General features: G+C 54.3%; 54 protein-coding genes and 1 pseudogene (2 of these 55 cut by a window edge). 19 read left to right on the top strand and 36 right to left on the bottom strand.

Features of this window, described 5'->3' with window-relative positions; translation table 11 throughout:
• The 6 genes from ACQKPC_RS06910 to ACQKPC_RS06885 form a co-directional block, all read left to right on the top strand.
• On the top strand, positions 1 to 608 hold the 3' portion of the coding sequence (locus tag ACQKPC_RS06910; RefSeq protein WP_427623791.1) for a hypothetical protein. It extends 1,312 nt beyond the left edge of the window; only the last 608 of its 1,920 coding nucleotides appear in the window; its start codon lies beyond the left edge, outside the window; the stop codon is at positions 606 to 608.
• Between the two features lie 92 nt (positions 609 to 700).
• Complete coding sequence (locus tag ACQKPC_RS06905; RefSeq protein WP_427623841.1) at positions 701 to 1,390, top strand: N-acetyltransferase family protein; 690 nt, start codon at positions 701 to 703, stop codon at positions 1,388 to 1,390.
• Between the two features lie 4 nt (positions 1,391 to 1,394).
• On the top strand, positions 1,395 to 2,609 hold the full coding sequence (locus ACQKPC_RS06900; RefSeq protein ID WP_427623789.1) for a GNAT family N-acetyltransferase: 1,215 nt from the start codon (positions 1,395 to 1,397) through the stop codon (positions 2,607 to 2,609).
• On the top strand, positions 2,581 to 3,393 hold the full coding sequence (locus ACQKPC_RS06895) for a ChbG/HpnK family deacetylase (protein ID WP_427623787.1): 813 nt from the start codon (positions 2,581 to 2,583) through the stop codon (positions 3,391 to 3,393). Before ACQKPC_RS06900 ends, ACQKPC_RS06895 begins: the two co-directional genes overlap by 29 nt.
• Before the next feature lie 57 nt (positions 3,394 to 3,450).
• Positions 3,451 to 4,140 (top strand): N-acetyltransferase, encoded by a 690-nt coding sequence (locus tag ACQKPC_RS06890; protein ID WP_427623785.1) that lies wholly within the window; start codon positions 3,451 to 3,453, stop codon positions 4,138 to 4,140.
• A gap of 222 nt (positions 4,141 to 4,362) precedes the next feature.
• The gene (locus tag ACQKPC_RS06885; RefSeq protein ID WP_427623783.1) at positions 4,363 to 4,671 is read left to right on the top strand and encodes an addiction module antidote protein; all 309 of its coding nucleotides are present in this window, start codon (positions 4,363 to 4,365) and stop codon (positions 4,669 to 4,671) included.
• Here the strand turns inward: ACQKPC_RS06885 and ACQKPC_RS06880 are convergent.
• The 8 genes from ACQKPC_RS06880 to ACQKPC_RS06845 all read right to left on the bottom strand — a co-directional run bounded on the left by ACQKPC_RS06880 (position 4,660) and on the right by ACQKPC_RS06845 (position 12,327).
• A complete protein-coding gene (locus ACQKPC_RS06880; RefSeq protein WP_427623781.1) occupies positions 4,660 to 5,499 on the bottom strand; it encodes a class I SAM-dependent methyltransferase in 840 nt (279 codons plus the stop codon). The two genes, ACQKPC_RS06885 and ACQKPC_RS06880, sit on opposite strands and share 12 nt — an antisense overlap.
• Positions 5,500 to 5,592: 93 nt before the next feature.
• Positions 5,593 to 6,498, bottom strand: a complete 906-nt coding sequence (locus ACQKPC_RS06875) for a LysR family transcriptional regulator (protein ID WP_427623780.1) — start codon at positions 6,496 to 6,498, stop codon at positions 5,593 to 5,595.
• 197 nt (positions 6,499 to 6,695) lie between these two features.
• Positions 6,696 to 7,322 (bottom strand): isochorismate family cysteine hydrolase YcaC, encoded by a 627-nt coding sequence (gene ycaC, locus ACQKPC_RS06870; protein WP_427623778.1) that lies wholly within the window; start codon positions 7,320 to 7,322, stop codon positions 6,696 to 6,698.
• Positions 7,323 to 7,391: 69 nt separating this feature from the next.
• Entirely contained in the window at positions 7,392 to 9,230 is a 1,839-nt protein-coding gene (locus ACQKPC_RS06865) for an amidohydrolase (RefSeq protein ID WP_427623777.1), read from the bottom strand.
• A 9-nt stretch (positions 9,231 to 9,239) separates the two neighbouring features.
• Entirely contained in the window at positions 9,240 to 9,830 is a 591-nt protein-coding gene (locus ACQKPC_RS06860; protein WP_427623776.1) for an antibiotic biosynthesis monooxygenase, read from the bottom strand.
• Complete coding sequence (locus ACQKPC_RS06855) at positions 9,823 to 10,239, bottom strand: DoxX family protein (protein ID WP_427623775.1); 417 nt, start codon at positions 10,237 to 10,239, stop codon at positions 9,823 to 9,825. The genes ACQKPC_RS06860 and ACQKPC_RS06855 overlap by 8 nt, the downstream gene beginning before the upstream one ends.
• A 261-nt stretch (positions 10,240 to 10,500) precedes the next feature.
• Positions 10,501 to 10,869, bottom strand: a complete 369-nt coding sequence (locus ACQKPC_RS06850; RefSeq protein ID WP_427623774.1) for a DUF6124 family protein — start codon at positions 10,867 to 10,869, stop codon at positions 10,501 to 10,503.
• Positions 10,870 to 11,403: 534 nt separating this feature from the next.
• The gene (locus tag ACQKPC_RS06845; protein WP_427623772.1) at positions 11,404 to 12,327 is read right to left on the bottom strand and encodes a LysR family transcriptional regulator; all 924 of its coding nucleotides are present in this window, start codon (positions 12,325 to 12,327) and stop codon (positions 11,404 to 11,406) included.
• Positions 12,328 to 12,551: 224 nt separating this feature from the next.
• Between ACQKPC_RS06845 and ACQKPC_RS06840 the strand changes: the two genes are divergently transcribed.
• Positions 12,552 to 13,016: a helix-turn-helix domain-containing protein gene (locus ACQKPC_RS06840; protein WP_427623771.1), complete on the top strand. Its 465-nt coding sequence runs from the start codon at positions 12,552 to 12,554 to the stop codon at positions 13,014 to 13,016.
• Positions 13,017 to 13,115: 99 nt separating this feature from the next.
• Here ACQKPC_RS06840 and ACQKPC_RS06835 read toward each other — a convergent pair whose 3' ends face one another.
• Together ACQKPC_RS06835 and ACQKPC_RS06830 are read right to left on the bottom strand one after the other, a co-directional pair.
• Complete coding sequence (locus ACQKPC_RS06835) at positions 13,116 to 13,940, bottom strand: alpha/beta fold hydrolase (RefSeq protein WP_427623770.1); 825 nt, start codon at positions 13,938 to 13,940, stop codon at positions 13,116 to 13,118.
• Positions 13,941 to 13,974: 34 nt separating this feature from the next.
• Positions 13,975 to 14,550 carry a flavodoxin family protein gene (locus ACQKPC_RS06830; protein ID WP_427623769.1) on the bottom strand — a complete coding sequence of 192 codons (576 nt, stop codon included), beginning with the start codon at positions 14,548 to 14,550 and terminating at the stop codon, positions 13,975 to 13,977.
• A gap of 323 nt (positions 14,551 to 14,873) precedes the next feature.
• Between ACQKPC_RS06830 and ACQKPC_RS06825 the strand changes: the two genes are divergently transcribed.
• The gene (locus tag ACQKPC_RS06825) at positions 14,874 to 17,678 is read left to right on the top strand and encodes an ATP-binding protein (RefSeq protein ID WP_427623767.1); all 2,805 of its coding nucleotides are present in this window, start codon (positions 14,874 to 14,876) and stop codon (positions 17,676 to 17,678) included.
• Here ACQKPC_RS06825 and ACQKPC_RS06820 read toward each other — a convergent pair.
• Together ACQKPC_RS06820 and ACQKPC_RS06815 are read right to left on the bottom strand one after the other, a co-directional pair.
• Positions 17,643 to 19,121, bottom strand: coding sequence for an ATP-binding protein (locus ACQKPC_RS06820; RefSeq protein WP_427623766.1), 1,479 nt, complete (start codon positions 19,119 to 19,121; stop codon positions 17,643 to 17,645). The two genes, ACQKPC_RS06825 and ACQKPC_RS06820, sit on opposite strands and share 36 nt — an antisense overlap.
• 186 nt (positions 19,122 to 19,307) lie before the next feature.
• Positions 19,308 to 20,258 carry a GlxA family transcriptional regulator gene (locus ACQKPC_RS06815; RefSeq protein ID WP_427623765.1) on the bottom strand — a complete coding sequence of 317 codons (951 nt, stop codon included), beginning with the start codon at positions 20,256 to 20,258 and terminating at the stop codon, positions 19,308 to 19,310.
• A gap of 321 nt (positions 20,259 to 20,579) precedes the next feature.
• On the opposite strand from ACQKPC_RS06815, the gene ACQKPC_RS06810 reads away from it, so the two are divergent.
• Positions 20,580 to 21,302: a pirin family protein gene (locus ACQKPC_RS06810; RefSeq protein ID WP_427623764.1), complete on the top strand. Its 723-nt coding sequence runs from the start codon at positions 20,580 to 20,582 to the stop codon at positions 21,300 to 21,302.
• A 123-nt stretch (positions 21,303 to 21,425) separates the two neighbouring features.
• Here ACQKPC_RS06810 and ACQKPC_RS06805 read toward each other — a convergent pair whose 3' ends face one another.
• Positions 21,426 to 23,237 carry an ABC transporter ATP-binding protein gene (locus ACQKPC_RS06805; RefSeq protein WP_427623763.1) on the bottom strand — a complete coding sequence of 604 codons (1,812 nt, stop codon included), beginning with the start codon at positions 23,235 to 23,237 and terminating at the stop codon, positions 21,426 to 21,428.
• 244 nt (positions 23,238 to 23,481) lie between these two features.
• On the opposite strand from ACQKPC_RS06805, the pseudogene ACQKPC_RS06800 reads away from it, so the two are divergent.
• The 5 genes and pseudogenes from ACQKPC_RS06800 to ACQKPC_RS06780 all read left to right on the top strand — a co-directional run.
• Positions 23,482 to 23,614, top strand: a pseudogene (locus ACQKPC_RS06800) (VOC family protein); the annotation flags it as partial.
• 569 nt (positions 23,615 to 24,183) lie between these two features.
• On the top strand, positions 24,184 to 24,915 hold the full coding sequence (locus ACQKPC_RS06795) for a winged helix-turn-helix domain-containing protein (protein ID WP_427623762.1): 732 nt from the start codon (positions 24,184 to 24,186) through the stop codon (positions 24,913 to 24,915).
• Positions 24,916 to 24,926: 11 nt separating this feature from the next.
• Entirely contained in the window at positions 24,927 to 25,682 is a 756-nt protein-coding gene (locus ACQKPC_RS06790) for an EAL domain-containing protein (protein WP_427623761.1), read from the top strand.
• Positions 25,683 to 25,720: 38 nt separating this feature from the next.
• Positions 25,721 to 26,389, top strand: coding sequence for a winged helix-turn-helix domain-containing protein (locus tag ACQKPC_RS06785; protein WP_427623760.1), 669 nt, complete (start codon positions 25,721 to 25,723; stop codon positions 26,387 to 26,389).
• A 489-nt stretch (positions 26,390 to 26,878) separates the two neighbouring features.
• A complete protein-coding gene (locus tag ACQKPC_RS06780; protein ID WP_063340351.1) occupies positions 26,879 to 28,273 on the top strand; it encodes an undecaprenyl-phosphate glucose phosphotransferase in 1,395 nt (464 codons plus the stop codon).
• A 208-nt stretch (positions 28,274 to 28,481) separates the two neighbouring features.
• On the opposite strand, the gene ACQKPC_RS06775 is transcribed toward ACQKPC_RS06780, so the two are convergent.
• Complete coding sequence (locus tag ACQKPC_RS06775) at positions 28,482 to 28,748, bottom strand: hypothetical protein (protein ID WP_427623759.1); 267 nt, start codon at positions 28,746 to 28,748, stop codon at positions 28,482 to 28,484.
• Between the two features lie 794 nt (positions 28,749 to 29,542).
• Here ACQKPC_RS06775 and ACQKPC_RS06770 point away from each other — a divergent pair.
• A complete protein-coding gene (locus ACQKPC_RS06770) occupies positions 29,543 to 30,550 on the top strand; it encodes an acyltransferase family protein (protein WP_427623758.1) in 1,008 nt (335 codons plus the stop codon).
• 601 nt (positions 30,551 to 31,151) lie between these two features.
• Here the strand turns inward: ACQKPC_RS06770 and ACQKPC_RS06765 are convergent.
• From ACQKPC_RS06765 to ACQKPC_RS06675, 19 genes are all read right to left on the bottom strand, one after another.
• A complete protein-coding gene (locus ACQKPC_RS06765; protein WP_427623757.1) occupies positions 31,152 to 31,511 on the bottom strand; it encodes a VanZ family protein in 360 nt (119 codons plus the stop codon).
• A complete protein-coding gene (locus tag ACQKPC_RS06760) occupies positions 31,508 to 33,610 on the bottom strand; it encodes a YjbH domain-containing protein (RefSeq protein WP_427623755.1) in 2,103 nt (700 codons plus the stop codon). Before ACQKPC_RS06760 ends, ACQKPC_RS06765 begins: the two co-directional genes overlap by 4 nt.
• Entirely contained in the window at positions 33,607 to 34,374 is a 768-nt protein-coding gene (locus ACQKPC_RS06755; RefSeq protein ID WP_427623754.1) for a capsule biosynthesis GfcC family protein, read from the bottom strand. The genes ACQKPC_RS06760 and ACQKPC_RS06755 overlap by 4 nt, the downstream gene beginning before the upstream one ends.
• Entirely contained in the window at positions 34,371 to 35,030 is a 660-nt protein-coding gene (locus ACQKPC_RS06750; protein WP_427623753.1) for a YjbF family lipoprotein, read from the bottom strand. Before ACQKPC_RS06750 ends, ACQKPC_RS06755 begins: the two co-directional genes overlap by 4 nt.
• Before the next feature lie 14 nt (positions 35,031 to 35,044).
• Entirely contained in the window at positions 35,045 to 36,157 is a 1,113-nt protein-coding gene (locus ACQKPC_RS06745) for a polysaccharide biosynthesis/export family protein (protein ID WP_427623752.1), read from the bottom strand.
• A gap of 87 nt (positions 36,158 to 36,244) precedes the next feature.
• Positions 36,245 to 36,517 carry a hypothetical protein gene (locus ACQKPC_RS06740; RefSeq protein WP_401173533.1) on the bottom strand — a complete coding sequence of 91 codons (273 nt, stop codon included), beginning with the start codon at positions 36,515 to 36,517 and terminating at the stop codon, positions 36,245 to 36,247.
• Positions 36,518 to 36,942: 425 nt separating this feature from the next.
• Positions 36,943 to 37,482: a dTDP-4-dehydrorhamnose 3,5-epimerase gene (gene rfbC / locus ACQKPC_RS06735; RefSeq protein WP_427623751.1), complete on the bottom strand. Its 540-nt coding sequence runs from the start codon at positions 37,480 to 37,482 to the stop codon at positions 36,943 to 36,945.
• Positions 37,479 to 38,357: a glucose-1-phosphate thymidylyltransferase RfbA gene (rfbA, locus tag ACQKPC_RS06730; RefSeq protein WP_123497687.1), complete on the bottom strand. Its 879-nt coding sequence runs from the start codon at positions 38,355 to 38,357 to the stop codon at positions 37,479 to 37,481. Before rfbA ends, rfbC begins: the two co-directional genes overlap by 4 nt.
• A gap of 45 nt (positions 38,358 to 38,402) precedes the next feature.
• Entirely contained in the window at positions 38,403 to 39,470 is a 1,068-nt protein-coding gene (rfbB, locus tag ACQKPC_RS06725; RefSeq protein WP_063340357.1) for a dTDP-glucose 4,6-dehydratase, read from the bottom strand.
• The gene (locus tag ACQKPC_RS06720; RefSeq protein ID WP_427623749.1) at positions 39,467 to 40,594 is read right to left on the bottom strand and encodes a DUF1972 domain-containing protein; all 1,128 of its coding nucleotides are present in this window, start codon (positions 40,592 to 40,594) and stop codon (positions 39,467 to 39,469) included. The genes rfbB and ACQKPC_RS06720 overlap by 4 nt, the downstream gene beginning before the upstream one ends.
• 4 nt (positions 40,595 to 40,598) lie before the next feature.
• Positions 40,599 to 41,648, bottom strand: a complete 1,050-nt coding sequence (locus tag ACQKPC_RS06715) for a glycoside hydrolase family 99-like domain-containing protein (protein WP_427623747.1) — start codon at positions 41,646 to 41,648, stop codon at positions 40,599 to 40,601.
• Positions 41,649 to 41,653: 5 nt separating this feature from the next.
• Positions 41,654 to 42,766, bottom strand: a complete 1,113-nt coding sequence (locus ACQKPC_RS06710; RefSeq protein WP_427623746.1) for a glycosyltransferase family 4 protein — start codon at positions 42,764 to 42,766, stop codon at positions 41,654 to 41,656.
• 2 nt (positions 42,767 to 42,768) lie between these two features.
• Positions 42,769 to 43,617 (bottom strand): glycosyltransferase, encoded by an 849-nt coding sequence (locus ACQKPC_RS06705; protein WP_427623745.1) that lies wholly within the window; start codon positions 43,615 to 43,617, stop codon positions 42,769 to 42,771.
• Positions 43,617 to 44,963, bottom strand: coding sequence for a hypothetical protein (locus tag ACQKPC_RS06700; RefSeq protein ID WP_427623744.1), 1,347 nt, complete (start codon positions 44,961 to 44,963; stop codon positions 43,617 to 43,619). The genes ACQKPC_RS06705 and ACQKPC_RS06700 overlap by 1 nt, the downstream gene beginning before the upstream one ends.
• A complete protein-coding gene (locus ACQKPC_RS06695; protein WP_427623743.1) occupies positions 44,960 to 46,150 on the bottom strand; it encodes a polysaccharide pyruvyl transferase family protein in 1,191 nt (396 codons plus the stop codon). Before ACQKPC_RS06695 ends, ACQKPC_RS06700 begins: the two co-directional genes overlap by 4 nt.
• Positions 46,151 to 46,157: 7 nt before the next feature.
• Positions 46,158 to 47,414 carry a lipopolysaccharide biosynthesis protein gene (locus tag ACQKPC_RS06690; RefSeq protein WP_427623742.1) on the bottom strand — a complete coding sequence of 419 codons (1,257 nt, stop codon included), beginning with the start codon at positions 47,412 to 47,414 and terminating at the stop codon, positions 46,158 to 46,160.
• A gap of 255 nt (positions 47,415 to 47,669) precedes the next feature.
• Positions 47,670 to 48,992: a UDP-glucose dehydrogenase family protein gene (locus ACQKPC_RS06685; protein ID WP_427623840.1), complete on the bottom strand. Its 1,323-nt coding sequence runs from the start codon at positions 48,990 to 48,992 to the stop codon at positions 47,670 to 47,672.
• Positions 48,993 to 49,299: 307 nt separating this feature from the next.
• Positions 49,300 to 51,528, bottom strand: coding sequence for a polysaccharide biosynthesis tyrosine autokinase (locus ACQKPC_RS06680; RefSeq protein WP_427623741.1), 2,229 nt, complete (start codon positions 51,526 to 51,528; stop codon positions 49,300 to 49,302).
• A gap of 45 nt (positions 51,529 to 51,573) precedes the next feature.
• Entirely contained in the window at positions 51,574 to 52,068 is a 495-nt protein-coding gene (locus tag ACQKPC_RS06675) for a low molecular weight protein-tyrosine-phosphatase (protein WP_427623739.1), read from the bottom strand.
• A 603-nt stretch (positions 52,069 to 52,671) separates the two neighbouring features.
• Between ACQKPC_RS06675 and galU the strand changes: the two genes are divergently transcribed.
• The 3 genes from galU (at position 52,672) to rfaH (ending at position 54,516) form a co-directional block, all read left to right on the top strand.
• The gene (gene galU / locus ACQKPC_RS06670) at positions 52,672 to 53,505 is read left to right on the top strand and encodes a UTP--glucose-1-phosphate uridylyltransferase GalU (protein WP_008074716.1); all 834 of its coding nucleotides are present in this window, start codon (positions 52,672 to 52,674) and stop codon (positions 53,503 to 53,505) included.
• A gap of 76 nt (positions 53,506 to 53,581) precedes the next feature.
• Positions 53,582 to 54,013, top strand: a complete 432-nt coding sequence (locus ACQKPC_RS06665; protein ID WP_123497705.1) for a phosphomannomutase — start codon at positions 53,582 to 53,584, stop codon at positions 54,011 to 54,013.
• Positions 54,010 to 54,516, top strand: coding sequence for a transcription/translation regulatory transformer protein RfaH (rfaH, locus tag ACQKPC_RS06660; RefSeq protein WP_401173505.1), 507 nt, complete (start codon positions 54,010 to 54,012; stop codon positions 54,514 to 54,516). Before ACQKPC_RS06665 ends, rfaH begins: the two co-directional genes overlap by 4 nt.
• 140 nt (positions 54,517 to 54,656) lie before the next feature.
• Here the strand turns inward: rfaH and ACQKPC_RS06655 are convergent, their stop codons facing one another.
• A complete protein-coding gene (locus ACQKPC_RS06655) occupies positions 54,657 to 55,493 on the bottom strand; it encodes an undecaprenyl-diphosphate phosphatase (RefSeq protein ID WP_123497711.1) in 837 nt (278 codons plus the stop codon).
• Between the two features lie 334 nt (positions 55,494 to 55,827).
• On the opposite strand from ACQKPC_RS06655, the gene ACQKPC_RS06650 reads away from it, so the two are divergent.
• Positions 55,828 to 56,244: a hypothetical protein gene (locus tag ACQKPC_RS06650; protein WP_427623737.1), complete on the top strand. Its 417-nt coding sequence runs from the start codon at positions 55,828 to 55,830 to the stop codon at positions 56,242 to 56,244.
• Here ACQKPC_RS06650 and ACQKPC_RS06645 read toward each other — a convergent pair.
• Both ACQKPC_RS06645 and ACQKPC_RS06640 read right to left on the bottom strand, forming a co-directional pair.
• Entirely contained in the window at positions 56,238 to 57,140 is a 903-nt protein-coding gene (locus ACQKPC_RS06645; RefSeq protein ID WP_427623735.1) for a universal stress protein, read from the bottom strand. The genes ACQKPC_RS06650 and ACQKPC_RS06645 overlap by 7 nt on opposite strands.
• Positions 57,141 to 57,344: 204 nt before the next feature.
• Positions 57,345 to 57,671 carry the 3' portion of a trypsin-like peptidase domain-containing protein gene (locus tag ACQKPC_RS06640; RefSeq protein WP_427623839.1) on the bottom strand. 273 nt of this gene lie beyond the right edge of the window, so the window shows 327 of its 600 coding nt (coding positions 274-600); the start codon falls outside the window, past its right edge; the stop codon is at positions 57,345 to 57,347.

Genomic DNA, 57,671 nt, shown 5'->3' with positions numbered 1-57,671 from the left:
CTACTCGGGTCTACCGCGACAGCGTGCGCCGTGCCGCCGAGCTGGTGGGCCTCGATGCCAAGGGCCGGCCACGCAAGGCCTTGCTGCTGGATCAGACCAACCTGTCCAGCGGTTCAAGCCTGAGCCCCTATGATCAGGAAACCCACTTTGCTTCGCTGTGGTGGACTTCGGTGGTCATCAACTCGGCGCAGGATGGGTTGCTGGACATGCTCAACTGGTTCCAGGCCGCCGACGAACCGACCTATCCCAAAGGCATGGTGCGGGTGCTGGGCGGCGATCGTTTCGAACTCAAGCCGGTGGGCCTGGCCCAGCAATTCATCCAGCAGCACTGGCTGAAAAACGTCATGCGCCTGGACAACGACGCTTTCGAAGTCGATGTGTTGGCCATGGCCACCGAGCGCCAGCGCAGCCTGTTAGGGGTCAATAAAGGGGGGCGCTTGCAGCGTGTCGATCTGGGCGGGGCGACGTGCCCGCTGGCCAAGGGAGCGCTGGTGTACTTCGGTGCCGACAACCGCAGTCGCAGCGCTCAGTTCACCTGTCACGACGGTCGCGTCAGCTTCGACCTGCCGGGCGAAACCCTGTTCGCCTTGAGCTGGAGCGCCTCATGAACGCCGCCAACTTGCATCACCACGACCGTGCCGCTCTCGACCGCGCGTTTCACTACGCCAGCGGCGACCGGTCTCTGTCAGGAGGCAATGATATGAATGCCTTGGAAAAACTTCGCCAACACATCAAACGAAAAGGCCTGCGTGCAACGGTCCGGCTCCTTTGGAGGCGCTACATGTTCGTTCACTGGGAGCTTCTGTGGATGAAGCGTGACCTGGTCAGCCCGGTACCGCCCCACCAGCTCAAACCTTACCCACCACTACAGTTGAAGACCATCACCGTGCACAACACCGCAGCCTTCGCCCGTCACTTTGGCGACCGGGTCAACATCATGGAAGAACTGGCCACCGAGGGTTACACCGGGCACATGTATCTGGATGGCAAAGGCGACGCGGTGGCTTTCATCTGGGGCAGCACCCGGGATTACCACGACCGACATTTCTACGGCTGCACGTTCCCGGTAAAGAAAGGCGAATTCTTCGAATTTGGCGGCGAACTGGCTCGCGCGTATTGGGGCACCACGCTCTCGGTGGACCTGCAACTGCGACTCTGGAAAGCCATGCAGGCCCAAGGCTGCCACACGGTCGTGGATGTCTGCGACGCCCACAATATACCGGCGCTGAAACTGCACATTCGCATGGGCTATCAAGAGCAAGGACGCATCCAGCACGTCTATCGATTATTCGGTCGCTGGCGTTTCTTGCGTGAAACCCGTTACAGCGACTCACGCCTGGATGCGCTACAAAAACCGTCCCGTTCACCTGTTCCTGAGTCAGTGGCGTGAAAATATGATGGCTCGATTCGAATGGCGCACCTCGCTGTGCGCCCCGGACTTTCCGGCAGCTGCTTATGAGGGGTTGCGCAGGCGCGTGACGGACCATACGCCGTTCAACACCCTCGCCTGGCTGTGCGCATCGGAACAGGCACTGACCGCCGGGGAACGCTTGCACGTTCTGCTGGGCTGGCAAGGTGATGAATTGGTCTTGTGCCTGCCGCTGGTCGCGTCCGTTGAGCGCTTTGGAAGGCTGCCATTTCGGGTCTTGCGTCACCTCGGTTATCCCCTCACCGATCGCCTGGCCCTGCTCACCTGCCTCGATGCCGACAGCATGCGCAAGGCGCTGGTGATCATCCGCCGTCACTTGCCCCATGCGATGCTGCAACTCAATGAATTGTCCGAACCCATCGGCGAAGAAAGCGCGCTGACCGCATGGATGGCCCACAGCTCGACCGGCGAGCGTCGGCTCAGTTGCCGGGTGCCGGTGCATTTGATCAGCGATATCGACCGCCAGGAAGTCTCCGGCGACCCGCGCTACAAACTGCGCCGGGCGCGTAAACGCATGTTGGCTTATGGTGCCCAGGTCCGACGCATTACCCCTTACGCAGCAACCATCGGGCCTTTATTGCAGGCCCTCAGCGAAGTCGAAGTGCAGAGCTGGAAAGGTGTCGAAGGCCTGGGGATTTTCACCAGCAACCGTAGCCGACAATGGATCAACCTGGCCTTCACCGCCCTCGCCGAACAGGGACTGCTGCGGGTGGTGCTGCTGGAAGTGGACGGGCGCTGCATCAGCTACCGGCTCGGCTTGCTGGAAGAGGGCCGGCTGTACGACTACAACCTGGCGTTCCTGCCCAAATACGCCGACCTGGGCAGCGGTCGTGTGCTGCTCGAAGAGTGGATTCGCTGGGGTCTGGACGACAACTGGCACTGGATCGACGCTTCGCGGGTCAGCCTGATGAACTCCAGCCATCAACTCCAGGAGCGCATGACCGGGCAACTTGAGCACTGGCGCTGGAGCTTCTACTCCTGGCGCCCCAGCGGCCTCGCTCTGGGGTTGGCCATGCGACTCTGGCATCAATTCAAGCCGTGGTTGAAAAAGTGGCGGGCCTGGCGTGCATCAGTTGCTCCTGCATCCCCTGCGACACCCACTCGTGTCGACAAAGGCCCGGTGCCCATTGAAAAAACCAAGGAGGGAGAACATGCCTCGCCAAGTCATAGTCAACGCTGACGATTTCGGCCTCAGCCTGAGCGAAAACGCGGTGATCCTTGGTGCCTTCCAGGCCGGGGTCATCAGCTCCGCCACCGCCATGGCCAATATGCCGGCGTTCGAGGAAGCCTGCGTCCTGGCCCGGCAGCCGTTGCTGCAAGGACGAATCGGCTTGCACTTCAACCTCACCTATGGCCGGCCGTTGAGCCCGTCGATTCTTGCGCGTTCGACGTTCTGCGACAGCCAGGGCATGTTCGATCTCGACCTGCCCCGCCACAGCCTCTGGCTCAACCGCCTGGATCGCGAAGCGGTGCTGGAGGAACTCCAGGCTCAATGGCAACGTTGCCTGGATAACGGCCTTATCCCAAGCCACATCGATTCCCATCAGCACGTGCACAACATCTGGCCCATCGGCGAAATCGTCGCGCGCTTTGCCGCCTACCAAGGGGTGCCCGTGCGACTGGCGCGCCATCTGGGAAATAACCTGAGTGTGCGCAAGCGGGTGTTCAAGACATTGCTCAATCATCGATTGAACCGCCTCGCCGGAGCGACCGCCCAGTACGTATGCACCCCGGTAGACCTGCGCAACGTGGCGATGCCGATCGACGGCCTGCTGGAAATCGTCGTCCACCCGACCCATATCGGCGCTGATTTTGGCGATATCTATTTAAACCCCGGAGAGTCTCTGGCTCACATCCTGGAGCTGCGTCTTCCGGGCATTCCGAGAGTGTCCTATGCCGTTGTGCCAAGGACGCTCAAAGACGAACAGCAGTACCCGATTGAGCTACGCCCGTTGCAACCTTGATTTATCGCTATCGAAAACGTTACCCACCACACCCTGGCTTCAGCCTCGGAGGACTTCATGAGCGCCATCGACAAGCTTCGCGAACGTATCAAACAAAAAGGCCTGCTCCACACGCTCCAGATGCTCTGGAAGCGCTATGTGTACTTCCACCGAGAACTGTTGTGGCTGGGGCGCGATCTGGTCACCCCGGTGGCGCCGCACAAACTACGGCCCTATACGGGTTTGAAGCGGGTGACGATTACCCGGGAGAACGCCATCGCTTTCACCAAGTATTACGGTAACCGCGTCAAGGCCATGGCCCAGATCGCCTCCGAAGGTCACACCGGGCACATGTATGTGGACGAGGCAGGTGATGCCATCGGATTCATCTGGGGCAGCCTCAGTGACTACTTTGACCAGCATTATTATGGCTGCTGGTTCCGGGTCAAACCCGGTGAGTTTTTCCAGTTCGGCGGTGAAATGATCCCTCTCTACTTCGGCTCCAGCCTGTCGGTGGACGCCCAGTACAATATCTGGGGGGCGATGCGGGACCAAGGTTGCGACAAGGTCATGGACGTCTGCGATGTCCGCAACATCCAGGCCATGAAAATGCACCTGCGCATGGACTACCAGGAACAGGGGCGAATCACCCACGTCTACGACCTGTTCGGCCGCTTTCGCTTCTTCCGCGAAACACACTACAGCGGCTCGCGGCTGACTGCGCTGCGCAAACCGGAACAGCAGACAGTGACTGCGGCGCAGGCGTGATGGGTGGGAGCGATTGTTGTTGCTTGACTGAAGACAGTATCGCCGTCATCGCGGGCGAGCCCGCTCCCACATGACCGCATTTCCGTGTGGGAGCGGGCTTGCCTGCGATGACGTCATGTTGCCTACACAGTTCAGCGAAAAATACACCAAACTCAAGGAACCGACTGACTTCTCATACCTGCGCGAACCTATACATTCGAACAGGAATGAGGAGTCAAAACCATGAGCCACAAACTCACAGATTTCGATATGACAGCACTGCTCGACAGTGACGAAGCCATCAGCGAGTACCTCTCTCAGGTACTGGCAGACGGCGACAACGAAGAATTTCTTCGTGCTATTGGCTACGTGGTAAAGGCCCGTGGCATGACACAAATTGCCAAAGACTCCGGAATGGGCCGCGAAAGCCTGTACAAAGCCTTCGCGCCAGGCGCGAAACCACGTTTTGATACGGTTCTAAAGGTCATTCATGCCCTTGGTATTGATCTCTGCGCACAACCGGGACATGCGGCAAATCACTCAACTCTCTGAGAGTGTCCTTGTCACTATGTTGTTCGCCTTCACCGCCACCAACGTGTAACACAACGGCAACTGCGCCTTTTGCTGCTGATACCGATCGTAGAGTTCTTCGCGGTTGGAATGCGGGTATTCCTTGAAGTGGCCGATCTGCAACCCCGCCTCAACGGCACCGGTGAAGATGGCACCCAGGGTGTGGACGAACCAGTAAGACGCTGAGGCGGGCTGTTCGACTTTGCCCTCGTAAACGATCGGCTGGTTCTGGACGAAAGGTTCGCTGCGAAAATATGAGCTGTCCGGGCGATAGGGATCGGCTGACTCGGGGTCGAACATTTCCAGGAACGGGTGGGTTTCGTACACCACCAGGCTGCCGCCGGGCTTGAGGGTTTGCGCGGCATGGCGCAAGAATTCAGCGATGTCCGGCATCCAGTTCAATACGCCGATGGTAATCAGCGCTACATCGAAACACTGGTGAAGATCAGTCGGCAGATGATGGATGTCAGCCTCGATGAATTCGGGCTCATGGGGCGAACGGGATGCCAGCTCCCGGGCCTGATCGAGAAAGGCCTCCGACTGGTCAATGCCCACGACACGACGGGCCCCCAGGGCAAACAGCGAAAGACTTTCGCGTCCGTTGTTGCAGCCGAGCTGCACCACATCCTTGCCGTCGACGCCGACCTGTTGAAGCAACCCGGTGAGGGTGTCATCCAGGCAGGAAAAATCGCCATGGCTCACGGCACTCAAACAGGCCAGCCACTCAGGGGTATCTTTGTGGTGTTGGGCGGAGTCATTCCACGCATCGCGATTGCTGGCGATGGCTTTTTCTTTTGTCGGCATTTCCATTGCACGCTCCAGAATTCGGGCCTTTGATTGGCCGCCACGAGTCTGGATCAGCATCAGCAAAACTACCATTCGAGCTTTGTTGCGATCTTGTAATCACCGGTGGTGCGAACCCTCTTCGCCTTGATTCAACCGCTCACGCAAGAACTCGATCAGCGCCTGCACCGGTCGTGACCTCTGGCGATGCTGCGGGTAGACGGCCGACAAGGTCAGCGGCTTGGGGCGCAAATCATCCAGCACCGGCACAAGTCGGCCGTCCTCAAGGGCCGAACCGACAATGAAGGTCGGCAGGTACGTGATGCCCATACCGGCAATGGCAGCGTCCTTGAGCAATTCACCATTGTTGACCCGCATCCGCCCAGTGACGTTGACGTTCTGCGGCTTGCCCTGCCCCTCGAAACGCCATTGCACCTGACGACTGTGGCCGTAAGGCAGGCAATCATGGGTGTGTAAATCCTCGGGTTTAAGCGGCGTACCCCGCTCGGCCAGGTACACCGGGCTGGCACAGTACAGCCGCTCGATGGAGGCGAGGCGTCGGGCGATCAGTGTCGAGTCTTCCAGCACGCCGATGCGCAATGCCAAATCGTAGCCCTCACCGAGCAAGTCCACGGGTCGATCACTCAGGTCGACTTCCACGGTGACCTCGCGATAACGCTGCAAAAACTCCGGTAACAGACAGCCCAGATGCGCCACGGCAAACGACAACGGTGCGCTCAGGCGAATTGTGCCGCGAGGCTCGGTGGTCTGGCCGGCGATGCCCTGCTCCACTTGCTCGACTTCGCTGAGAAGGCGCAGGGCTGATTCGTAATAACTCTGCCCCAGCGGCGTAACGTCCAACCGCCGGGTCGAACGGTTGAGCAGGCGCACGCCGAGGCGCTCTTCCAGTTGCATCAGGCGGCGGCTGACGAACTGCTTGGACAACCCTAATTGATCGGCCGCCGCAGTGAAGCTGCCGGAGTCCATGACCTGGCAAAACATACGCATATCTTCGAACGGATTCATTGTCGCGCCCTGGTTGACAGCCAAACGCTTTATAGCCGTTTTTTTCGTTTCTGACTCCCCAAATCTAAAGATCAAAAGATCGCAGGCTTCGCCAGCGCCTACGGGGATTGAGTACAGGCGGGTGTACCCAATCAAGTAGGCGCTGGCGAAGCCTGCGATCTTTTCAAGCGGCCGGCCGAGGCCGGCAGCCATACCTCTTACTTCGCGGTGAACGTCGTGTAGCTGTTGATCAGGTTGCGGTAGTTCGGGATGCGCTGGGACAACAGGTTGGCCAGGCCTTCCATGTCGTTGCGCCAGTCGCCCTGCAACTCGCAAGCCACGGAGAACCAGTTCAGCAGTTGCGCACCGGCAGCCGACATGCGAGCCCACGCCGCTTGTTGCACCGTCGTATTGAAGGTGCCGGAAGCGTCGGTTACCACAAACACTTCAAAACCTTCAGCCAGTGCCGACAACGTCGGGAACGCCACACACACGTCAGTTACAACACCGGCAATGATCAGCTGCTTGCGGCCGGTGGCTTTCACGGCTCTAACGAAATCTTCGTTGTCCCAGGCGTTGATCTGGCCCGGGCGTGCAATGAACGGAGCGTCCGGAAACTGCTCTTTGAGTTCCGGCACGATCGGGCCGTTCGGGCCGCTGTCGAAACTGGTGGTGAGGACGGTCGGCAGGTTAAAGAACTTGGCGATGTCACCCAGGGCCAGCACGTTGTTCTTGAATTCGTTAGGCGAGAAATCCTGCACCAACGAGATCAGGCCAGTCTGGTGATCAACCAGCAATACCACTGCATCATCTTTGTTCAGACGATTGTAAGGAACGTTGCTCATGTGAAACTCCTCGGGGGATGGACTTACCTCAGGGGCGCCGACACACCAGGCCGGCGCATTGTTTAATCACTAGAAGGCAAAGCACGAGCAGCCAAACGCGCCCCAGAACCCCTGGAAATCGCTGACCGGCGCGTTCGACAAACGCGCCCGCTCATGGCTGTGGGAATGCACCGCGCACGGCCCGCTGCACTGGTGAACCTGCGCCTGCATCGGTGAAGCCGGACGCCAGTGACCCGGCACCTTGACCACCGGCGACCAGTCCGGCAGCACCGGCACGCTAGGCGGTCCAAGCTTTTCGAATTCGCCGGCGGCGTACACCACCTTGCCGCCGACCACGGTCAACACCGATTCGATCCACTTGATGGCTTCTTCCTCGACGCTGAAGAAGTCGGCGCTCAGGGCGGCGACGTCGGCCAGTTGCCCGACCTTGATCTGGCCTTTCTTGCCCTGCTCCGACGAGAACCAGGCACTGCCGTGGGTGAAGAGCTCCAGCGCGGTCTGCCGGGTCAACCCTTCACTGTGCAATTCCAGCCCCCCCACCGTGCGGCCGCTGACCATCCAGTACAACGAGGTCCAGGGGTTGTAGCTGGACACCCGCGTCGCATCGGTGCCCGCGCCGACGGGTACACCTTCAGCCAGCATGCGTTTGATCGGTGGCGTGTTTTCGGCGGCCTTGGCGCCGTAACGCTCGACAAAATATTCGCCCTGAAATGCCATGCGATCCTGTATCGCGATGCCGCCGCCCAACGCCCTCACTCGCTCGATGTTCTGTGGGGTGATGGTTTCGGCGTGATCGAAGAACCATGGCAAACCATTGAAGGGAATGTCGCGGTTGACCTTCTCGAACACATCAAGCATGCGGCTGATGGACTCGTTGTAGGTCGCATGCAAACGGAACGGCCAGCGCTGCTCGACGAGGTGGCGAACCACCGGTTCCAGCTCGTCTTCCATGGTCTGCGGCAGGTCCGGACGCGGCTCGAGGAAGTCTTCGAAATCCGCCGCCGAGAACACCAGCATTTCCCCGGCGCCGTTGTGCCGCAGGAAGTCGTCGCCCTGATGCAGCTTGACGCTGCCGGTCCAATTCTTGAAATCGGTCAATTCTTCCTTGGGCTTCTGGGTGAACAGGTTGTAGGCGATGCGCACGGTCAGTTGCTGATCCTTGGCCAACTGCTCGATCACCGCGTAGTCGTCCGGATAATTCTGGAAACCACCGCCGGCGTCGATGGCACTGGTCAGGCCGAGGCGATTGAGTTCGCGCATGAACTGGCGGGTCGAGTTGACCTGATATTCGAGCGGTAACTTCGGCCCCTTGGCCAGGGTCGAGTACAAAATCATCGCGTTCGGCCGCGCCACCAGCATGCCGGTCGGCTCACCGTTGGCATCGCGCACAATCTCGCCGCCCGGTGGGTTCGGCGTGTTGCGGGTATAGCCGGCGACGCGCAGTGCCGCGCGGTTGAGCAAGGCGCGGTCGTACAAATGCAGCACGAACACCGGCGTATCGGGTGCGGCCTGATTGAGTTCTTCCAGGGTCGGCATGCGTTTTTCGGCAAACTGAAATTCGTTCCAGCCACCCACCACCCGAACCCACTGCGGCGTCGGCGTGCGGTCGGCCTGATCCTTGAGCATGCGCAAGGCATCGGCCAGGGACGGCACACCTTCCCAGCGCAGTTCGAGGTTGTAGTTCAGGCCGCCACGGATCAGGTGCAAGTGCGAGTCGTTGAGGCCGGGGATGACGCAACGGCCCTTGAGGTCAATGACCTGCGTGCCCGAACCGCGCAGGGCCATGGCGTCGGCATCGGTACCAACCGCGACGAAGCGGCCATCGCTGATCGCCACGGCGCTGGCGAGGGGCTTCTCACGGTCAACGGTATGGAACTGGCCATTGAACAGAATCAGATCGGCGTTCATCGCGTTTCCTTAAGGCAGAGTGGAATGAGACTGGCCGGCTTCCAGCCACGGCGCGAACAGGCGCGTGGCCAGCGGCATAAAGACGTACACCACCGACAGCACAATGGTCAGGGTGATCAGGAAAGTGGCGACCACGTAGTTGGACAGGAATGCATTGAGCTGCAACAGCGGCCCCCAGATCAGCGGCACCAGCAAGGTGTGCGGCAAAATCACCAACAACGTCACCACGGCCTGCTTCCAGCGCGGCGGTGGCGAACCGGCGTCAACCAGCGGCGAGAACCAGAATTCATTGACCGGGTTGACCTCGGTCTGATCGCCGTCGGCCAGCATCGGCGCGGCTTCATCGACCAGCGCCTGGCGTTGCGGCGAGTCGAGCCAGCGCTGCATCGCCTCGGTGGAGCAAAAACGCAGCACGCAGGTGAACAGGTCGAGGCCACCGCTCTTGCCGCGAATCACATCCACGCCCAAGTGTCCTTCGCGTTGCCCGGCCACGCTGACGATGTTGCGCAGCCAGGCTTCATAGGCCGCTTCAAAACCGGCCTTGACCCGGTGTTTGACGATCAGCGTCACGATCTCATCGATACGATTGGAATCAGGCATAACGGAGGGCTCCGGCGAGACGAACATTGAGCGCCAGCCGTCCCGGCCCGGCGATGAAAATGCTGGTGAACAGAATCAACAGCAGCCAACCGAACTGCCCCTCGGCCACACTCCATTGCGGATGCACGACCAGCAGTGCAACCAGCAGCACAAACAAAATGGGCAGGCACGCCAGACGCACAAATACGCCGGCGACGATCAGCAATGGGCACAGTACTTCGGCGAAGATCGCCAGGATTAGCGTGAGGTGGGCGCCGAGGTGGAACGGGTCTTCGATGCGTTGCAACTCGGCGCTGAAGTTCAGCAGCTTCGGCAAGCCATGCACGCCCAGCAGAAACAGTGCGCCACTGATCCGCAGAAACAGCAGCCCGAAATCTTGAGCCCGTTCATTCCATTGCGAAGCGTTCATGGCCCCTACCCTTGATCAATCATTGCCCTGAATAGTGCAGTGACGGGGTAGGGAAAAATTGAATGTACGTGCTCTCTTTGTACGGGGAACGCCGTACACAAAGACAACACAACTCACTGTGGCGAGGGGGCTTGCCCCCGTTGGGCTGCGAAGCGGCACCAAAACCTGCAATCACCGTCTGTCTGGCAAACCGCATGCTCAGGTTTTACGACTGCTGCGCAGCCGGACGGGGGCAAGCCCCCTCGCCACAAGTTTGTTTCGTTACCGGGATGAATCAGCCTTCAATTCCAGACTATCCAGCGCCCGACTCACAGCCAGTTCACCCAGCATGATGAGCTGCGCAACGCCCAGTATCGTATTGCGCTGCGACCCCTCCAGAAAGCCGGCACAGTCACTGGCGATCACCTTGGCCGAGGCAAAGGATTCGCAGGCATTGGCCAGTAGCTCTTCGATGTCGATGCCCGGGGCGACGGTGTAAATCGTGCTCGGTTTGCGCGAGGTCTTGGGGTCGGACGGTTTGAGGTAGTGATCGAGAGCACGCTCGGCGGCTTCGTTGAGTTTTTTGGGATCGAGGGGATCGTAGGGGGAAACGTCGTCGGTTCCTGGCGGGTTAGGTGTGGCTTTGAACATGGTGAATCTCCTACAAGAAATGGAGCCACCAAGACCTGTCGCTAAACAGGTAAGGGTGGCGGCTGCACGCAGGTTAGCGAACCGGGTGTAGGCGCCCGGCAGACCCGAAGGTCTCCCGCGCACAGCCGCCATGACATCAATCGCAGACATGAACAATCTGCAAGAGAGTTTGGAGCGCTGTTGCGCCTACAAAGGTTCGGGTCGCTAAACCCGATCGCTGATTCGTCAGCGACCGGGAAACAATAGAGCCCGGCCATTAGGCGCACAAGCCGGCGGATTCTGGCGCAGTCGTAGGCAACGGCGCAAGGATCTGTAGCTTTCAGGAAGTAACGCTAAACACCATTAAACACAGCCCTCGAATCAACACACATTCCCCTGTGGGAGCGAGCCTGCTCGCGATGGCGGCCTTCCAGTCAACAATGATGTTGTCTGACACTCCGTCATCGCGAGCAGGCTCGCTCCCACAGGGGATCGGGTATATCCGCAAAATCGGGTCGGCTGTCAGGATCAAAAAATCGCAGCCTTCGGCAGCTCCTACGGGGTTGGTATTTTCAGGGGCTCAGACATGAACTGACTGATCCGTGAGCGCAGCCATTTTTCGGCAGGATCGTTGTCATGCACCCCGCTCCACGCCATCGACAACTGTGCGGCGTCGATAGGAAACGGCGGATCTTCGGCGCGCAAGGCACATCCCTCGACCAGCGCACACGCAGCGTAATCCGGCACCGTGGCAATCATCTCGGTGCCGGCCAACAACGCCCGCAAGCCACTGAATTGCGGCACGCCCAACACCACGCGGCGAGAGCGGCCGACCTTGGCCAAATCCATATCGATGTTGCCGCTCAGGTCACCGGAGAACGACACCATCGCATGCGGCCGCGCGCAATACTCGTCGAGGGTCAGCGGCCCTGGACGATCGTCACCGCGCAGCACTTTGCAGGGAATGTCGCGCAGGCGTTTGCGTTTGGCATTGGCCGGCAGGTCAGTGGTGTAACTCACCCCCACCGAAATCTCGCCAGACGCGAGCAACGCCGGCATCAGCAGATAGTTGGCGCGACGCACCACGACCACGATCCCCGGCGCTTCTTCTTGCAGTTTGCGCAACAACGGCGGAAACAGTCCGAACTCGGCATCGTCCGACAGCCCGATGCGAAACACGTCGCAGCTGGTCGTTGGGTCGAATTCCTTGGCGCGGCTGACCGCCCCGGAAATGGTGTCCATCGCCGGTTGCAACTCCTTGAGAATCGCCAGCGCTCGCGCCGTCGGTTCCATACCGCGACCGTTGCGCAGCAACAACGGATCGTCGAACAAATCACGCAACCGCCCCAGCGCAGCGCTCACTGCCGGTTGGCCCATGAACAGTTTCTCGGCGACCCGGGTCAGGTTTTTTTCGAACATCAGGGCTTCGAAAATCACCAGCAGGTTCATGTCGACGCGGCGCAGATCGTTACGGTTCATATGCACAATCCCATTGTGTTTTCAGCCCGGCACGGGGGTTAACGAGTGTGGCTGACTGTACTCGAGACGGCCCATGCCAATCGAGAAATTAACAACGTTTAACTCGCAAGCCAAAGCCTGCGCGACCAAAAATGAAGCCCTCTGCGCAAACCTTTTTTTCAGAACAAACGTACTGGCTCATCGTGCAGTGCACCCGCGCGCGCCCACCGACACGGACATTGGCCATGGCTCCCTTTCAGCAAAGCGCGATCAACGCGTCCTCCACTGAAATGCGAAAAAAAACCACTGGCGGGCTCAGCCCCTGGCGTGAACATCTGGCCAAGCAGCTGATCCTCGACCATCTCGATGAAACCCTGGAAGTGACTGAACTGGCACGGGCGTGCGCCCTGTCACGCAGTCATTTTTCCCGTGCGTTCAAGTGCAGCACCGGCCTCTCGCCGCAAGACTGGATTCGCCGGCAACGCATCGCCCGGGCCAAGCAGCTGATCCAGAACACCGACCTGACCCTGACGCAAATCAGCCTGGAATGCGGCTTCTGCGACCAGGCGCATTTTTCCCATATCTTCACCCGCAGCGAAGGCGTTTCACCGTTTGCCTGGCGCTGTCGGGCCATGCGTACTCTCCCCTCTCTCAACAGCAAAAGATCGCAGCCTTCGGCAGCTCCTACAGGGGTCCACAAAACCGCGTAGGAGCTGCCGGAGGCTGCGATCTTTTGATCTTGAATGCGAACAGCAAAGATCGCAGCCATAGCCATGTAGCTGCCGAAGGCTGCGATCTTTTGATCTTGATCAGCCCTTGATGAACGCCAGCAGATCTTCGTTGAGTTGATCCTTGTGGGTATCGGTCAGGCCGTGGGGTGCTCCCGGGTAGACCTTCAAGATGGAGCCCCTGACCAGTTTTGCCGCAGCGATACCGGCGGCTTCGATCGGCACGACCTGGTCGTCGTCGCCATGCACCACCAGGGTCGGCACGTCGAACTTCTTCAGGTCTTCGGTAAAGTCGGTTTCGGAGAACGCCTTGATGCAGTCATACGCGTTCTTGTGGCCGGACATCATGCCCTGCAGCCAGAACCAGTCGATCATGCCTTGGGACGGCTTGGCACCCGGGCGATTGAAACCAAAGAACGGACCGCTGGCCAGATCCTTGTACAGCTGCGAACGGTCGGCCAGGGACGCCTGACGAATACCGTCGAACACTTCCAGCGGCAAGCCGCCAGGGTTGGCTTCGGTCTTGAGCATCAACGGCGGCACCGAGGAAATCAGCCCGGCCTTGGCCACGCGTCCAGTGCCGTGGCGACCAATGTAGCGCGCCACTTCGCCACCGCCGGTGGAGAAGCCGAACAACACGGCGTTCTGCAAATCCAGATGTTCGATCAGTTGTGCCAGGTCATCGGCGTAGGTGTCCATGTCATTACCGAACCACGGCTGGCTCGAACGCCCGTGACCACGGCGATCATGGGCGATGACCCGATAGCCTTGGGAGGCCAGGAAGATCATCTGCGACTCCCAGCTGTCGGCGTTCAACGGCCAGCCGTGGCTGAAGACGATCGGCTGACCGGTGCCCCAGTCCTTGTAGTAAATCTCGGTGCCGTCTCGGGTGGTAAAGGTGCTCATGGTGATGTCTCCTCATGCATGGTTTTTGTGGCGGTTAATAAGAGGTATGGGCCATTCGTTCGGCCAGGCGCGCCACCCGCTCGCCCAAATGCGCGGCGGTGCGGCGGTCTTCCAGAGGGGGTGCAAGCTCGGGGGACTGTTCGACATTCGACTGCGCCATGGCCCCCAGCGAACTGCCGAGACGGTTCAACTGCCCATCGAACAGGCCCGTGCTGCTGCGCGCCGGCAGCAGGTCGAGGCCGACCCAGATCATCGAGTGCTGGGCGGCGAACACCGCCATCTGCTGCAAGGTGTTGAGCTTGTCGCCGCACAGGCAGCCTGAGTTGGTGAAGCCGGCGGCGAGTTTGTCGCGCCAGGGCTGGGCCAGGTAGAACGAGGCGGTAGCGTCCATGAAGCCCTTGAAGGCTGCCGAGGCACTGCCCATGTAGGTCGGGGCGCCAAAGATAATTGCATCAGCACGGTGCAAACGTTCCCAGTGATCGTCCACTTCTTCGACCGGAATCAGCCTACAGGTGCTACCCAAGTGCCGTTCCACACCCTGGCCCACAGCCTCGGCCATGACCCGGGTGTGCCCGTAGCCACTGTGATAGACCACCACCACGTTGCTCATTCCGGTTCCTCCAGAAGGGTTCATCCTTTTTGCGGCATGCTTTTTGTTGCAAGAAGGACGGTGCCTTCGGTTGAACTTGAAGGGATGGATTTTTGAGCGTAGGCCGGACACAGGACGAGTTAAACGTTGTTAATTTTCAACGGTGCACCAACGAACCCGGCCAGCGCCGCACCCAATAAATACGGGTTCGATAAGCGCTGACGGGAATCCAGCAGCCGATGCACACACCGACGAGGTGCACGACAGAGCATTGCACTGCCGAAAAAACCTGAGGAATATGCCCCGATACCGTGCGATAGACGGATGCAAGCAGGAGTGACCCGTTGACCCTTTCTCCCGAACAGGCCATCCATTTCGGCCCTTACCGGATTTACCCCGGACAACGCCTGGTGATGGAGGCCGACCAGCCCTTGCGCCTGGGTCGGCGGGCCATGGACATTCTGTTGATCCTGCTGGAACACGCCGGGCAGGTGGTGAGCAAGCAGCAACTGATCGCCCGGGTCTGGCCCAAAAGCGTGGTGGAAGACATCAACCTGCGGGTGCACATGGCTGCGCTGCGCAAGGCCCTCGGTGATGGTCAGGCCGGCCAGCGCTACATCATCACCGTTGCTCAGCGCGGCTACAGTTTTGTCGCGCCGTTCTCTGTGGAGCACATCGAGCAAAGCCCGAAAAGCGCCGAAAATGGATCGAGCCGGCATAACCTGCCAATCCGTCGGACCCGCATGATTGGTCGTCAGGCTCTGGTCGACAGCGTGATAACGCAATTGAAGCGGCAGCGTTTCATCACCCTCGTGGGCCCCGGCGGAATCGGCAAGACCACGGTGGCGCTGCGCGTCGCCGAGCAATTGATCGGCCGCTACCGAGACGGCATTCGCCTGCTGGACCTGGCACCGATCAACGACCCTTTGATGATCACCACGCACTTGGCAACGCTGCTGGATTTATCCTTGCACGACTCCGACCCCATGAGAGGTCTCGCCACGTTCCTGCGCGAACGGCAGATGCTGCTGGTCATCGACAATTGCGAACACTTGATCGATGCCATTGCGTTGCTCAGTGAAAGCATCCTGCGCGCGGCGCCCCAAGTGCACATTCTGGCCACCAGCCGCGAGAGCCTGCGGGCCGAAGGCGAGTTCGTGCAGCGCCTGGAATCGCTGGACTGCCCACCGCCCATCGCCGTGCTCGACCGCGCTCAGGCCCTGACGTTTTCGGCGCTGCAATTGTTTGTCGAACGGGCGATGGCCAGCCACGACAGTTTCGAACTGAGCGAAGCCGAACTGCCGCTGGCGATTGAAATCTGCCGGCGTCTGGACGGCATACCGCTGGCCATCGAACTGGCGGCAGCGCAAGTGGGCAGCCTGGGTTTGAGTGGGTTGCTGTTGCAGCTGCAAGGCAACTTTCGCCTGCTCACCCAAGGCTGCCAAACGACCTTGGGCCGCCATCAGACCCTGCGCGCGACGCTGGATTGGAGCTTCGAACTGCTCAATGCCTGCGAGCAAACCTGCCTGCGTCGACTGGGTATTTTTCGGGGCGCCTTCACCCTGGAGTCGGCGGCCGCCGTGATCGTCGGCGAACACCTCGAGCCCGATCTGGTATTCGGCTCGATCACCCAATTGGTCGCCAAGTCGTTGCTGAACGTGGAAGTCGGCGACGAAGAAGTGTTCTACCGTTTGCTCGACACCACGCGCAGCTATGCACTGGAAAAACTCGCCCAGGCCCAGGAGTTGCCAGACACCCGCGAGCGCCACGCCGAACGCTGCCTGGCCTTGATGCAGCAAGCCCGGGACGACTGGGAGCAGATCTCGAGCGATCGCTGGACAGAGCGTTACGCCCGCAACCTGGAAGACATCCGTTCTGCACTTGATTGGGGCTTGAATGCTCAAGGGCCGCAGGCCTTGGCGATCCGCCTCGCCGCGACCTCGACGCCGCTCTGGCAGGAACTGTCGCTGCTCAAGGAGCATGGCGTGTATGTGCGCAAAGCTTTGGCGTTGCTCGAAGCGACGCATCAGCCCTGCCCGCGTGTGACCATGACCCTCAAGCTTGCCCTCGGCAGTTCCTGCTACCACACCCTGGGCAGCAGCAACGAAGCCGTCGAAGCGTTCGTCAGCGCCAAATACCTGGCCGAACACTGCAACGATGTGGCCGGTCAGCTCAAAGCGATTTCCGGGCACTTGGCAGTTGATCTTAGTTGCGGCCACTACCAGCAGGCCCTGGAGCAGAGCCGACAATTTGAGCAGTTGGGGCTGCACGGTGATGCGGTGTTGGCCCTCAGCACCCAACGCTTGCGGGTTCTGGCCCTGCACTTTGCCGGGGATCAGGCTCTGGCGCGGGAGAATGTCGAACAGGTTATTCAATGCCTGGCCCAGAGCGGTTACCTCAACCGCTTCACCTACTGTTTTGGTGTGCATTACGATCAAAGCGTCGCAGCCCTGACGATTCTGGCGCGCATTCTCTGGTTACAAGGGCACCCGGAAAAAGCCTGGCGTACCGCACGACAAGCACTCGACATCGCGATGCAGATCAATCATGGCACGTCCATCTGCTTCACCCTGGCGCTGGCCGGTTGCCTGATCGCTCACTACAACGGCGACACCCCGGTCGCCCGCGAGCTCCTGAAGCTGCTGCTTGAACAGGCAAAGAAACACTCGGTGCTGCTGTTCTACAGCTGGGCCAAACATTACGCGCAGGTGATCGAGGGGGCCGATGCGCCCTCGTCATCGCGAGCGAACACCGGGTTGATCAAAGAAATCATGGTCACGCTGGACAGCCGCTTCATCGATGACGCGCTGCTGGAACGGGCCGAAAACGGCGCGGCGGGTTGGAGCACCGCGGAAATTCTGCGAGCCCGGGCCGACGCGTTGCTGGCAGAGGATTGCCCGGCACAGGTCGACGCAGCCGAGGCCGTGCTGCTCAAGGCGTTAGCCGTGGCAAAAACCCAGGGAGCGCTGGCCTGGGAACTGCGTAGCGCCACGTCACTGGCCCAACTGTGGCAGCGTCAGGGACGCTGCCGACAGGCCCATGAGTTGCTGGCGCCGATTTACCAGCGCTTCACCGAAGGCTTTGCTACTCCGGACTTGACGAAAGTCCGTCGCCTACTCGACGAGTTGCAGCGACACCTGCCCGGCTGATGTCCAGCGTGCTCGGCTAATGTAGCGGGCATGACGCAGTTCAAAGGCACGCAAATGACCGCTATGTTCGAGTTTCTCCAAGGCGTAGATACGGGTGGTGTTGAGGAAACGGTAACGGGTCACACCACTGCCCTGCTCCACCGACAGCAGTGATTTGCTCGCCAGCCGCTCTACGATTTCGACCAAGCGGCTGGGCCGCAGCACCGCGCAACTGATCACGCCAATCGCCGAGTCCAGCGTGAACGCCATCTTGAACACCGCCAGCCGCTGCAACACGGTTTGCTCCAACGGGCTCAGCTGTTCATAGCTCCAGTTCAGTGCGGCTTTCAGGCTCTGATGCCGTGGCACGGCAGTACGCCGACCCTGTGTCAGCAGTTGAAAACAGTTACCCAGTTGCGCTTGCAACCCCACCAGCGCCAACGCATCGATCTGCACCGCCGCCAGTTCAATGGCCAGGGGCAGGCCATCCAGCCGCCGACAGATTTCGCGCACTGCCTTGAGGTCCTGTTGGCGCAGGGCAAACCCTTGCTGACGGGCTCGGGCGCGGCTGACCAACAGTTGCACCGCCGAATAACCCATGGCCTCGGCCACGTTGTATATCGCTGAGGCCGGCGGCACCGCCAGAGCCGGTAAACGCAGCAGCGTTTCCCCCGCTGCTCGCAGGGGTTCGCGGCTGGTGGCCAGGATCGACAACCGTGGCGCCGAGGCCAGCAAATCGTCCACCACTGCCCGACAACATTCGAGCAGGTGATCGCAATTGTCGAGCACCACCAAGGCATGCCGCTGCTCCAGCGCCGCCCCGCCAACGTCCAGTTCCAGCGTGCGCGACAGATGCTCGACGAGTTGCGCCGGGTCATCGATGGCCGCCAGATCAACCCTCCAGACGCCGTCGCGATAGTGCTGCAACAGCAACTCGGCCACGCGCAACGCCACGGTAGTTTTGCCAATGCCGGCGGGACCAATCAAAGTCATGAGACGTCGAACCGGCAACTGCCTGACCACACTGCCGATGATCGAGTCGCGACCGGTCACCGGGGTGAGCCGGGCAGGCAGATTGTGTTGAGGCTTGTGCTCCGTTTCGACGGGCACCGGCGTGCCTGCCCGGTCGCACTGCACCGGGGCGATGAAGCTGTAGCCGCGCTGGGGAATATTGACGATGTAGCGCTGCTCGTTCTGGCCATCGCCGAGTGCCCGACGCAGGGCGGCGATGTGCACGCGCAGGTTGATTTCCTCAACCACCGAGGTCGGCCAGACGTGGGCAATCAGGGCATCCTTGCTCACCACTGAGCCGGCGCGTTCGACCAGCACCTGCAAAATATCCAGGGCCCGCCCGCCCATGCGTAGCGGGCGATCACCGTCCAGGATCAGTCGCTGATGCAGATGGAACGCGTAGGGCCCGAACCGCAGCACCGCATCGCTGTTTATATTTCTGAGGCTGTTCATGCACGTTCATGCGCTGAAAACCTGGCCCGGCTCAAGGCACTGCAAAATCCATCGCCCCCGTCCATCCAGGCTCCCGCATCTCCATGGCAAAGAGTTCATGGGTATCTTGGCAGGCATGGGTGACGGCACAACGGCCACGGGAGGAGCATCACGGCCATCACGGTGCGCGTGACGGACAACGCCCCCCTAACTGAACTGTTCGCGGTACTGGGTGGGGGTCAGGCCGAGCTTTTCACTGAACAGAAAACGCATGTGCCGCACGCTGCCGAAACCACTTTTGAAGGCCACGGTCTTGAGCGGCAGGTCGCTGGTTTCCAGCAGGTTCCTGGCACAATCGATGCGCGCACTTTGCAGAAACTCCATGGGCGTCATGTTCACTTCCCGGGCGAAAACCCGGGCGAAGTGCCGCGCACTCATGTTCACCAGGCTGGCCATGCGTTCGATGCTGAACGCCTCATCGAGATGTTCGAGCACATAGTTCTGCACCCGGGTGATCGGCGTTTCATGGGGTGCCACTGCCGCCATCAACGGGCTGAACTGCGCCTGCCCGCCCTGGCGTTTCATTACCACCAACAACACTTTGGCAACGTCCTGGGCGACCTTCTTGCCATGGTCTTCGGCAACCACCGCGAGCGCCAGGTCGATGCCAGCGGTGACACCGCCAGAGGTGATGAGATTGCGGTCTTGTACGTAAATCTGATCGGTCTCGACGGTGGCCTTGGGGAAGCCTTTGATCAGACGTTCGGTGTAATGCCAGTGAGTGGTCACGCGATAGCCGTCCAGCAGCCCGGCATGCCCGAGCACGAATGCGCCGGTGCAGATCGACCCATAACGGTTCGCCCGGGTGACAGCGCCCTGAAGCCAGGCGAGCAATGACGGATGTTTTTCGTTGTAGGCTCCCGGCCCGCCCGGCACCAGCAACAAGTCATAGGGCTCGTTCGCTTGATCGATGTGCAGATCGGCTTGCAGGCTGACGCCATTGGAGGCCCGCAACGCGCCGTGCTCAGTGCCGATGGTCGATAGCTCATAACGGTCTGCCGGTTCCAGATAGCGATTGGCGATGGAAAACACTTCCATGGGCCCGGCCATGTCGAGCAGAAGAAAGTCGGGGAACAGCACCATTGCCACGGTTTTCATGGGTTCAAGGTCACTAAAAGAGAACTGTTAATACCACGGCGCCAAACACCACCCCCTTGTGGGAGCGAGCCTGCTCGCGATAGCGGCGGGTCAGTCGACATCAACGTTGAATGATAAATGGCTATCGCGAGCAGGCTCGCTCCCACAAATATCACCTCGGCACTATGGCTAAATGTAACAACAAGGATACATGAACCAGCCCACATAACTGTCAACTTAAACGAGACAGTATTTCAATTTTCATCTACTTATTGCACCAATCGGTAAACATTAACCTTCTCCTCACTCGGACGAATTCACGTCCTGACAGGAGATTTCATCATGCTGACCCTTCGTAAAGCTTCGGATCGCGGCGCAGCCAATCACGGTTGGTTGAAGTCGTTCCATACCTTCTCCTTCGCCAACTACCGCAACCCTCGGGAGCAGGGTTTTTCCGACCTGCTGGTGATCAACGACGACCGCGTGGCGGCTGGCAAAGGCTTTGGCCAGCACCCTCACCGCGACATGGAGATTTTTTCCTATGTGCTCGAAGGTGCCCTGGAACACAAGGACACCTTAGGCACCGGTTCGGTGATCCATCCCGGTGATGTGCAGTTGATGAGCGCTGGCAGCGGCGTGGCTCACAGCGAGTTCAACCATTCGACGAACAAACCGGTGCACTTCCTGCAAATCTGGATCGTGCCAGAGGTTAGCGGCGCCAAACCGCGTTATCAGCAAGAACACTTCAGCACGCAGAAAAAACGCGGGCGCTTGCAGCTGATCATCTCCCCGGACGGCACCAACGGTTCGCTGAAAGTAAGACAGGATGCGCGGGTATATGCCGGCCTGATCGACGGCAAGGAAAGCGCCACCCTGGAACTGGCCGCCGATCGTTACGCCTATGTGCATGTGGCGCGCGGCAGTGTCGAGTTGAACGGCGTGCAGTTGCAGGAAGGCGATGGTGTGCGGGTTCGGGAAGAACAGGTGCTGACCTTGAGCAACGGCGTGGATGCCGAGGTGTTGGTGTTTGATTTGCGGCCGCAAGAGTTGCCGCAAATGCCATGAAGCCAGTTAAACGCAATCCCTGTGGGAGCGGGCTTGCTCGCGAAGGCGTCGGGTCAGCCAGCATCAATGTTGAATGACACACCGCTTTCGCGAGCAAGCCCGCTCCCACAGGGGATTGACGCGCTATCGGTAACCACGAGCCTGCACGTTGAACAACTGCGCATACCGCCCGCCCGCCTCGACCAGGCTGTCGTGATCGCCTCGCTCAAGGATCGAACCCTGGTCCAGCACGATGATGTGATCGGCATTGCGCACGCTGGAGAACCGATGAGAAATCAGCAACGTCATGCGGTCTTCGGTGTGTTGACTGAAATGCTCGAACACCGCCGCTTCCGCCGCAGGGTCCAGGGCAGAGGTTGGCTCATCCAGAATCAAAATATCGGCGTCGCGGCGCATGTAAGCGCGAGACAAGGCGATTTTTTGCCATTGCCCCCCGGACAACTCCTGCCCACCGGCAAACCACCGCCCCAATTGCGTGGCGTAACCGCGATCCAGGCGCTCGATAAAGGGCGCGGCCATGCCCTCGGCGGCCGCTTGCTGCCAACGCATTTCATCGTTGAACGCCAACGTATCGCCCACGCCGATGTTCTCGCCCACGGAGAACTGGTAGCGAATATAGTCCTGGAAGATCACGCCGATGCGTCGTCTCAGCGCTTCTTCGTCCCAGGACTGCAAATCGCTGCCATCCAGCAAAATACGGCCCTGATCGGGGCGATACAGCCGAGTCAGCAACTTGATCAGCGTGGTTTTGCCCGAGCCGTTTTCCCCCACCAGGGCAACGCTGTGTCCAGGCATCAGGTGCAGATCGATACCCTGCAAAGCGGCGCGGCTCGCTCCCGGATAACGGAAACCGACGTTCTCGAAACGCAAACCGTCGCCGGGCACCGCGCCCACGGTAAGGCTTCCGCTATCGGCAATAACCGGTTCGGCCAAATACTCGTAGAGGCTCGACAGGTAAAGGCCATCCTCGTAAAGACCACTGATCGCGCTCAAACTGCTGCTCACGGCGGCCTGCCCCTGCTTGAACAGCACCAGGTACATGGTCATTTGCCCAAGGGTGATATTGCCGTGAACGGTATCGACCACGACCCAGGCGTAGGCCAGATAAAACGCCGTGGTGCCCAGCAGTCCCAGTACAAATCCCCAGCCATCACGACGCAATGTCAGGCGCCGGTCTTCGGCGTAGAGACGCGCAAACGTGTCCCGATAACGCTGCAACAGCAGCGGCGCGAAACCGAACAGTTTCACCTCTTTGATGTAACCCTCGTGGGAGAGCAGCGTCTCGATGTAATTCTGCTGCCGACTCTCCGGCGCCCGGCGCGTGAACAGGCGAAAGGCGTCCCCGGAAAAATGCGCTTCGGCAAAGAACACCGGCAACGCCCCAACCACCAGCAGCACCAGCGCCCACGGCGAAAAATGCACCAGTAACACACCGAAACTGATCAACACGATCAGGTTCTGGATCAGCCCCAGCGACTTCATCACCAGCGCCAGCGGCCGGGTCGATGCCTCGCGTCGCACCCGTACCAGCTTGTCGTAGAACTCGGAATTCTCGAACTGCACCAACGATAACGTCTGGGCTTTTTCCAGAATCATCGTGTTGACCTTCTGCCCCAACTGCACCCGCAATAGCGATTGCTGAACCGACAATGCACGCTGTGTCCCGGACAGCAACGCAAGCACGCCTGCTTCAAACAGCACATACCGCACAACCGGCCATAATGGCGCACTGCCCTGTTGGGCGTGCAATTGCATGGCCGTGACTACGGCATCGACAATCCGCTGCCCCAACCAGGCCGCCAGCGCCGGCAGCACACCGGCAACCAGAGTTGCCAGCACCAATCCCAGAAACAGCCCGCGGGACGTTCCCCAGACCAGCAACAAGGCACGTCTCGCCTGGTCGAGCAAAGAGGCGAAGCGGGTCAGGACGGGCATAGGACGAGGGACTCGCTGGCAGATGTCAGAGAAGCGCGGCGGTTCTACAGTACGTGAAACAAGCCATCACAAGGCGATAAGCCTCGCTTGGCCCATAGAAAAACACCTGAAAAATACCACCGCTCGCCAGGTTTCAGCGCTTTGCTATCTGGAGTCAATGCCCACCGGCATTCGAGCACGAACCTGAACGTCCCCCTCAATAACTGCCTGATCTTCAACGGCGACTGCGAGGCCGCTTTTACGAAATGTCGACAGTGTGGCGGAGGCAGAACGGTTTTTTGCTGCCGCTGGAGGCGACGTTCTGGGCGGTCCGTTTCGCAATGCTGGTCGATCGGTTTGGCGTTGCGTGGAGGGTTAATTGCAAAAAGGACGGTTAGTACATAAAATTTAATGGCGCTTTAATATCAGCTTTGGGATTTTTCAATAGCCAAACAGAATAACTACCCGCTGACAATTATACTTTCGTACATAAATATTACTAATATAATGCGAAAAGCCTCAATTAATATGGTCATTCGCCCTAAAAAGAGGCTGTCGCTGTACTAATCGCCATCCCAACGTGCACCTACATCACCCTAGAACACCGTGGAATATCCTTATAAATCAACTCCAATTTTCAAAAATGCGGACATCCGCACCGTTCATACGCAAGACTCCGCAGTTGTGCTTCGTTCTGCAGCAAGGTGGGCAATTAGCCATCGCATCTGTATTGCTGCTCATAGAAAAGTCAACCTAAAAAGCCTAGTCCGACTGAAAGGGGCCACCAACTAAGTCCGATCACAAACACCAATGGGCTTAAGCCTCGGCATTTGCCTATGTCATTGAATCAGCTAAAACTACAGGGCATGGAGTACGTGTGTTCCAGACGGGAAATGTTATAAAAAGTCAGATAACGTCAGTATTTTGTGTATTAAGATTGCAACGCCAGCACATATGAGTAATTTGCATGATGAGTACTGAGAGCAAAATCGAAAATAGCCAGAGAGGTATTCTCGCTATTGGGCGCACTTGGCGCTCGACAGAGAAACTTCGCCAACTATTTGTACCTAATCTCACAAATGTTTATACATTAGATTATCCAAACCCGGCAAGCATGGATATCGAAACGCAAACACTCGATACCGTACTGATCGATATTGAAACCCCCTCCATATTTAATGATAGCCTGGCACTGATCAAGAAGTTACGTACGAATCCGACAGAACTGGCCATTATCGTTGCAATCAACTATCGCTCTCCGCACGCTAAAATTGAATGTTACCTGGCCGGAGCCAATCACTGCATCAATGTACCTAACGATCAGGATGAAAAAGCCAGGTTACTCTCAGAACTGCTCGAAACCCCTGAATGGCAGCCGAGTATAAAGTTGACTCTGGACCAAACATGCCTGCACTTATACAACGATGAATACAAACTGGATCTGGCCTATCAGGAAATGAAAGCCCTGGATGCGCTTATCAATGCAGAAGGCAATATCCTGCACCATGATTGCATGGCCGAGTCCATGGGCTTGAATATAAAACTCTACGACTCACGCGTCCTGGAGAAATCCATAAGCCGGCTTCGAAATAAAATCAAAAAACACTTTGGCATTAACATCATTCACAGTGTACGTGGTTATGGTTATCGACTGCTTCGAGGGGTCGTCTCAGTCAATCAAACAAATTTTCACTCTTAAAGGACTAGGAAATGGAGCCCAGCAGGCAAGCTATAGCGCACGAAAACTTCGCATTGGTATTCTTCAGGCAATCGATTCTGAAACGAAACGATGAACTGTTCGGCAGCGAAATCTATGCCAAGGCGACCAAACAGGAGACACCTCTGAACAAGGGGTATCAACAACTGCATTCCGATCATCCACTGGCGACTTATTACGAAGTCCTCACACGGATCCAATTGAATGCCCTCTCACAGATTGAGGCGACACCTTCCCATTCCGCACCGGCACCAAACAAACTGTTCGTGACCATGAATCAATCTGCTTTATTGGATAAAGCGCTGATCAAGGAAATGAACGATGCTCAAGCGATACTCAAAAAGCATGAGCAACAGCTAATCCCCAGCATTAACAGCAGTTCGTTCCTGTCGTTCAACCTGAAAGAAAAAAGAACTATTATCAATCATATTCACTTATTGAAAGACAATGGTATCGAGATCGCTTTCGATGGCTATGATTTAAGCGACGACAGCACCGAAAAACTGATCAGCCTGGCCCTCTTCGATTACATAAAAGTGGACCTGACCAAATCCAATTTCGACATCATGGTCGAAAACAGCCAGGATTTTTTCAACAGGTCTTATGACTGCCTAAGCGGCATGATCCATGACAGCAAGATCAAATTCGTGGCGGACAGGGTGGAGCACAAAGCGCTACACACACTGGCTCGCAGCATGCCCTTCGACTTTTTTCAGGGGAGGTACTACTCGCCGACTGAGCTTATTTAAGTTTTGAAAATTTCACCAGACTAGGAAGGAACCTTATTGTGAATACGCTGAATAACAGCTTTCTGATTTTCACCCGCGACCAACTGGCACGACAAGCAATCGAATCGCTTCTCGCGCAACGCCTGTATTTATCTGTTGAAATCGAGTCAGGTAAACTCAGCAGCGAACGCATCCGAAAGAGTCGATTCACGCACATCCTGCTCGACCAGGCGGACATATCGCTAAGCGATGTCAGTTTCATCCGTAAAAATCAAAAAGATGCGGAAATCATCCTCATAACACCCAACTCTGAATCTTCAGAACTCAATCACTTCTCGCACTTCGGTGTTGATGGCTTTCTCAAGAAGCCGGTGGCTGACGAAGAGTTCATCTCGGCAGTCAGTCGGGTTAAAGAGTCCCAGGGCAATCCTGATATCTGGTGGTTTAACGCTGACGATCGAACACTGGCCAAAGAAGACATCACTATTCCATTGACCGGTACCGAATCGTTAATGCTCACCCAACTGGTACTCAGCGATCGACGTGTACTCAGCAAAAACGATCTTATTCTACGCATCGACAAAGACCCGGACCAATATAGCGGCCTTGAAATGTGCCTGAGCCGATTGCAGAAAAAGTTCAAGACGGCAGCCAATGGAGAACGGCTGATCCGCTCGGTTAGAAACCGTGGTTACTGCCTGGCACAAAGGATAAGAGTCGCTTACTGAGCGAAGGATCGCAAAAAACAATAACAATAAACGCGATTCTCCGCCCCACTTGATACACCACCCACACCCACCACCTGCCTCTTCCCATCGCATATCCTGACTATCGCCATAAACTCTCCTATGGCGCACGCTCCGCTTTCCCCTCGCCTAGCCGGCAAACGTTTTTCGAATGCCGCAATTATATAGATGATTGAGCGATATCCTCCTAACAAAACAGCACGACCTTTTATAACAAGGCCTCTAAAAGAGTGGCCGTTATAATTCGTCAGACACCCACGAAGATTTAGGTACTAGTATAAAACCAGACACTGAGACAACCGTATCAGCTGACTTTAAAACAAAGCCTGGATGGCCAGCCATAAGCCCCGTTATTCCCTTCTAATAATAAAAACATTTCCTGACTGACGCGCTCGCTCAGCCTTTGTGCGTGGCTGCCATTTATTAACCGTCGACTGATACACAACGTGGCGCAGGCCCGAGGACACCGCGATGGTACATAATCGTATTAATCGAAATAACATAACCAAAGGACTGACCTTCTGGGGGCAATGGATAATTGCCATCACTTCGGTCAATACATTGTTATTTGGTCTGGCGTTGTACCAGACAGGAGAAATCGACGCCCATTATCGTGTGCTTGCAGTACTCACGTTCCTCGGTTCGGTCCCTTCCTACTCCCTGCTGCTGGTCTATCACAAGCAGCATAGCTACCTCAGCGGCTTGGCGCGTCTGCTACTGGGATGGCTGCTGCTGCTGGCCGGACTGACCAGTATTGGTTTTTTCAGCAAGACCAGCGAATTGTTCTCCCGGGAAATCATCGTGGTCTGGGCCACGGCCGGTTATTGCATTCAGGCCTTGCTGTACCTGCCATTGCACAGTTTTTCCAAGCACTACCAGCGGCAATTGCACAGCCAGTACAACACCCTGATTATCGGCACCGATCAACTGGCGGTGAATCTGGCAGACAAACTGACCAAAACCGAGTATCCGCCGCTGGTGGGCCTGATCAGCTCAAATCCCAACGAGCTATCGACCCAGGTCAATGCCCACCGGGTTCTGGGCCCATTGCAGGAACTGCGTGAGCTGATCCAGGTGCACGACGTCCGGCGGCTGTACATCGCGCTGCCCTTGAGCGAAGCCAAACAGGTCGAGGCGCTGTACATCGACCTGCTCGACGCCAATGTCGATGTGGTCTGGGTTCCCGACCTGGGCAGCATGACCTTGCTCAATCACTCCATCAGCGAACTGGACGGCCTGCCTGCCATCCACCTCAATGAAAGCCCGCTGACCAGTTACCCAACAGCAGCGCTGAGCAAGACCTTGCTGGACAGAAGCCTCGCCGCCCTCGCGCTGATCGGCTTCAGCCCTCTGCTTCTGGTGATCGCCGCCGCCGTGAAGATTTCTTCCCCGGGCCCGATCATCTTCAAACAGGAGCGGCACGGCTGGAACGGCAAGATCATCAAAGTCTGGAAGTTCCGCTCTATGCGCTTGCACGACGACCACCAGGTCCGCCAGGCCGGCCGTGAAGACCCACGCATTACTGCGGTCGGCCGCTTCATTCGACGCACCTCCATCGATGAACTGCCGCAGTTCTTCAACGTGCTGCAAGGCCATATGGCGCTGGTCGGGCCACGGCCACATGCGGTCGCCCATAACGACTACTACACCGGCAAGATCCAGGCTTACATGGCCCGCCATCGAATCAAACCGGGCATCACCGGGCTGGCCCAGATCAGCGGCTGCCGTGGCGAAACCGAGACCCTCGACAAGATGCAAAAGCGTGTGGAGATCGACCTCAACTACATCAACAACTGGTCGTTGTGGCTCGACATCAAGATCCTGATCAAGACCCCTTTTACGCTGTTTTCCAAGGATATTTATTAACTGCTGCGATGTTCACCTTCTATTCTTCAGCTAGCGGTTAACAACGCTGCAATCCGGGCAGTCAGACTTATGACTGCCCGGCCCCCCTCTATCTCATCTCCTTCGCACTCTTTTTTTGTAGCCGCTGCCAAAGGCTGCGCTCTGACGAAGCAGTCGTGAATTTGGGGCCAATCTTTATATTCTTTGTGGTGATACAGGAAATTGGGTTTTAAGCAGAGATGGCAAAAAAATTCGAATACGACGTGGCCAGTGATGAGCCAACCTGAGACTGACCTCCAACTGTAAATCCTTCGATACACGCTAGAGGAAAATGCTTCTGGCTTTCACTTTTCAATCGGCGATTAGCGCCATCGCCGTAAGCACAGTCTGGCTTCGCCGCGCCGAATACGGCAATCACCCGGACCAGCACGGTCTCGGTACCGGCGCGGATGTCCATCCGTTCAGTGGCGAGCCAGATGACGTCGACGCGGATCATCGAGTGAGCCCGCAGACGAGGCGTGCGCAGCTATCAGGATCGGACGTTGGCTATTTCACTGTGAGCGTTTGATGCCCGACTGGCAGCTCGACAATCACTGACGATTTGGGCTAGGGCTTCGGCTCAACCTTCAAAGGTATGAACGCAGGTAACTATGCTGGCGGTCGATCACAATAAAGCGGGAGTCATTTGCGGATGACGTTAGCGTTGATGCCGTGTTAGATGGCAACCCCGGAAGCCGTCACGCCTGGTTGCAGGCACTCCTGAACAACCGACAATTTCGTCTGTTCTGTGTAGTTTTTCATGCCCCCCCGATGTTGATGTCCAAACTTTCGGGGCCAGATCAAAATATGCAGATACCATCGCACTTAATATTGTAGTTCGGACGATGTGTTGGCTGGACGCTTACAAATAATCTGCTAAACGTTATGGTTGACGAGCATAAGAAACCAACACACACAAGAGTGAACACTTCATCACCTAATTGACCTTTCGACATAGCAAACGGCGGGGTAAGTTTGTGCACTGCACAATCCTTCGAATCTAACTTAGCGTACGAAGCAAACGCGCCTCAAGCCTCTCCTCTAAAAGCCTAACAAGACCATCACGTTATTATTTGTCAGCCATCATAACGCGCACCAATTCACAATAAATGGTAAAGAATCTTGTTTAGACGCACTCCATCCGCAGCCCCTTAAGAGCATTGAAAATTATAAATCCTGACCACACACAAAACATAGAACACCATAAAGCCAAGTCATTCCAGCCGGAACATTCACAGAAGGAGAAGTAAAATGCTTATTGGAATTCACTACATGCGAGGATTAGCCGCATTAATGGTCGTGATTTTTCACGCAATAAGCTTTATGGTTATTTACAAAAATTACAACTCCCCTTTCGCTCATCACATATTAGCGACAGGCGTGGATATTTTTTTTGTAATTAGCGGCTTCCTGATGGTAAAAACCACAGAAAAATACAAAGGAAGCAGGCTAGACTGGAAGTCCTTCCTCTATAAAAGACTAGTACGAATAACCCCAATGTACTGGACCATTACAATACTAATCGCCCTTGCGATAATGTACAAACCGTCGCTATCTGAAAAGACCATTGATGTCGACTTCTTAATCAAGAGCCTTTTGTTTCTTCCTACAAAAATCCCAAACAGTGATGTACAGTCCACCATTATCCCAGTCGGATGGACTTTAGTTTATGAAATGTTTTTCTATATGGTTTTCGCGGCTTTCACTGCCATTAACTACCGCAAGGGCCTCGCCGCAATCATTCTTATGTTTTGCATGCTTTCACTTGCTCATAGTCAATTCGACAATTACTACCTAACTCTTTATACAAATCCTATCATATTAGAGTTTTGCTTAGGAATGATCATAGCGAAACTCTCTACCCCTTCTAGCAAACACGCCCTACTGCTGATGGGTCTTGGATTTTTGGCCCTAACGACCGGCGCATACTTTGATGGCCCGCATTTCAACACTCGATTTTTAAGTGCGGGATTTGGTGCCGCCCTCATTATTTATGGCGCCAGCGGACTAAAGCTGAAGAAAACATTAGTCATCCCCAAACTTTTAGGTGACAGCTCTTACACCACCTACCTAATACATATGTATGTGATCAAAGCTGGCGCAAAATTTCTACCCCCAAGCTTTGTCTCATGCCTGATACTGGCAGCTTTCTCAATTGCGGTCGGACACATAGTGTATTTATTAATTGAATCCCCTATACAAAAAACAATTTTTAACTTTAAAAACAGAAGCCGCCCAGAGTTACAAGTAAGAACCTAATCAGTAAATTTGGACTGTGCAGTAATCGGCTAGAGTTATTTGGGGGATCCTATACAGACCAACCCTATCGATAGACGCTCTGAAGATCAGCCAGCTTTAGCTTCAGGGGCTAGCTGAAGTACCTAAGTCAGATCCTCCGCTTCGATGCAATAGTGTCCAGGAGGATCTGCCACAGCTTTTTACATCCTAGGGCTTAGGGTGTTTATCTTTAACTGCCTGAACTTGGACAGCCATTTCGATAGCAGCCCCCCCCCTCCATAAAGCGTCTAGTTGATAGCTTAATGCCTCGTGATCATCGGCCAAGACTACGTTCCTTTAACGCAGCCCGAGTCGAACGCAGCCTTGCAAGCTCGGCTGCGGCGACAGGCATTAGCCCGGATAAAGTGGCAAGAGAGTTGGCAAGAGAGGTATTGCTGGAGGGAATTGAAGAGAGCCATCAAGGTGTTGGGGGCGCAAAAGCTGATGGCGCTGATAGGCTGAGAGGCCCTTTATTTTTCAGACTTCAGAAAAGCAAATGCCCCGACAAGTCGGGGCATTTTCTTTAAACCATCGCAGGTTGCGTTTTCACACAGCCTGAAACTCCGGGCGTTTTTAACGCCTTTCAGCGCACCCAATACCTTGAAATCAATAACCCCATCAACACGCCGACAGTATTTGCCAGCATGTCGTAGGGCGAAGCCGTGCGCAGTGGCATCAAACCTTGCATGGCCTCGATGAGTACGCCAGTGAGCAAACACCCCACGGCGACCCAGCGAAATTTCACAGTGGGAAAGGCCAGGCGGCAGCTGCACGCAAATACCAGAAAGCCAATCCAGTGATGGAGCTTGTCCTCTTCGACAAACAGCTCCGGGATCGGCTGAGAGCGCAAACCCGCGAATAGCAGAATCACGGTCACCGCGGCAAAGACCAGGCCCCGGAGCCAGAATGGTAATTCGACCAAGCCCTTGAGCCACGTGATCATTCGGTAATTTTCTCGAAGTTGTTGTAGAACAGGTCGCTATCACGTCCGTCGGTCATGGTTTGCAGCGAGTAGGCACGGCTCAGGCGTGCACCGCCATCGCGGGTCAGTGGCGCCCAGACGATGTTGGCCCGACGCATGGTAGAGGTACTCATCAGTTCGTCGAACGGGATGGAAACATAGATCCCTTTGTCGAAGCTGCCCTCGCCATACTCCTCCTTCGACGCGCTGGTCAGCGTGACCCAGGCGCCAAACTTCACGCCGTTCTTGAACACCCGCGACAAGTCCACGGTGGTGCCCCAGTCCCGCGCCAGATAACGCCCGACGCTGACTGCTGCAAGCATGTCATTGGGCAGTTCAGTATAGCTGGTGACATGGCCCGTCACGGTCTTGTAGTCACGCAGGCCAAAGCCCTGATCATAATCGCGCTGGCGCACGAAGTTCAGGTCAGCGCCCACCGACCAGCGTTTCCCCGTGGGTCGATACAGCACTTCGCTGCCAACGCCAGCGTACATGGATTCCAGATAGCCGCCGTAGACCATGCCATACAAGTCCTGATCCAGCTGTTTTGCATGGTTGAACTGGAACGTCGGCATCGTCACATCGGAGGTGGTCATGTATTGACGCAAATCGGTGCGCACTCGCGGCAGCCCGCTCGGCGCATCGTAGGTGAACTTGTCGTAGTTGTTCAGCAGGTTGACACTGAGCAAACCGCTCCACCAGGTATTGCGGGTGAAACGGTACTCCGCGTCGGCATCGGCAGTGAACTGATAAAGCAATCCATCAGGGCCGCCGATGTTCTGTTTGTAGCCCAGGCCGAGGCCATAGGTGAACGGTTCCAGCGCCTGGGTGTAGAGCGTGGTTTCCCGGTGCGCCATCGCCGGGTTGACCTCGGTCGTACGGTGCAAATCCTTCAACGGCTGGTCATTGTTCACGACCGCGCGGAACGTTTCGCGCGGCACGCTGGTTTCCTCGATGGACATGTCATAACGCTGATTCACCAGGGTGAACCAATCGATGTCCTGATTGACGCTGTTATCAAGAATCCGGCTGGCTCGCCCGACGGCTTTGGACGGATAAAAATAGCGAGACTGCTCACCATAGACCATCAACTCGGAGCCACGCTGAGTGATGCGTTTCACCTTGTAGCCGGCATTTTGCTGCAGCCGGTTGGAGACATCGGCCCAGTTGACCTGGTCAGCCGGAGTCGACGGCTCCTGCGCCGGCAACGGCTCGGCGGGAGGGTCGTACGTCTTGGCCGGTGCCTTGCGGCTGACAAAGTTGGTGTGCAGGGTAATGCCGAACATCGCCGTATTGCCACGCTCCCAGCCAGCACTCAGATCGATACTGTCCGCGAGTTTGTAGACCACGCCGATGTTGATCGGCAGGTCCTGCTTGATCGAGTTGTCCAGCGGTTCATTCTTGTAATCGTTGCCCTCGTACTCAAGCTTCAGGCTCAGCGGTGCCCACGGTGTTTGATAGGCGATCCCGCCAAACAACGAAGGGTGGCCCCTGAAGTAAGCATTGGTGTTCACGTCCCCTGCCCTCGCGACAGCCGCCGAGCTCTCTGGTCGGTCGTTGAACTTGCTGCCGAAGACCGCCAGCGGGTTGCTGAAATCCCCTCGATTACCCAGATAGCCCCAGGCAATGCCAAGGCTGAAATCCAGGTCGCCATAACGCTTGTTGGCGACGAAATACTCGCTGGAAAACAACCCGGTACCGCCGATGTCCCGGGCTCCAATGGCGACTTGCGGCGCCCAGCGAGTTTCTTCCCAAAGCCGCGCCTTGATGTCAATGGCCTTGTCTTTGAAGCTCTGGTCGCCGCTAAAATCCTCGGGACCGTAATTGCGGTTGGTGATCGCCGTGTAACGAAACGAGCCCTCCAGCCAATCGAGCGGCTGCAAGGAAAAACTGTAGCGCGAATAAGGGTCAGTACGACTGGCCGTGGCGCTCAACTCCCCCGCGGGGGCCATACGCGCGGTGGGGGTCTGTAACAGACCGACGCCACCAAAATCACTCTGGGTGTAGCGCGGTTCACCGTGAGCAAATCCGCAGGGCAGGAGCAATACAGCAGCAAAACGTAACTTAAAGGGGTACTTCAAGGGGCCACCTCAGCCAAGGGTTGAGTGGCGAGAAACTCGGCCAGTTGTTGATTGAGCTCGGGAGTCGGCACCTCAAGGTCGTCGTTCCTGATCGGCACCAGGATCTTGCTGCCAGGAGCAGCCACGACGCCCTCCTCACGGTTCCATGCCGCCACGCCCACACGCCGCACCTGGCCGTCGGGCTGAATCAGCCATAAATAATCGCGTTCGGCATCGTCGAGAATGGTGCAGTCCAGAGCATAAGCACGGACTTCCTGCAGGCCGCGGTAAGGCACATGACAGGACTGCGCGACTGCCCCAAGGACTTCAACAGTGGACGGCCGCGCGGGATAAATAAGTCGGTCACCATCATCCAGCAAAGCGTTGCGGGCGAAGCCCACTTCCACGGCGATCGGGTCGAGCACCGCGACCTGACGCCCGGTGACCGGCAGCCGCTCGATCTGCTCATACAGGCGCTTGCTCAAGTCTGCTCGCGTGCCCTTGCCATCCAGCAAGGCACCCCGTTGTAGCAACTTCAGATCGAACAAGACGCCGGCCTTCAAACGCGTTTGCTGATCCTCCAATGAGCGGTGCAGCCACGCAGCACCCAGCCAGTAACTTTCGGCGTTGGGTTGGGCCTCTCGAATGACGTCCATCAAACGTGCACCGGGTTTGACGTCGACGGGCCCGGGGCTGCGCACATCACCACTCACCGTGACGGCTGCCTGGCTCATGCCCGGACCGATCAAGAACAAACCCAGCAACAAAAGGTTCGGACACTTCAACGGGCAGCCCCCCGATCAGGGCGTAACTGCACGATTTTCAGGAACAATTGCGGCGTCAGGTGCTGCTCGCTGCGCAAGATGAAACCGTCCTGGGGGTCGACCCAGTAGCGGTTGGTGGCGTGGAAATTCAGGGTGGGTGCATCCACCTGCTCGTCGATGCGCAGCAAGGCGTAATCCTTGTCCAGAATGCTGATGGTCTCGATGCCATGGGTGCTGAAACGGCTGTCGACCGCAATGCCGATACGGTTGCCGTCATAGATGTCGATCCAGCGCGTGCTGGTATAGCCATCAGGCAAATGCTGAAGGCCGCGCTTGAACGGCGACTCTTCATTAAAGCGAGTGCCGTCAAGAGAAACGCCCAGCCCGACGGTGCGTACCACCAGACCGTCGCGCATCATCAACACTTGCTTGCCGGAAGCAACCCAGAACTGCAGGTCACCGCGCCGACGGGCCATGGCCATCACCCCCTCGCTGGAGGTGGTGGTGACCAGGATCTGCGGATACGGCACGGCGTCGACCTGAGCACGGGTCAAGTGGATGGAGGCAGGCCCCGTGATGGAAGCTCCAAGGGTGTCCCAGGAAGCCTTCATCAACGGATTACACCCGCACAACAAGAGCGCCATCGTCAGACAGGCACAGGTAGGCAAAATTTTCACGGCGGGATAGAGCCTTATCTGCTGTTAGCTTCGCTGAGGTTATTAACAGAGCTGGCGCCGGTCCCGAGGACTGCGGCCGTAGGCAGAAGCTGGCTGATCAAACGGTTCCAGCGCGTCACGCCGGCCGGACCAACGTAGACGATGTCTTGCGGTTGCAAATCGAAACGGGTGGCCAGCACCAGGGCCGAAGGGGATTCGGCATCGAGCTGGAACACTTTGGCCGGTTCAGTTTCAAGGTTATCCGCGCCGCGAATCACGTACACCGCGTTGCCGTTGGAGGTGTTCTGGTTCAAGCCACCCACCGTGCCCAGAGCATCGGTCAGGTTGATCGATTTGCTCTTGAAGCTCAACGCGCGAGGCTGGTTGACCTCACCCATGACATAGATTCGCTTTTGGTCGTTATAAGGCAAGTACAACCGGTCGCCACCCTTGAGGTAAACGCCCTGCAGCTGTGCGTCCGGGCGATTGAGCATGTCCAGATCCAGCTTGTATTCGCGCCCGTCACGGGTCAGCGTCAGGCCCGACAAATCTGCGTTCAACGGGTCCACACCGGCCGCGCCAACGGCCTCCACCACACTCAACGGGTTGGTGGTGATCGGTTGCTGGCCAGCTTTGAGTACCGCACCGGAAACCACCACGGTTTGGCTGGCGAAACGCAAAACGCTGACGTCAACCTGTGGGCTTTCGACAAATTGCGATAAACGCTCGGCGATATAGGCTCTCAGCTCTTCAATGGTTTTACCCGCGGCCGGAATATTACCGATGTAGGGATAAAACAGCGTGCCGTCCGGACGAACCAGTCGACCGTTGGCATCGATTTGCTGTTGCGGGCCAGAAGGCGCCGTCAACTCGGGGTGATCCCAGACCGTGATGAACAACAGGTCATTGGCACCCACGCGATAACCGCCAGGCACATAGGACGACAATGCTGCGGGAACCGATTCGCGAACTTGCGTGGCGGCATCCATGGCAATCAATTTAGGCGTGATCGGAATAAGCTCCACCCGGCTACTTTCCGGAGAACCATCACTGACCATTTGACTGGTGTCCATGTGTTGACCAGGCGAAAACATACAGCCGGACAAGCTGATACTTGCCAGCATAACAACAGATAATCTACGGATCATAATGGCACTACGCTAGTCGAGGGCAAATCTAAAACAAGATCACCCAGAAAGTTCTGAGTGATCTTGAACAACACACTTCGCGGGGTATTAGTTGGTACCGGTAGTACCACCGGTGCCGGTGGTGCCGCCTGTTCCGGAGGTACCGCCATTGGAGCTGCCACCGGAGTTTGAAGCGGCCACTGCAGCGCCAGCGATTGCCGCGCCGATCACAACAGTTTCGGCGACCGTCACGTCCCCGACCAGCGGGGTGTTCAACGACAGTGGCTCGCTTTCGCTCACCGTCTTGCTCACTGGTTCATCCGCTGCCAACGCCGCGGTACTCATGACAGCCAGCAAGCCGGCCGTAAGTAGTTTCTTCATATCAGACTCCTTCTCGACATCAACTATGCATTAGATTTGATACTAGGGACCGGGAATGAACAGCAGGTGAATAGAACTGACACCCGTATATTGAACGAGACAGTTCATGCACATTGCCTCCTTTGGAGGATGTCATTTATAGGCATTGCATGCCATATGCCGAGCCTCCTCACCTCATCCTCAAAAGCGCTTGCGCAGGGCAGGACGCTTTGACGAAAAGGAGATTTTTCAAGACGTTCACTACCCAATAAGACATTTTCGGCACAAACTCGAGACCTTGAACACCTCGTGCCTGACGCCGATTGTTATTATTAGTCAGGATTTTCCCGAATTCTTATCCCGCAAAGTTCTATGTGAATGAATATCCAAGGCTCAATACATCGGTCATAAATAGTTAATGTTAACTATAGACCATTATTAATCCGTCATTCCCCACTCAACACCGTGCGCAAGCGCGGGTTGCGCAAGTCTTTTTCCGAGAGTACAGGCGACTCCAACGGCCAGGCGATGTCCAGTTCCGGGTCATTCCAGAGCAGACCACCCTCGTCCTCGGGGTAATACAGATCGGTGCATTTGTATTGAAAATCAGCGGTATCACTGAGCACACAGAAACCGTGGGCATAACCCGGCGGCACCCAAAGCTGAAGATGGTTGTCGGCGGTCAACTTGACGCCCACATGTTCACCACAGGTGGGGGATTGGGGATTGATGTCCACTACCACGTCGTACACCGCACCTTGGGTGACCCGCACCAACTTGCCTTGGGGCCGGGTCTTTTGGAAGTGCAAACCACGCAACACGCCATACTGCGAGCGCGAGTGATTGTCCTGGACGAAAGGCAATTCGATGCCGGCGTCGCGATAACGCTGCTGGTGGTAGCTCTCGAGAAAGAACCCGCGGGCATCGCCGAAGATTTTAGGCTCGATGATCAGTACACCGGGCAGCCGGGTATTGATGACATTCATTTTGCGGGCTCCGTATTCAGCACCCGTGCCAGATATTGGCCGTAACCGGTTTTGTGTAACGCGGTGGCTTGTTTATCGAGTTCCGCGGCCGACAACCAACCTTGGTGGTACGCCACCTCCTCCAGACAAGCCACTTTCAAGCCCTGACGCGCTTCGATGGTCTGGACGAAATGCCCGGCCTCCATCAACGAATCATGGGTCCCGGTGTCCAGCCAGGCAAAACCACGCCCCAGCACGCTGACGTGCAGATCTCCGCGCTCCAGGTAGGCGTTGTTCACGTCCGTGATTTCGAGCTCGCCGCGGATCGAAGGTTTGACTTGCTTTGCAATGCTCACAACGTCTTTATCGTAGAAATACAAGCCGGTGACAGCATGGTCGGACTTCGGATGTTTTGGCTTCTCTTCGATCGAGATCGCCTTGCCGTTATCGTCGAACTCGACAACGCCAAAACGCTCCGGATCACTGACTCGATAACCGAAGACGGTGGCACCGGTCTGTCGTTGCGATGCTTCACGCAGCAAGGCGCTGAAGCCATAACCGTAAAAGATGTTGTCGCCCAGAATCAGCGCCACATTACTGTCGCCGATAAAATCCTCGCCGATCAGAAAGGCCTGGGCCAGACCATCGGGAGAAGGTTGTTCGGCATAACTGAGTTCAATGCCGAAAGAAGAGCCATCACCCAACAGGTTCTGGAAGTTGGGCAAGTCCTGCGGGGTGGAGATAATCAATATCTCGCGAATGCCCGCGAGCATTAATACCGACAACGGATAATAAATCATCGGTTTGTCGTAGACCGGCAGCAGTTGTTTGGATACACCACGGGTAATGGGATGCAAGCGGGTGCCGGAGCCGCCCGCCAAAATGATGCCTTTCATATGAGGATTCCCTTCAGAGTTGAATAGAGGCAGGGTTTGAATGGTTCAACCGATATGGCCAAGACGCTCCGGGCGGTACTCACCGTTAAGGACTCGTTGCCACCACTCTTGATTATCCAGATACCACTGAACCGTTTTGAGTAGGCCGCTTTCAAAGGTTTCCTGTGGTCGCCAACCGAGCTCACGCTCGATCTTGCTCGCATCAATGGCGTAACGACGGTCATGCCCGGGGCGGTCGGTAACGAAGGTGATCAGTTCCTTGTATGAGCCCAGCTCTTCATCGCGGGGGCGCAGCTCATCGAGCAGTTCGCAGATGGTTTCCACCACTTGCAGGTTGCGCTTCTCGTTGTGCCCGCCGATGTTGTAGGTTTCGCCCACGGTGCCGCGCGACACTACTTCGAACAGCGCTCGGGCATGGTCTTCGACAAACAGCCAATCGCGGATCTGCGACCCATCGCCATACACCGGCAGCGGTTCGCCATGGATGGCATTGAGAATCACATGGGGGATCAACTTCTCGGGGAAGTGGAAGGGCCCGTAATTGTTTGAGCAATTGGTGACCAGCACCGGCAGGCCATACGTGCGGTGCCAGGCGCGCACCAAGTGGTCGGAGCCGGCCTTCGACGCCGAATACGGCGAGCTCGGCTCGTAGGGCGTGGTCTCGGTGAACAGGTCGTCGGTGCCTTCCAGGTCGCCATAGACTTCATCGGTGGAGATATGGTGGAAGCGAAAGCCCTGCTTCTGCTCCGCCGCCAGCCCCGACCAGTAGCGGCGGCTGGCCTCCAGCATGCTGTAGGTGCCAACGATGTTGGTCTGGATGAAATCCGATGGGCTGTCGATGGAACGATCCACGTGGGACTCGGCCGCCAGGTGCATCACCGCATCGGGCTGGAAACGCGCGAACAGTTCGTGCAACGCCGCCGTGTCGCAGATATCCACCTGCTGGAATTCATACCGGGGGCTGCCCGCCACCGACGCCAGGGATTCGGTATTGCCGGCGTAGGTGAGTTTGTCGATATTGAGCACGCTCACATCCGTGTTGTCGATCAGATGGCGAACGACGGCGGAGCCGATAAAACCGGCACCGCCGGTGACGATAATACGTTGGGTCACTTGCTGTACTCCCTGGGGTACCACTGGATCAGTAATTTTTCATATTGGGAAAGGATGTTTTCCCAGGTGAACTTTTCGTTGAAGCGGCGGGTGCTTTCAGCCTTCATCGCCGCGATCAAATGGTTGTGGTCGTCGCGCAGGTACTTCTCGAACAACTCGGCACAGTCGTGCTCGTCGTCGAAGTACACCGCCGCATCACCGGCGACCCAACGGTTGAAATGGTTGTTATGGGCAATCACCGAGCAGCCGGCGCCCAATGCCTCCACCAGCGAAGGGTTAGTGCCCCCTACCTGATGGCCATGGATGTAAAAGCGGCTGAAAAACCGCAGAGCCCGGACCACCGCCGCCTCATAGATGGCGCCGGGGAAGATCACTTCCTCGCCGGCCGCGTCCATCACCCGCTTGTGGTACTCGTTCTTCTCTGGCGTGAAGTTGCCCAGCACCACCAACTTGTGGTTACGGCGCTTGCTGCTGAAAGCCTTGACGACCTGCAGAAAGGAGTTCTCCGGCTCCGGCCGGGCGATAACCACCGAGAAACCATGGGGCTCCAGCCCGTAACCGGCCAGGGCGGCCGAGTCCGCCTCGTTCACCCGGTCCCCGCCATAGGGGATCATGGTGACCTTCGAATCCTTGACCCGGGTGGACAGGTGATCCTTGATTTTCGGGTGGTCGGCCACCAGGTGGTTGCCGATCCAGCACCCCGCCCGCTCGTTCAGCCAGAACCACGTTTTCGCCACGAGTCCCCACTTCTCCCGCCGCCATTCGATGCCATCCATATTGATGACATTGGTCTGGCCCTTGATCCGCTGCAGAATATTGAACGCCGCCGTGTTGTAGCCAAGGGTTAGAAACAATCCCTTCTGGCCCAGCGCATGAACGGTGGCCTTCCAGTCGAAAAACACCGTGCCCGCCACGCCGGTATTGGTGATCGGGATATGAATCCGATGAACACCCTTCCATTCACTGGTCGATATACCGCCGGAACCCTCTTCCTGGCAGTAGACAGTGACTTTCCAGCCCTGCTTGACCAGGTAGAGAGAGAGCTTTTCGGCGAAGGTTTCGAAACCGCCATGTTTAGCGGGGATCCCACGAATGCCGAGGATATAGAGGTTCTTGGAAATCATACGCTCAGTTATTCTCTCTTAAGATTTTATTAATAAGTTGCAAGTACTCAGTACCGAACTTCTTGCTAGGCTCTATAACAGAGCCTTCGCCATATTCGTTCCAACAGCAAATAACTATATTCCCAAGAGTTTTTTGTGGATTATCCGTAACATATTTTTTTGCTGACTGTAACTGTTCTGAAAATTGCTGTGGCGTACTGGATGAATTATCGTGATCTGGTATTGTGCTGCCACCCCACGGACGCTTATCCCAACCTGAAGTCACAGGAATAAAGTAAGGAATATCACTATTATCAAGAACCCAATCCCATTTTTGCTGATACCCAACGGTTAATTCTTTATAGTTCATGGACAGTCTTGTGTTCTTGATTTCTCCGCGAGACAAATCTTGATAGTTATATGCCGATAATGCGTTATATCCAGAGCTTTCCAGATCCCTTGGGGAGTGACCTTTACCAGGGTTTACACTACCAATAAAATAAATGCCTCCAAAACCGGCTTTTTTAGATGCATGGTTAGCACGTTCCAATAACATTGAAGTGCTATAGCCAAAGCGACGAGCATCGGAGGCAAAGCGCTCCGGCGAAAATATGAAGACGGCAGGTTTTCCATCAACCTTCTTATAGTTGCGATGGGTGAAATAGTGTTTTACCCAATAAGCCACTATTTCATCAAACTGATCCAGGCTGGCTGGGGTATTTGTATGGTTAGCCCACATAACCATAAATTCCATTTTATCTTGAGGTAATGCCATGAACGCATTGATGGCATGCGTTCTAGTAACACCATAAGTATTATCCCAATACCAATCATAGAGTACATAGTCTATTCCGTAGTCACTCATCCATTGCACATGCTGTGCCGTGACTTTTCGGGAGCTTTCTTTATACCACCCGAGCAAAGGCTCTCTGTCCGGGTAAGGTTTGATTTTCGCCCATGGATCTGTGTGCGGTTGGTTCCAGCCAGGGTAATAAAATACACCAACGTCAATTTTAGCCGCAGCATTAGAGCAACTAGAGAACATAATGAATAGTAGAAGAAATACAGTTCTCAAGGCATCTAGTCCTTATTAGTTCTTCCCAGCACAGTTTTTGCAATATTTTCGGCGTATTGGGTTAAGGAAAATTTTGCTCGATATGTTTTTAGCGCTTCGACTGACAACTCCCGATAATTGTAACTACTCGGCGGCGGAAGATTTTTCAGTACTCGGGATAGCGCTGTGCAACTATTCGGCTCGAATACAAAACCATTCTTATCCTGGCATACAATTTCGACCAAACCACCGTGCCCTGCAGCTATGACAGGTAGACCCATAGAGAATGCTTCGATAGCCACCCTGCCAAAGGGTTCAGGCTTGATAGAGGGTACAACTACATAATCAGCCCACGTGTAGTGTTCAGTCGGATCAGTGGCAAATGGAATCAAACTAACAATTCCATTTAATTCAGAGCCTTTGATTCTCTGATACAGTTCAGTCTCAAGATACTCATAGCCTTCGAATGCGCTTCCAACTATGCGCACATCTAAATTAGACAACTGCTCTGGCGCAAGAGAACTTAACGAATCCAGAAAGAATGCCTGTCCTTTCCAAGTATTTATGCGGCCAATTAATAGAATTTTTGTTTTCTGAGTTGCCTGAGAGGCCATCGGAGGCGATGATATTTCTTCTACCCCGTTGTAAATCACATCTCCTTTTAGGTTAAATGCGTTTTTAGTCGCCTGAGAGTTAAAAATCAATCTTGCACCAGACAGTCTTAGCAGTGCTTTGAAAATAAAAATTGATTTGCTTCCTGGAATCTCTCTCACATGACAAAAAAAAGTCTTTTTAGATCCTCGATAAAGCGAGGCGGATATGAGTGCCGAAAACATTACGGTGGTATTGATATATACAATGTCATGTATTTTGTATGACAGGTAGTAGTGCTTCACCGCAGATAACATTTCCCATAGATATCGCAAAGGACGACGGAAACTTTTTTTTCGCAATACACCGAATGGATAGTAGGAAACTGTAGATCCGCTTTTCTCCAAAAGTGGTGCCAGATCTCCGGGAGAAGGAACTATAGAGTGAGTAGCAACATGGCGAGCCAATGCTTCGACAGCACTTAAAAAACTTCTATCCGACCCATAAAGCTCTGAACCCTGATGGAGACAAAGAATCTTGACAGTCATAATTATTTTGCCTTGGCCATAATTGATCGGATGGTATTCAATAACAAAATGTAGCTCAGATTTCTTGTTGTAATAACTCTCTTGGACACGAATGCAAGTACGTAAAGCGAAATTTTAATCCGATGAAATTTCACATCATCAAATACGTAAACCTTGGATAAGATCAGATTTGTCAGCCTTCTTTTCAAAGAGTTGAAGTCTGATAAATTATCGCGCAACGCTGACTCATGCTCCAACGTTGTATTAAGGATAAAAAGAACATCATATATTCTTGCGTACGACAGGAAGAACTTGGTATCCACTCCGTAGAAACTTAACCTCTCGTCGAACTTTAGTTCTTCGACTATGCTTTTGGACAAAACAGTCCCACTCATCATTGCTACTAGGTTAGATGACTTTACAATCCCAACATCTACATCAGATTCTTTGAGAGCGTGTCCTCGAACCCCTGAAATCCGCCCTGGAGAAATCAAATCACCATTGTGCTTTATAAGTGGGATAGCTACCTTTACATTTGACTCGAAAAAGGGAAGCAAACTCAATAGATAGGAATTATCTATAACCGAATCATCATCCAATATTATGTAGTAATCACATTCACCATTATCTTTAATAAGCTCATTGTAAACTATGGAAAGCTTTTTGTTTTCTCTGCTATGATAATAATTAACGTGCCCCAACATCCCTTGGATTGAGCTTAGATCGAATCCGCTCAGCGAATTATCCTGAATACAGTAAGTAGCATCAATTCCATACTTAGAAAAATCCACATCACTCAATGATCGTAGAGTTTTGGAATTTTCCGGCTCAGTCGAGTACAAAACAACGATGAAATTTATTCTAGTATTCATTAATGGCGCACCTCATAGGAAGTTGGGTTTGCCATCCTGAATGGCAGGTTATTCTTTAAATAATGCTCCTTACGCTCTGTGGACAAATGGTTATACGAGAGAAGGAACACAATTAAAAAATAGTACATAGAGCCAGAAATGTGTTGAAAGCTGCACACAAACAAAAACAACGAAAACTGTAAAAGCGTATAGATCCCAAAGCGCTTTTGCTCGAGACTAGGATCTTTTCGAGAAACGCTCATTCTAAATAATGTGTAATACAAAAGTAAGGAAAAAACCCCCAACTCCAGAATGCTATATATATAAAAAGAATCGAATGATCTAGGGTAACTACCTAACCCCCCCCCTAACAATGTCAAATCAGAAAAGAAAGTATTGTACTGAGCTATCCGTCCAAGTGAGGATGCGTCTTTAACTCCGACGTCAGAAGACAGAAAAACAAATAGCCCCGTTACCAGAGAGATAGATGCACCAATAGCCACCGCCTGTTTAGCTTTTCCTGACTTCACCAACTTAAATGAGTATATAAATAGAAGTGCAATGCCTACCATCAAGAAACTGGTTCGCACTTGTGTTATATAGGAGAACACAATGTACGCAACAAGAAGCATACCATCCAAGAAAATTCGCCTGGATTTCTTAAAAATAAGAATATTACAAATTAAATGTATCGCTATGAATCCATATATGTACGCTGCTATCAGCGCAGAAACTAAAAAGCCAGCAGCTCTTAGATTGTCATCACGGACCATCTGATAAGCAAGTTGAGCTTCATTGTAATTACTATTCACCTCCATTTTTGAGTTAAGAAGAGATTGATACCTCCATATATTTTCGTAATTCCCATTGAAGGTCATATACTCGTAGACGGAGTACGCACCATTGAATAACGTAAGAAGCACCACCGTCTTAAATATATGCTCAAACCTTACCCCTTTAACCCCCCCAGCCTCAATCAACACTATTGAAAAGATGATTGGGAGATGAGCACTTCGGAAGTCAATATAAACATTCTTTGGGTTGTATCCTTTGTTCAGACCAATAATTGCGGCAACCGCAATGAGTAAGGCACATGCAAGCAGAGGCTTAATTGCCTTTACTCTAATACGCCCCTGAAGAAATATCTTAAGCAGCGCGGATAATAGAAAAATCTCCGTACCTAGCTTAAAAACAATTACATCTGCTCCGAAGGCCAAACCCAAGTAGTAATTAACGTAGTCGTAGAAAAATATATAAGTAACATAAAATGACAAAAATAGTTTCTTGTTTGCTGTTTTCTCTGAATGGATTAGCGCGGAGGCAGCAAAAAACATTAGCAGAAAAAAAAATTCTGCAGCAATGTTCATGACGTCAGTTCCGATATAAACTCTGTCACTAGGTCTTTTTGTGGGCGGGTGTGTTCCAATATAGATTGCTTTGTAATACCTGATACTTTATCAAAGGCTACAGAGATGTCCTTTGCATGATATTGAGTAGTGAGACCTGGAGCCCCCCACGTTTTAATATACTCTTCTAATTTTTTTATTTGTTTATTGAAGGTTATATAGGGAACACCAAAACTCAACGATGTAATCGTACCGTGCAGGCTTGTTCCAATATACATTGAGGACTTCGAAATCAGCATCATTATTTCATAAACATCTATAACCGGCTCGATCAGAACAACTCTAGCCTTATGTTTTCCAATTAATGCATTACGTATAGTCTTCAACGGCAACAGGTCTTCGTGACCTAACGCGTGTCCAATTGGGCAAAGAACCAAATCAAAACTACTTTTTGACAAAACGGAATCTAAATTTGATATAACTTCGCTTAGATCGTCGGTCTTTTCACATCCCACTTGGAAAAATATATAGTCGTTCTGAATAGATTTATAATGACTGAATGAGTGTTTTCTCTGTTCCATTTCTTCAGATAATAATCTTTCCATGAGAATGGCTGAGTCAGGAACCAATTTCAGCGAAGGTAAATCTCCCTTTTCCGATAGTATGCTAAATGTTTTACGGTCTCTAACACCTATAGCTTTATGGCTCCGTATCTTCTTCTTCAGGAGTCTTCGCTTAGTATCTGTCCACGACGCAATTGCAGCACCACCGACACAGTTCAAAGAGATGTCAATATCCATATTCAACTCTGAAGAGCTAAATGAGAATGGCAAATCGGTAGCACCACCGCATAGGTGCTTCGCTATTTTTGACACGAGCATAGTTCTTCTATCAACCGCTCTAACCAACTTATACTTGTAGATCTTATTAAATGTCGGGCTCAAATACGAGTAAAGGTCCGCCCAACTAGTGCAGAGTGACTCACCGCCCGCGATAATTACATGATCACCGCTTTTGGTCTGTTGGTAAAAGTCCTTAATTGATCTGGTCGGCTTTCCGCTATATTGGGATAGATCGCTATCAATTAAACCATAGTAATTTACTATGGATCCGGATTCAGATTGCAGCGCTTTTTCCAGAATAAGCGGAAACAAAAGGTCTCCGTAGTTGTATCTGTCAAAGGGTCCTACGATTTGATATTGCTTCATGGGCATCCTATTGAGTCTGCTTATTTATGAAAACCTTAAATGCTATGCTCGCGAGGTAAAATAACAATACTGCGACAGCTACATTGATTGCATCAACTTGGTACACACAATAAATTACTACCAAGTAAAGAATACTTGCGGACAACCCAATACAGTTGGATAGCAGTATGACTCTATCAAGATTTTTACAGTAGAGAATATACTGGTAGCCTAAATTTATTGCGTTTGCTAGTAAGGCTCCTAGCACCAACATCAATAAAAGCGGGTTTTGCTGTATATGGAACAGCTGTGAGTTACTAAAAAATGAAGCTGCCACAAGAAATGACGGTATAGCCAAGCAAAAAAAAGCCCCCATGAGAAGAGATATAAATAAAAGCTTTTTGGATACTATTTTAAATTGCGCCTTGTCGTCACCTTTATGAAGAGCTACCAGGACAGGATATATTCTGCTGGGCCCAAAGAACATATATAGAGCGCTCGCCGCCATGCTGAGACTAGTATAAAAAACATAGATCCCTAGCGTCTCCTTGTCGGATGTAGCGTTGATGATGACTCGGTCTAAAACCTGCATTAGCCTAAGGCTTAGTGTTGCCATGAGAAAGATTAAAGCGGTTTTTATCGCGGACACTGACCAGCGATAATCAAGCTTCGGAGTAAAATACCAGGCATTGGTGTATCTTTTTGAAATATATATATAGGTAGCTATGGTGCTGATAGCACCAAATACCAACCACATAGAAAATATATCCGTTAGCTCAACTCGGTATATTTCCAACTGAAATATAATAACCGTTATTATCACCCAAGATGCCGCGCGAAAAAAAAGACTTAAGCTCGCAGCCAGTTGATCTCTTAGTGCGATTAATGTCCTGTAGGACTCTTGACCGAAGTGTTCGACCAACGTAATCCCTAAGAAAAAATAAAGGTACTTGAATTGTAGGGCATGCAGTTGACTCAACAGCAGGGTTATCACCAGGAAGACTAATGATGTAAACAGGTATAGCCCAAGCTGTTTATCAATTAGGACTCGCCATTTATTAGAATCCTCTCCTATCCCTTTTCTATTTACGTATGAGTGTGCCTCAAGCCCTATGAAATAAATTGAATAACTGGTCATAGCCGCAATTAGGCCGTAGTCCCCAAGGTCGGAAAGGCTTAACTTTCCGCCTAGATAAATTACGAAAACGAGCTTGCAGATAAGAGTTATTACTCTGAGCGCCGCTGAGATCAGCTGTGCATTTAGTATTTTTTTTAATAACACCATCGTAACTTTTCGCTTTCTCTACGACAAATTAAAGTACATTCACCTTTTTTCTGAAAGAGCTATATGACCTGGTTGTTAGGCTGGCTAACTGTTCAGAGCCATGTTGAACTCCCTGAACCAGGTCAGTGCATCGCACACTTAATATATCGTCCATTATTAATAGTCGAGTCTTTTATAAGCGATTATCGCTACAACCAAAAGACTCTATAGCGTTGTTTTGTTAGACGGTAGTCATATGTGCGAAAGTTAGCTACTTCACCTGCCGATTGAGTAGTACTCGATCCCAAGATCTTGCATCTTTTTCGGATTAAACAAGTTTCTTCCATCAAACACTACGGGATTGCGAAGCTTCTGAATTATATTATCAAAATCTGGAGCTTTAAATGCTTGCCATTCCGTTATAATTATGAGAGCGTCGCTGTCTTTTAAAGTTTCTTCTTTGGTGCCACAAAGACTTAGATTTTCATGATTTCCATAAATTCGCTGAGTTTCTTCCATAGCTTCTGGATCAAATGCACGCACGTGGGCTCCATGTTTCCAGAGTTCTTCGATTAGAACTCGACTTGGAGCTTCACGCATATCATCCGTATTTGGTTTGAAACTTAATCCCCAAAGCGCGAAAACTTTACCTTCTATTTTTCCGTCGTAATGTTTTAGGATTTTTCTCGATAGAACAGATTTTTGCTCGTGATTTCGTGATTCGACAGACTTTAGAACTTTCGCATCGAAGTCCAATTGTTCCGAAGCCTTAATAAGAGCTTTCACATCCTTTGGGAAACAGGAGCCGCCGTATCCGGACCCCGCGTAAATGAAGTGATAGCCTATTCGCGGGTCCGAGCCGATACCTTTACGCACCATTTCAATGTCAGCTCCGAGCATCTCCGAGAGGTTGGATATCTCATTCATAAAGCTGATTTTTGTTGCAAGCATGCAGTTGGCTGCATATTTCGTCAGCTCAGCGCTGCGAACGTCCATGACAATTATTTTTTCATGATTACGATTAAATGGCGCATATAAATCACGTATGACTGCTTCGGTGTTAGCTTGCTCGGTCCCGACAATTATCCGATCCGGACGCATGCAGTCAGATACTGCAGAACCTTCTTTTAAAAACTCTGGATTCGATGCAACATCAAATGAGAGATCAGTGCGGCCGCGTTCAGAAAGTACGCTCGCAACTCGGTCTCTCACTTTATCGGCCGTCCCAACAGGAACGGTAGATTTGTTAATGATAATACAATTACTTTCAATGTTACTTCCTATTGTTTCGGCAACGGCCAGTACATATTTCAGGTCCGCAGATCCGTCCTCATCAGGAGGTGTGCCTACCGCAATGAATTGAACCTCTCCATGTTTCACTGCAGCTATAGCATCTGTAGTGAATTTCAATCTTCCAGCGCTGTAGTTCTCTTTAACTAAGACTTCCAGTCCAGGCTCATAGATTGGAATAATCCCCTGTTCGAGGTTTCTGACTTTTTGCTCATCTATGTCCACACAAATGACATCGTGGCCAATCTCGGCGAGCACCGCCCCTTGAACAAGACCTACGTAGCCAATTCCGAATACAGTGACTTTCATGATGATTACCTGTGATACAAACGTTGGTTTTTGGCTCACGCCGTCCACTGGAAACCTAAGAGATCCCAGGCTCCTTGATAGCCTTAAAGTTCGGCAATAAGAGTGACCGATGAGAAAGGAAGCGGCATAAGACACGCTACCGCCCCAGGATTTTTCGTCATCTTCCTCAGGACGTGGTGCTTCCATGAAATATCGGTTTGATCCTGCCTATTGGCAAATGATCCGGCGCAGCAATAAACGATAAAAACTCAAGAACAACAGTAACGCCGTCAAACATCTGAACTTATGACGACCTGTTCAGTACTCATCAATTTTTATCGGAGGCGTAGGCATAATTGTAATAACCATAATCACTGTAGCCATATTTATTGGACGCCTTTCTCTCCACGCCGTTAAAAATCGCACCTTTAATGGCGACGCCATTCTGGGAGAACCGGCGGACCGTCAACTCGATTTCTTTCGCCGGGTTCAGGCCATAGCGCGTAACAATCAGATTGGTCCCGGACTGGCGTCCGACGATCGCCGCATCTGTCACCGCCAGTAGTGGCGGCGTATCGAGAATCACCAGATCGTAGAGTTCACTCGCCTGTTCCAATAGCGCGCTGAAATTGGCATGCATCAGTAACTCGGAAGGGTTGGGCGGGATCTGGCCTCGACTAACAAAATCGAAGTTGTCGATTTGGGTCTTATGGATGGCGGTGGCCATATCGCAGCGCCGGGCCAGGATATCGGAAAGCCCATTGTCTGCAGAAGTACCTAACACTTTGTGCAGATAGCCCTTACGCATGTCGACGTCGATCAACAATACCCGTAACCCGGTTTGCGCTATCACCACCGCGAGGTTGACCGATACGAACGTTTTACCCACTTGAGGGCTAGGCCCGGAAATCATCAGGCGGTTATTGTCGGCCTCATGCATGGCGAAGTGCAGACTGGTACGCAAACTGCGCAGTGCCTCAATTGCCAGATCGGTAGGATGGCTGACGGCCAGCAACGTAGTACCTGCCCCGGAGCGCCCTCGTCCGCGGGAGACTTTGTCTTCTTCGGTTTTCTGCAAAATGCTGTAAGGAATCGACGCGTAGACCGGCAACCCAAGTTGCTCGATGGCCTCCGGACTTTCCAGTCCCCGGTTAAGTGCCTTGCGTACCAGCACCAGGGCCACCGCCAGGAAGCCGCCAAGAATAGTGGCGATCAGTACAATCAAGGCTTTTTTCGGTTTGACCGGCTTGAGGAAATTGACATCCGCGGTGTCGATCAGACGCACGTTACCGACGGTGCCCGCGCGCATCACATCCAGTTCCTGAGACTTGTTCAGCAACTGGGTATAAATGGCGGTACCGACCTCTACATCCCGGGTAAGGCTCAGCAGTTCTTGCTGGGTGGAGGGAAGGCCCTCCACCTTGGACGCCAAACTTTTCTGCTTGCTGGTCAACTCACCGATCTGAGTCAACAAGGCGCGATAGGCGGGATGTTGGCGGGTGAATTTGCGGTCCATCTCGGCTTGCTGCAATTTCAACTCTGAAATGCTGGTATCAAGCCCGACAATCTGATCGAGAATGGCTTTGGTTTCGAGCGTGATGTCCACGGACTTGCTGCGCGTCTGGTATTCATTCAAGGCATTCCCGGCTTTTTCCAGGTCCTGCTTGACCACCGGAAGTTGCTCTTTAAGAAACGCCAGGCTCTGCGCTGCTTCAGCTGAAGTGCGCTCTACGTTTTGCCGCACATAAATAGCGGCAATTTCATTGAGGGTTTTAATGGCCTGATTCGGATCTGTGCTTTCCAGCGCCAGCCCGATCATGCCCGACTCTTTGCCGCGCTCGCTTACATCCAAATCCTCTTGGTAATCGAGGATGCTGGTCAGGCGAGAATTGCGGATGATTCTGAAGCGGGTTCCAGGATTGGCGTGCATTTCTTCTATCTGGAACGCAACGCCATTTTGTTCGAAAAGTTGCCCAGTCTGGGTGGCTGCCAATAGGTTTTCGTCTTCATCCACCAAGGTGTAATGACCATTTTCACCCGCGGTCAGAGTCAACTTCTTGCCCAGTTGTGAGTCGGGAAGTTCCAGTTTGAATATCTTCAGCGACTCCCCTCCCCAGGCGAAACTGTTCAACCCCAACAAGGGGTCGGCTATTTCACCGGGATTTTTATTCTGGAACCGACGCGCCAAGAACTCACCGACAACCGGGAAGTACATCGGTTGTATGACAATATCAAGTTTCAGGTTATCGACCGCCTTGCCAATCACCGCACGAGACTTGATCAGCTCGATCTCAGTCGCCGAAGGCGACTCTTTCCCCAACATGCTGCCGACATCGGAGAAACCCAACAAATCGTTCTTTTTCGCTTCAACCTGCAACAGCGCATTCGCCTGGTATACCGGGGTCGCAATCACCGCGTACGCGGCCCCAGCCACCATGAAGGCGCCGGTAACCGCGGCAATCAGCCATTTATGGTCGATAAGTGTTCCAAACAAGCCGAGAAGATCAATCTCGTCATTGTCGTCGTCCCGCACGTTAACTACCGGTGCTTGCTGCATAAGTCGGATTCTTTGCCTGTATTACGATTCAAAAAGGAGTGGCCATCAGCGCGCCAGGCGCTGTGCCCATGCGAGTACGGCTTCTTCGATCAACGCATAAGCGTGCACAAATGCAGGTTTGCCTTGACGGTAGGGGTCGCTGATTTCGCGATCGTCTTGCCATTTGCCCAATAGCAACACTTTGCCTCGCGCTTCAGGGGCAATGTTGAGTACCCCGCTGACATGTCGCCGCTCCATCACCAGAATCAAGTCCGCCTCGCTGACGGCTTGAGACGTGAGCTGAACGGCCTGGTGCTCATGGGGCAGATGACCGTGCTCCGTGAGTACGGCGTGTGCCGTCGACTCGATGGGTTTGCCCGCCAAGGCAGCGAGGCCAGCCGAACTGACCTTGATATCGGAATGAACGAGAGCCCCGCGCAGCAGATGCTCCGCGGTGGGACTGCGGCAAATATTGCCGACGCAGACAATCAAAACCCTTTTAAGCAAGATAACATTCCCCGTCTTGTCAACATTGGCGGTGACATAGCACTTGCCGAACATAAGAGCTTTAAACTACGAATGAATCCGGGTATTTATAACCCCGGTAACTGCAGCTGAGACTTTCAAACCATCAGTGCGTATTTATTACCATGACGTTTGAACAGCCCCCAACTTTTTCTTCAGACAAAAAATAACATTTCACTCTTTGAGCACTGAAAATAACAGTTCGACAATTTATCCAGACAATTTCTAACAATTGCCGTTTTCCCGCGACCGTTCAATCTAAATTACACCGAAATAGCGAGTGGCTAATATATAGTCGCTCCGTTAGTGAATTGCCAGGGCGTCAGATATTCGGTTAGAAGTTGGGTAAGAGATGCCTTGGGCAATAACTTTATTTATAGCGGGTTGCGTCAGAAGCATGCGGTGGAATAACCAGGCATGCTCGCCGACCAAGCGACCGCGCGATCTTTCTCTCTGCCTGCGCCTTGCGAGAAACATGGCGTACTGGCCTTTCGCTGCTCATGCAGCGTTGCCAACATTTTTCGCGAGTGAACGAGCCATTTAGAGCCCGCACTCTCCAGCGTTACCGGTTCCGACAACCCGTCGAACCTTTCCTACTGCCATTAGCCATTCCATCTGTCTACTTTCAAGGACGCTTCCATGATTCGTAAATGCCTATTCCCCGCTGCCGGCTATGGGACCCGCTTTTTGCCCGCCACCAAGGCCATGCCGAAGGAGATGCTGCCGATCGTCAATAAGCCGCTGATCCAGTATGCCGTCGAGGAAGCGCGCGACGCCGGCCTGCAACATATGGCCATCGTCACCGGCCGGGGCAAACGAGCGCTGGAGGATCATTTCGATGTCAGCTTCGAGCTGGAACACCAGATTCGTGGCACCGATAAAGAGCGGTACCTGGAAGGCACTCGAGAGCTGATCGATACCTGCACTTTTTCCTATACCCGCCAGGTAGAGATGAAGGGCCTGGGTCACGCGATTCTCAGCGGTCGTTCGTTGATCGGTGATGAGCCATTCGCCGTGGTGTTGGCCGACGACCTGTGCCTGAACCTTGAGGGCGATGGCGTACTGGCGCAAATGATCAAGCTCTATCAGCAGTTCCGCTGCTCGATCGTGGCCATTCAGGAAGTGCCGCGTGAGCAGACTCAAAAGTACGGCGTGATTGCCGGCGAGCTGATTCGCGAAGGTATTTACCGGGTCAACAGCATGGTCGAAAAGCCCCGCCCGGAAGACGCCCCATCCAACCTGGCCATTATCGGCCGGTACATTCTGACGCCCGATATCTTCGACCTGATCGCTGACACCGAGCCTGGCAAGGGCGGTGAAATCCAGATCACCGACGCCTTGATGAAGCAGGCCCAAAATGGCTGCGTGCTGGCTTACAAGTTCAAGGGCCAACGCTTCGATTGCGGCGGCGCTGAAGGTTACATCGAAGCCACCAACTTCTGTTTCGAGCACCTGCATCAGAACACCTGGTGACGGCGCTGAACCCTGACAAACGTGTGCGTTATCGAATTGATTTTTTGGTCTTTATTACCCTATGGACGAAGCCTCTATGAAGACATTGAGCGGTTTCAAGGCAGATGACAGTCGCCGCCCGTATGGCGCTGACCTTAAGAACAACCTCGCGTACCTCATCGTGCGCGCCTACGCGTCGGAGCTGATCTTTCCCCGGGTGCAGAAACAGCCGGTGCTGCTGGTGGAACGCATCGGTGCCTTCCCCTCCTCCGGGGAAATCCGCCGTCAGGTCAAGGATGGTCCGGCGTTAATGGCGAGCATCAGGCAGCGTTACGCCGCCGACGCCCTCGACATCGACGAGAGCGATGGGCTGAACCTGGTCTTTGCCGACTGGCGTCTCAGCTTGCGTCTTCTGGACGATGATGGCGTGACGTGCCTGACCGTGGAAAGCCGCGGCGACAGCTCGCTCATGCAGCACAAAACCGCCGAAGTGCTGAAGCAGATCGACGCAGAGGAGGCATTTAAATGAACGCGATTGCAGAGCACACCGCCAAAGCCTGGTACCTGCTTCAGTGCAAACCCAAACAGGATGAGCGCGCCGAAGAACATTTACAGCGTCAGGGCTATGCCTGTTTTCGTTCGACCTACCGGCGTGAGCGCGTTTTGCGCGGGCAGCGTCGTGTGATCAGCGAGTCGCTGTTTCCTGGCTATCTGTTTATCCAGCTGAGCCTTCAGGACAGTTGGGGCCCGCTGCGCTCGACCCGCGGTGTTTCGCGAGTCGTCGGGTTCGGCGGTCAGCCACTGCCGATCCGCGATGCACTGATCGACGAGCTCCAGGAGCGAGACAGTCAGGCGATCGTCACAACGTTGTTGAGGCACGGAGATACGGTGCGCATCACTGAAGGCCCGTTCTCCGATCTCGAGGCGGTGTTCCTGGCCATGGATGGCGAGGAACGGGTGCTGTTGATGATGAATTTCCTGCAGCGTGAACAGCACATCAGCTTGCCACTGGCAGGGGTTAACAAGATTTAGATCCACTCAGCGTCTTGAGTAAAAGAACCTGTGGCGAGGGAGCTTGCTCCCGTTTGAGCGCCTGGCACTCACAAAAATCGGCTGGCAGATTTTTGGGGCCGCTACGCAGCCCAACGCGAGCAAGCTCGCTCGCCACAGACCTACGCCCCTTCCGAGAGATGATTCCAGTCGATCCAACCCAAAAACCATGTCGCCAGAATCAGCAAACCGAACGCAATCCGGTACCAGGCAAACACCGCATAACTATGATTGGCGATGAACTTGAGCAAACCGCGCACGGCAATCATCGCAAAGAGGAATGCGGCAACAAACCCCAAGGCAAACACCGGCAAGTCTGCGGACTGGAACAGGTCGCGGTACTTATAGCCCGAGTACACCGCGGCCCCCACCATCGTCGGCATCGCCAGGAAGAATGAAAACTCGGTAGCCGTCTTGCGTGACAGGCCAAACAGCAACCCGCCGATAATCGTCGAACCCGAGCGCGAAGTGCCGGGGATCATCGCCAGGCACTGTGCGCAACCGACTTTCAAGGCATCGGTCCAGCGCATCTCGTCAACGTGATCGATAACCACCACATGCTCACGTTGCTCGGCCCACAACATGATGATTCCACCTATCACCAGCGCCACGGCAACGGTGATCGGGTTGAAAAGATACTCATGGATTTTGTCGGCGAACATCACCCCCAGAACAACCGCCGGCAAGAAACCGATCAACAAATTCAGCGTGAAACGTTGCGCATTACGCTGGGTTGGCAAACCGGTAGTGATCTCCAGAATCTTGCGACGAAACTCCCAGACGACCGCCAGAATAGCCCCCAACTGGATGATGATATTGAACGCCATGGCTCGCTCACCGCCGAAGTCGAGCAAGTCCGCGGCAATAATCTGGTGTCCCGTGCTGGAGATGGGCAAAAACTCTGTGAGCCCTTCAACCAACCCTAGAATCGATACCTGCGTGGTGGTCCAGAAGTCCATTAATCCCCCGTTAAACCCTCTCGGCTGAAAGGTCTGTTGATGATGCCGAACATTTGATTCTGGTCGCGATTAAGCCTGTCGGACCAGCGGAGGATTAAAGCGCACTCTCTGCCTGCTTGAGCTAAACGTTATAAAACGTCCATGTCGCAGCGCCGGGTCCGCGCTCCTGAAATACCCTTCGGCCCAAGAACGTCTGAGAATGAAATTCTTTTGCAAAATCGGCACTTGTATATCGCGAATTCATGGATGCCACTCATCGTCGGATCGTTGACGTTTCGGCTTTGGGCGCGCGCAATGTTCTACCCAAAAATGATCGCCCAAGAGAAAACTCCATATGGCAAAGATCATAGTACTCGCCGGTGACTTCCCGCAGTGCGACGGGGAATATCACCTTGGAACCATCACCCTCAAAACGTCCCTCAAACCCCGGCTTGGAACCAGCTTCCCGGTCTCGGAGTTTAAAGATCTAACCGTTCAGAACACTGATTCCAACAAAAATATAAAGAGCGCCATAGGCCTGGGCCTCGCGGGTGCCATGTTGCTCGGTCCCGTCGGCGCCATCGCCGGCTATCTGCTCGCCGGAAAAAACACCGAGGTGACCTTTATGGCCACAATGAAGGACGGTGCAAAGCTGCTCGCGGCGACCGACAGTGCCACCTTCCGGGATATCTCGGCACGCGCCCTGAAAAAACCCCGAACCGGCCGCCGAGGCCCCCTTTCCAGCTCACTTAACAACGGACCCATTCATTGATCCGCTTGCCCGGCGACGGCGAGAATGTTGCAGGGCACCCGATACAGAACATGCTCCGTGGTACTGCCCACCCACTTGTCCAGCCCCTTGCGATGGGCATTGCCCATGACGATCACGTCGGCCCGGTGATGTGCTGCAAAGTCGGCCAATGCTTTGCCTGGCGGCCCTGCAACGAAGTGTTGCCGTTCGGTGGGCACGCCGTAGTGATCGGCCAACGTGATGAATGACTTGTGCAAAGACTTGCGCACGTCGCTGTTGAAGCCGGGCATCGTCACTGCACCCGCGCCCGCATCGGATATATGTGTCTGCGATAGATCGTAGGCATACAGCAGATGCATTTCTGCATGGCATTGCGTTGCCAATTCGTTCGCAGCCTGGATGATCAGGTCGTTGATTCCAGTGATCTGAGTCTCTGGATGCGACGGATCGACGGCCGCCACAATCACGCGTGGAAGTGGGCAACTGACTTCGCTGACCAGATGCACAGGCACCGGACATTCACGCAGCAGATGCCAATCCAGAGGCGTGATGAAAACGCGTTTGAGCGCCGACTCATGCTGCACGTCCTTGATCACCAGATCCGCCTGCGTTGTTGTCACGTGCTGAAGGATCTCTTGCAACGCGTCGCGTGTGAAAAGCACCTCGGTACTCAGGTTGATCCCGCGCCCACGGATCAGATCGGCTTCATCGTTGAGCCATTTTTCGTTCTCTTGCTGGCAAGCCTCACGAAACCGCGCACTGGCGTGGATCAAACCCAAGATGTTGAAATCTTCGATAAACACCGTGATATGCAGCGCTGCGCCCGTGGCCTCGGCAATGGCGACGGCCCGCTGCAGTGCCGGCGTATGACGCATGGTGGGGCCGGCTATTAGAAAGAGTCGTTGATATTGGCTCATGTCACACCTCCAAACGTTCTGGGATATCTGCTAGCCCCCCAGCCTTTCGTCTGTCGCACCGCCAGCGATCTGCTATCGCCGCAATGATCTGGATCGACACAATCAATATACGCCTGGATTCAACTAACCAGCCATGATGGGGTTCATCATACCCACTACGATGAACCCCATCCCGACGGTCAATTGATTGACGACAATTCAACGTTACTTCTTCGCGTACTTCGCGCCGTGCGGATCGTTAAGTTTCACCTGCATCAACTCCCATTCACGCTGAATGATCGAGTAAGGGATAAAGACGCTGATTCTCTCAGCCCCCTTTAACCCAGGGTGAAAACTCACATCATTAAAAGAGGTGGAGAAAAAACCGACATTGATACCGACAATGCTACCGTCATTGGCGATGACGGGACCACCCGACATCCCCTTTATTATCGGGGCATCATGAATGGCATAGCGTTCGCCGCTGCCTTCATTGCTATTGATGAAAGGCGCCGAATACACCTTGCCTTGCCCGCTGACGGTGGTCATGTA

It is taken from the genome of Pseudomonas sp. NPDC089918, from assembly GCF_050280605.1.
Taxonomy (GTDB): Bacteria; Pseudomonadota; Gammaproteobacteria; order Pseudomonadales; family Pseudomonadaceae; genus Aquipseudomonas.
The sequence above is the reverse complement of the archived record's forward strand: the minus strand, read 5'-3'. Positions and strand labels throughout refer to the sequence as shown.

Coding starts and splice junctions, on each gene's coding strand:
- ACQKPC_RS06790 (WP_427623761.1), top strand. CDS start 24,927: ATGGAGCCCAGCAGGCAAGCTATAGCGCACGAAAACTTCGCATTGGTA.
- ACQKPC_RS06705 (WP_427623745.1), bottom strand. CDS start 43,617: ATGAATACTAGAATAAATTTCATCGTTGTTTTGTACTCGACTGAGCCG.
- ACQKPC_RS06810 (WP_427623764.1), top strand. CDS start 20,580: ATGCTGACCCTTCGTAAAGCTTCGGATCGCGGCGCAGCCAATCACGGT.
- ACQKPC_RS06865 (WP_427623777.1), bottom strand. CDS start 9,230: ATGAACGCCGATCTGATTCTGTTCAATGGCCAGTTCCATACCGTTGAC.
- ACQKPC_RS06700 (WP_427623744.1), bottom strand. CDS start 44,963: ATGAACATTGCTGCAGAATTTTTTTTTCTGCTAATGTTTTTTGCTGCC.
- ACQKPC_RS06830 (WP_427623769.1), bottom strand. CDS start 14,550: ATGAGCAACGTGGTGGTGGTCTATCACAGTGGCTACGGGCACACCCGG.
- ACQKPC_RS06805 (WP_427623763.1), bottom strand. CDS start 23,237: ATGCCCGTCCTGACCCGCTTCGCCTCTTTGCTCGACCAGGCGAGACGT.
- ACQKPC_RS06835 (WP_427623770.1), bottom strand. CDS start 13,940: ATGAGCACCTTTACCACCCGAGACGGCACCGAGATTTACTACAAGGAC.
- ACQKPC_RS06875 (WP_427623780.1), bottom strand. CDS start 6,498: ATGAATCCGTTCGAAGATATGCGTATGTTTTGCCAGGTCATGGACTCC.
- ACQKPC_RS06855 (WP_427623775.1), bottom strand. CDS start 10,239: ATGAACGCTTCGCAATGGAATGAACGGGCTCAAGATTTCGGGCTGCTG.
- ACQKPC_RS06905 (WP_427623841.1), top strand. CDS start 701: ATGAATGCCTTGGAAAAACTTCGCCAACACATCAAACGAAAAGGCCTG.
- ACQKPC_RS06645 (WP_427623735.1), bottom strand. CDS start 57,140: ATGAGCCAATATCAACGACTCTTTCTAATAGCCGGCCCCACCATGCGT.
- galU (WP_008074716.1), top strand. CDS start 52,672: ATGATTCGTAAATGCCTATTCCCCGCTGCCGGCTATGGGACCCGCTTT.
- ACQKPC_RS06795 (WP_427623762.1), top strand. CDS start 24,184: ATGATGAGTACTGAGAGCAAAATCGAAAATAGCCAGAGAGGTATTCTC.
- ycaC (WP_427623778.1), bottom strand. CDS start 7,322: ATGAGCAACGTTCCTTACAATCGTCTGAACAAAGATGATGCAGTGGTA.
- ACQKPC_RS06880 (WP_427623781.1), bottom strand. CDS start 5,499: ATGGAAATGCCGACAAAAGAAAAAGCCATCGCCAGCAATCGCGATGCG.
- ACQKPC_RS06720 (WP_427623749.1), bottom strand. CDS start 40,594: ATGATTTCCAAGAACCTCTATATCCTCGGCATTCGTGGGATCCCCGCT.
- ACQKPC_RS06845 (WP_427623772.1), bottom strand. CDS start 12,327: ATGAACCGTAACGATCTGCGCCGCGTCGACATGAACCTGCTGGTGATT.
- ACQKPC_RS06685 (WP_427623840.1), bottom strand. CDS start 48,992: ATGAAAGTCACTGTATTCGGAATTGGCTACGTAGGTCTTGTTCAAGGG.
- rfbC (WP_427623751.1), bottom strand. CDS start 37,482: ATGAATGTCATCAATACCCGGCTGCCCGGTGTACTGATCATCGAGCCT.
- ACQKPC_RS06890 (WP_427623785.1), top strand. CDS start 3,451: ATGAGCGCCATCGACAAGCTTCGCGAACGTATCAAACAAAAAGGCCTG.
- ACQKPC_RS06695 (WP_427623743.1), bottom strand. CDS start 46,150: ATGAAGCAATATCAAATCGTAGGACCCTTTGACAGATACAACTACGGA.
- ACQKPC_RS06650 (WP_427623737.1), top strand. CDS start 55,828: ATGGCAAAGATCATAGTACTCGCCGGTGACTTCCCGCAGTGCGACGGG.
- ACQKPC_RS06740 (WP_401173533.1), bottom strand. CDS start 36,517: ATGAAGAAACTACTTACGGCCGGCTTGCTGGCTGTCATGAGTACCGCG.
- ACQKPC_RS06655 (WP_123497711.1), bottom strand. CDS start 55,493: ATGGACTTCTGGACCACCACGCAGGTATCGATTCTAGGGTTGGTTGAA.
- ACQKPC_RS06900 (WP_427623789.1), top strand. CDS start 1,395: ATGATGGCTCGATTCGAATGGCGCACCTCGCTGTGCGCCCCGGACTTT.
- ACQKPC_RS06690 (WP_427623742.1), bottom strand. CDS start 47,414: ATGGTGTTATTAAAAAAAATACTAAATGCACAGCTGATCTCAGCGGCG.
- rfaH (WP_401173505.1), top strand. CDS start 54,010: ATGAACGCGATTGCAGAGCACACCGCCAAAGCCTGGTACCTGCTTCAG.
- ACQKPC_RS06840 (WP_427623771.1), top strand. CDS start 12,552: ATGGCTCCCTTTCAGCAAAGCGCGATCAACGCGTCCTCCACTGAAATG.
- ACQKPC_RS06895 (WP_427623787.1), top strand. CDS start 2,581: ATGCCTCGCCAAGTCATAGTCAACGCTGACGATTTCGGCCTCAGCCTG.
- ACQKPC_RS06885 (WP_427623783.1), top strand. CDS start 4,363: ATGAGCCACAAACTCACAGATTTCGATATGACAGCACTGCTCGACAGT.
- ACQKPC_RS06770 (WP_427623758.1), top strand. CDS start 29,543: ATGCTTATTGGAATTCACTACATGCGAGGATTAGCCGCATTAATGGTC.
- ACQKPC_RS06850 (WP_427623774.1), bottom strand. CDS start 10,869: ATGTTCAAAGCCACACCTAACCCGCCAGGAACCGACGACGTTTCCCCC.
- ACQKPC_RS06680 (WP_427623741.1), bottom strand. CDS start 51,528: ATGCAGCAAGCACCGGTAGTTAACGTGCGGGACGACGACAATGACGAG.
- ACQKPC_RS06665 (WP_123497705.1), top strand. CDS start 53,582: ATGAAGACATTGAGCGGTTTCAAGGCAGATGACAGTCGCCGCCCGTAT.
- rfbA (WP_123497687.1), bottom strand. CDS start 38,357: ATGAAAGGCATCATTTTGGCGGGCGGCTCCGGCACCCGCTTGCATCCC.
- ACQKPC_RS06745 (WP_427623752.1), bottom strand. CDS start 36,157: ATGATCCGTAGATTATCTGTTGTTATGCTGGCAAGTATCAGCTTGTCC.
- ACQKPC_RS06860 (WP_427623776.1), bottom strand. CDS start 9,830: ATGCCTGATTCCAATCGTATCGATGAGATCGTGACGCTGATCGTCAAA.
- ACQKPC_RS06820 (WP_427623766.1), bottom strand. CDS start 19,121: ATGAACAGCCTCAGAAATATAAACAGCGATGCGGTGCTGCGGTTCGGG.
- ACQKPC_RS06675 (WP_427623739.1), bottom strand. CDS start 52,068: ATGTTCGGCAAGTGCTATGTCACCGCCAATGTTGACAAGACGGGGAAT.
- ACQKPC_RS06775 (WP_427623759.1), bottom strand. CDS start 28,748: ATGATCCGCGTCGACGTCATCTGGCTCGCCACTGAACGGATGGACATC.
- ACQKPC_RS06815 (WP_427623765.1), bottom strand. CDS start 20,258: ATGAAAACCGTGGCAATGGTGCTGTTCCCCGACTTTCTTCTGCTCGAC.
- ACQKPC_RS06780 (WP_063340351.1), top strand. CDS start 26,879: ATGGTACATAATCGTATTAATCGAAATAACATAACCAAAGGACTGACC.
- ACQKPC_RS06765 (WP_427623757.1), bottom strand. CDS start 31,511: ATGATCACGTGGCTCAAGGGCTTGGTCGAATTACCATTCTGGCTCCGG.
- ACQKPC_RS06710 (WP_427623746.1), bottom strand. CDS start 42,766: ATGACTGTCAAGATTCTTTGTCTCCATCAGGGTTCAGAGCTTTATGGG.